The sequence below is a fragment of the Coprobacter tertius genome (assembly GCF_024330105.1).
GTDB lineage: Bacteria > Bacteroidota > Bacteroidia > Bacteroidales > Coprobacteraceae > Coprobacter > Coprobacter tertius.
This window is the reverse complement of sequence record NZ_JANDHW010000011.1, coordinates 1-57,671: the sequence shown is the minus strand read 5'-3', so window position 1 is coordinate 57,671 and position 57,671 is coordinate 1. Positions and strand designations below refer to the sequence as shown.

At 40.6% G+C, this 57,671-nt stretch carries 52 protein-coding genes (1 of these 52 running past the window's edge); 31 read left to right on the top strand and 21 right to left on the bottom strand.

Annotated elements, in window-relative coordinates; genetic code table 11:
• The 6 genes from NMU02_RS10830 to NMU02_RS10805 form a co-directional block, all read right to left on the bottom strand.
• A protein-coding gene (locus NMU02_RS10830; protein WP_255027912.1) for a sensor histidine kinase crosses the window boundary here: on the bottom strand, nucleotides 1–682 show its 5' portion. It extends 650 nt beyond the left edge of the window; only the first 682 of its 1,332 coding nucleotides appear in the window; its start codon is at nucleotides 680–682; its stop codon lies off the left edge, out of view.
• A gap of 16 nt (nucleotides 683–698) precedes the next feature.
• Nucleotides 699–1,376 (bottom strand): response regulator transcription factor, encoded by a 678-nt coding sequence (locus NMU02_RS10825; RefSeq protein WP_255027911.1) that lies wholly within the window; start codon nucleotides 1,374–1,376, stop codon nucleotides 699–701.
• 73 nt (nucleotides 1,377–1,449) lie between these two features.
• Nucleotides 1,450–4,575, bottom strand: coding sequence for an efflux RND transporter permease subunit (locus NMU02_RS10820; protein WP_255027910.1), 3,126 nt, complete (start codon nucleotides 4,573–4,575; stop codon nucleotides 1,450–1,452).
• Nucleotides 4,576–4,590: 15 nt separating this feature from the next.
• The gene (locus tag NMU02_RS10815; protein WP_255027939.1) at nucleotides 4,591–5,613 is read right to left on the bottom strand and encodes an efflux RND transporter periplasmic adaptor subunit; all 1,023 of its coding nucleotides are present in this window, start codon (nucleotides 5,611–5,613) and stop codon (nucleotides 4,591–4,593) included.
• 73 nt (nucleotides 5,614–5,686) lie between these two features.
• Nucleotides 5,687–6,949 (bottom strand): TolC family protein, encoded by a 1,263-nt coding sequence (locus NMU02_RS10810; RefSeq protein WP_255027909.1) that lies wholly within the window; start codon nucleotides 6,947–6,949, stop codon nucleotides 5,687–5,689.
• A gap of 164 nt (nucleotides 6,950–7,113) precedes the next feature.
• Complete coding sequence (locus NMU02_RS10805; RefSeq protein ID WP_255027908.1) at nucleotides 7,114–7,824, bottom strand: M48 family metallopeptidase; 711 nt, start codon at nucleotides 7,822–7,824, stop codon at nucleotides 7,114–7,116.
• Nucleotides 7,825–8,051: 227 nt separating this feature from the next.
• Here NMU02_RS10805 and NMU02_RS10800 point away from each other — a divergent pair, with 227 nt between their 5' ends.
• The 3 genes from NMU02_RS10800 to NMU02_RS10790 all read left to right on the top strand — a co-directional run bounded on the left by NMU02_RS10800 (nucleotide 8,052) and on the right by NMU02_RS10790 (nucleotide 10,755).
• Nucleotides 8,052–8,393 (top strand): PadR family transcriptional regulator, encoded by a 342-nt coding sequence (locus NMU02_RS10800; RefSeq protein WP_255027907.1) that lies wholly within the window; start codon nucleotides 8,052–8,054, stop codon nucleotides 8,391–8,393.
• A 26-nt stretch (nucleotides 8,394–8,419) separates the two neighbouring features.
• A complete protein-coding gene (locus NMU02_RS10795; protein WP_255027906.1) occupies nucleotides 8,420–9,508 on the top strand; it encodes a PspC domain-containing protein in 1,089 nt (362 codons plus the stop codon).
• 356 nt (nucleotides 9,509–9,864) lie between these two features.
• On the top strand, nucleotides 9,865–10,755 hold the full coding sequence (locus tag NMU02_RS10790) for a PepSY-like domain-containing protein (protein WP_255027905.1): 891 nt from the start codon (nucleotides 9,865–9,867) through the stop codon (nucleotides 10,753–10,755).
• 119 nt (nucleotides 10,756–10,874) lie between these two features.
• Here NMU02_RS10790 and NMU02_RS10785 read toward each other — a convergent pair whose 3' ends face one another.
• Both NMU02_RS10785 and NMU02_RS10780 read right to left on the bottom strand, forming a co-directional pair.
• On the bottom strand, nucleotides 10,875–11,750 hold the full coding sequence (locus tag NMU02_RS10785) for an NAD kinase (protein WP_255027904.1): 876 nt from the start codon (nucleotides 11,748–11,750) through the stop codon (nucleotides 10,875–10,877).
• Between the two features lie 10 nt (nucleotides 11,751–11,760).
• A complete protein-coding gene (locus NMU02_RS10780; protein ID WP_255027903.1) occupies nucleotides 11,761–12,570 on the bottom strand; it encodes a CBS domain-containing protein in 810 nt (269 codons plus the stop codon).
• Between the two features lie 39 nt (nucleotides 12,571–12,609).
• Here NMU02_RS10780 and NMU02_RS10775 point away from each other — a divergent pair, with 39 nt between their 5' ends.
• From NMU02_RS10775 to NMU02_RS13745, 4 genes are read left to right on the top strand one after another with little or no spacing between them, the layout of a single operon-like run.
• Nucleotides 12,610–13,323, top strand: a complete 714-nt coding sequence (locus NMU02_RS10775) for a pyridoxine 5'-phosphate synthase (RefSeq protein WP_255027902.1) — start codon at nucleotides 12,610–12,612, stop codon at nucleotides 13,321–13,323.
• Nucleotides 13,324–13,360: 37 nt separating this feature from the next.
• On the top strand, nucleotides 13,361–14,071 hold the full coding sequence (locus tag NMU02_RS10770; RefSeq protein WP_435522039.1) for a MotA/TolQ/ExbB proton channel family protein: 711 nt from the start codon (nucleotides 13,361–13,363) through the stop codon (nucleotides 14,069–14,071).
• 8 nt (nucleotides 14,072–14,079) lie between these two features.
• Nucleotides 14,080–14,502 (top strand): ExbD/TolR family protein, encoded by a 423-nt coding sequence (locus NMU02_RS10765; protein WP_255027901.1) that lies wholly within the window; start codon nucleotides 14,080–14,082, stop codon nucleotides 14,500–14,502.
• Between the two features lie 10 nt (nucleotides 14,503–14,512).
• Nucleotides 14,513–15,310 carry an energy transducer TonB family protein gene (locus tag NMU02_RS13745; protein WP_255027900.1) on the top strand — a complete coding sequence of 266 codons (798 nt, stop codon included), beginning with the start codon at nucleotides 14,513–14,515 and terminating at the stop codon, nucleotides 15,308–15,310.
• 104 nt (nucleotides 15,311–15,414) lie between these two features.
• Here the strand turns inward: NMU02_RS13745 and asnS are convergent, their stop codons facing one another.
• Together asnS and NMU02_RS10750 are read right to left on the bottom strand one after the other, a co-directional pair.
• Nucleotides 15,415–16,821 carry an asparagine--tRNA ligase gene (asnS, locus tag NMU02_RS10755; protein ID WP_255027899.1) on the bottom strand — a complete coding sequence of 469 codons (1,407 nt, stop codon included), beginning with the start codon at nucleotides 16,819–16,821 and terminating at the stop codon, nucleotides 15,415–15,417.
• Between the two features lie 96 nt (nucleotides 16,822–16,917).
• On the bottom strand, nucleotides 16,918–18,240 hold the full coding sequence (locus NMU02_RS10750; RefSeq protein ID WP_255027898.1) for a pseudouridine synthase: 1,323 nt from the start codon (nucleotides 18,238–18,240) through the stop codon (nucleotides 16,918–16,920).
• A 401-nt stretch (nucleotides 18,241–18,641) separates the two neighbouring features.
• Between NMU02_RS10750 and NMU02_RS10745 the strand changes: the two genes are divergently transcribed.
• Nucleotides 18,642–19,190 (top strand): FKBP-type peptidyl-prolyl cis-trans isomerase, encoded by a 549-nt coding sequence (locus tag NMU02_RS10745; protein WP_255027897.1) that lies wholly within the window; start codon nucleotides 18,642–18,644, stop codon nucleotides 19,188–19,190.
• Between the two features lie 55 nt (nucleotides 19,191–19,245).
• Here the strand turns inward: NMU02_RS10745 and NMU02_RS10740 are convergent, their stop codons facing one another.
• The 4 genes from NMU02_RS10740 to alaS all read right to left on the bottom strand — a co-directional run bounded on the left by NMU02_RS10740 (nucleotide 19,246) and on the right by alaS (nucleotide 24,060).
• Nucleotides 19,246–19,731 (bottom strand): hypothetical protein, encoded by a 486-nt coding sequence (locus NMU02_RS10740; protein ID WP_255027896.1) that lies wholly within the window; start codon nucleotides 19,729–19,731, stop codon nucleotides 19,246–19,248.
• Nucleotides 19,732–19,742: 11 nt separating this feature from the next.
• The gene (locus NMU02_RS10735; RefSeq protein ID WP_255027895.1) at nucleotides 19,743–20,738 is read right to left on the bottom strand and encodes a rhomboid family intramembrane serine protease; all 996 of its coding nucleotides are present in this window, start codon (nucleotides 20,736–20,738) and stop codon (nucleotides 19,743–19,745) included.
• Nucleotides 20,735–21,139, bottom strand: a complete 405-nt coding sequence (locus tag NMU02_RS10730; RefSeq protein ID WP_255027894.1) for a hypothetical protein — start codon at nucleotides 21,137–21,139, stop codon at nucleotides 20,735–20,737. The genes NMU02_RS10735 and NMU02_RS10730 overlap by 4 nt, the downstream gene beginning before the upstream one ends.
• A gap of 302 nt (nucleotides 21,140–21,441) precedes the next feature.
• Nucleotides 21,442–24,060, bottom strand: a complete 2,619-nt coding sequence (gene alaS, locus NMU02_RS10725) for an alanine--tRNA ligase (RefSeq protein WP_255027893.1) — start codon at nucleotides 24,058–24,060, stop codon at nucleotides 21,442–21,444.
• A 215-nt stretch (nucleotides 24,061–24,275) separates the two neighbouring features.
• On the opposite strand from alaS, the gene NMU02_RS10720 reads away from it, so the two are divergent.
• Nucleotides 24,276–25,247: a M23 family metallopeptidase gene (locus NMU02_RS10720; protein WP_255027892.1), complete on the top strand. Its 972-nt coding sequence runs from the start codon at nucleotides 24,276–24,278 to the stop codon at nucleotides 25,245–25,247.
• Nucleotides 25,248–25,258: 11 nt separating this feature from the next.
• The gene (locus NMU02_RS10715) at nucleotides 25,259–25,624 is read left to right on the top strand and encodes a MerR family transcriptional regulator (protein ID WP_255027891.1); all 366 of its coding nucleotides are present in this window, start codon (nucleotides 25,259–25,261) and stop codon (nucleotides 25,622–25,624) included.
• A gap of 69 nt (nucleotides 25,625–25,693) precedes the next feature.
• Here the strand turns inward: NMU02_RS10715 and NMU02_RS10710 are convergent, their stop codons facing one another.
• Together NMU02_RS10710 and NMU02_RS10705 are read right to left on the bottom strand one after the other, a co-directional pair.
• The gene (locus tag NMU02_RS10710) at nucleotides 25,694–28,162 is read right to left on the bottom strand and encodes a bifunctional UDP-N-acetylmuramoyl-tripeptide:D-alanyl-D-alanine ligase/alanine racemase (protein ID WP_255027890.1); all 2,469 of its coding nucleotides are present in this window, start codon (nucleotides 28,160–28,162) and stop codon (nucleotides 25,694–25,696) included.
• Between the two features lie 4 nt (nucleotides 28,163–28,166).
• Nucleotides 28,167–29,159, bottom strand: coding sequence for a GSCFA domain-containing protein (locus NMU02_RS10705; protein ID WP_255027889.1), 993 nt, complete (start codon nucleotides 29,157–29,159; stop codon nucleotides 28,167–28,169).
• A gap of 177 nt (nucleotides 29,160–29,336) precedes the next feature.
• Between NMU02_RS10705 and NMU02_RS10700 the strand changes: the two genes are divergently transcribed.
• Entirely contained in the window at nucleotides 29,337–29,897 is a 561-nt protein-coding gene (locus NMU02_RS10700; RefSeq protein WP_255027888.1) for a hypothetical protein, read from the top strand.
• A 16-nt stretch (nucleotides 29,898–29,913) separates the two neighbouring features.
• Here NMU02_RS10700 and NMU02_RS10695 read toward each other — a convergent pair whose 3' ends face one another.
• Both NMU02_RS10695 and NMU02_RS10690 read right to left on the bottom strand, forming a co-directional pair.
• Entirely contained in the window at nucleotides 29,914–31,908 is a 1,995-nt protein-coding gene (locus NMU02_RS10695; protein WP_255027886.1) for a terminase large subunit, read from the bottom strand.
• A gap of 62 nt (nucleotides 31,909–31,970) precedes the next feature.
• Nucleotides 31,971–32,228: a hypothetical protein gene (locus NMU02_RS10690; protein WP_255027885.1), complete on the bottom strand. Its 258-nt coding sequence runs from the start codon at nucleotides 32,226–32,228 to the stop codon at nucleotides 31,971–31,973.
• A 132-nt stretch (nucleotides 32,229–32,360) separates the two neighbouring features.
• On the opposite strand from NMU02_RS10690, the gene NMU02_RS10685 reads away from it, so the two are divergent.
• From NMU02_RS10685 to der, 14 genes are all read left to right on the top strand, one after another.
• Complete coding sequence (locus NMU02_RS10685; protein ID WP_255027884.1) at nucleotides 32,361–32,939, top strand: hypothetical protein; 579 nt, start codon at nucleotides 32,361–32,363, stop codon at nucleotides 32,937–32,939.
• Nucleotides 32,936–33,439: a hypothetical protein gene (locus NMU02_RS10680; RefSeq protein ID WP_255027883.1), complete on the top strand. Its 504-nt coding sequence runs from the start codon at nucleotides 32,936–32,938 to the stop codon at nucleotides 33,437–33,439. Before NMU02_RS10685 ends, NMU02_RS10680 begins: the two co-directional genes overlap by 4 nt.
• 16 nt (nucleotides 33,440–33,455) lie before the next feature.
• Complete coding sequence (locus tag NMU02_RS10675; RefSeq protein WP_255027882.1) at nucleotides 33,456–35,933, top strand: hypothetical protein; 2,478 nt, start codon at nucleotides 33,456–33,458, stop codon at nucleotides 35,931–35,933.
• A gap of 161 nt (nucleotides 35,934–36,094) precedes the next feature.
• Nucleotides 36,095–36,862, top strand: coding sequence for a NigD1/NigD2 family lipoprotein (locus NMU02_RS10670; protein ID WP_255027881.1), 768 nt, complete (start codon nucleotides 36,095–36,097; stop codon nucleotides 36,860–36,862).
• A 224-nt stretch (nucleotides 36,863–37,086) separates the two neighbouring features.
• A complete protein-coding gene (gene rplM / locus NMU02_RS10665; RefSeq protein WP_255027880.1) occupies nucleotides 37,087–37,542 on the top strand; it encodes a 50S ribosomal protein L13 in 456 nt (151 codons plus the stop codon).
• A gap of 5 nt (nucleotides 37,543–37,547) precedes the next feature.
• Nucleotides 37,548–37,934 (top strand): 30S ribosomal protein S9, encoded by a 387-nt coding sequence (gene rpsI, locus NMU02_RS10660; RefSeq protein WP_255027879.1) that lies wholly within the window; start codon nucleotides 37,548–37,550, stop codon nucleotides 37,932–37,934.
• Between the two features lie 125 nt (nucleotides 37,935–38,059).
• Nucleotides 38,060–38,902, top strand: coding sequence for a 30S ribosomal protein S2 (rpsB, locus tag NMU02_RS10655; RefSeq protein ID WP_255027878.1), 843 nt, complete (start codon nucleotides 38,060–38,062; stop codon nucleotides 38,900–38,902).
• A gap of 96 nt (nucleotides 38,903–38,998) precedes the next feature.
• A complete protein-coding gene (gene tsf / locus NMU02_RS10650; protein WP_255027876.1) occupies nucleotides 38,999–39,823 on the top strand; it encodes a translation elongation factor Ts in 825 nt (274 codons plus the stop codon).
• A gap of 146 nt (nucleotides 39,824–39,969) precedes the next feature.
• Nucleotides 39,970–41,130 carry a sensor histidine kinase gene (locus NMU02_RS10645; RefSeq protein ID WP_255027875.1) on the top strand — a complete coding sequence of 387 codons (1,161 nt, stop codon included), beginning with the start codon at nucleotides 39,970–39,972 and terminating at the stop codon, nucleotides 41,128–41,130.
• A 164-nt stretch (nucleotides 41,131–41,294) separates the two neighbouring features.
• The gene (locus NMU02_RS10640) at nucleotides 41,295–41,876 is read left to right on the top strand and encodes a YceD family protein (protein WP_255027874.1); all 582 of its coding nucleotides are present in this window, start codon (nucleotides 41,295–41,297) and stop codon (nucleotides 41,874–41,876) included.
• 12 nt (nucleotides 41,877–41,888) lie between these two features.
• Entirely contained in the window at nucleotides 41,889–42,074 is a 186-nt protein-coding gene (gene rpmF, locus NMU02_RS10635) for a 50S ribosomal protein L32 (RefSeq protein WP_255027872.1), read from the top strand.
• 92 nt (nucleotides 42,075–42,166) lie between these two features.
• Complete coding sequence (locus NMU02_RS10630) at nucleotides 42,167–43,159, top strand: beta-ketoacyl-ACP synthase III (protein WP_255027871.1); 993 nt, start codon at nucleotides 42,167–42,169, stop codon at nucleotides 43,157–43,159.
• Between the two features lie 159 nt (nucleotides 43,160–43,318).
• Nucleotides 43,319–44,203, top strand: coding sequence for a GTPase Era (era, locus tag NMU02_RS10625; protein WP_255027870.1), 885 nt, complete (start codon nucleotides 43,319–43,321; stop codon nucleotides 44,201–44,203).
• Nucleotides 44,204–44,272: 69 nt separating this feature from the next.
• A complete protein-coding gene (gene der, locus NMU02_RS10620) occupies nucleotides 44,273–45,586 on the top strand; it encodes a ribosome biogenesis GTPase Der (protein WP_255027869.1) in 1,314 nt (437 codons plus the stop codon).
• A gap of 52 nt (nucleotides 45,587–45,638) precedes the next feature.
• On the opposite strand, the gene NMU02_RS10615 is transcribed toward der, so the two are convergent.
• A complete protein-coding gene (locus tag NMU02_RS10615) occupies nucleotides 45,639–46,229 on the bottom strand; it encodes an RNA polymerase sigma-70 factor (protein ID WP_255027868.1) in 591 nt (196 codons plus the stop codon).
• Nucleotides 46,230–46,385: 156 nt separating this feature from the next.
• Here NMU02_RS10615 and NMU02_RS10610 point away from each other — a divergent pair, with 156 nt between their 5' ends.
• From NMU02_RS10610 to NMU02_RS10600, 3 genes are all read left to right on the top strand, one after another.
• A complete protein-coding gene (locus NMU02_RS10610) occupies nucleotides 46,386–46,619 on the top strand; it encodes a hypothetical protein (RefSeq protein WP_255027867.1) in 234 nt (77 codons plus the stop codon).
• 422 nt (nucleotides 46,620–47,041) lie between these two features.
• On the top strand, nucleotides 47,042–50,182 hold the full coding sequence (locus NMU02_RS10605) for a SusC/RagA family TonB-linked outer membrane protein (RefSeq protein ID WP_255027866.1): 3,141 nt from the start codon (nucleotides 47,042–47,044) through the stop codon (nucleotides 50,180–50,182).
• Between the two features lie 12 nt (nucleotides 50,183–50,194).
• Nucleotides 50,195–51,901 (top strand): SusD/RagB family nutrient-binding outer membrane lipoprotein, encoded by a 1,707-nt coding sequence (locus NMU02_RS10600; RefSeq protein WP_255027865.1) that lies wholly within the window; start codon nucleotides 50,195–50,197, stop codon nucleotides 51,899–51,901.
• A 196-nt stretch (nucleotides 51,902–52,097) separates the two neighbouring features.
• Here the strand turns inward: NMU02_RS10600 and NMU02_RS10595 are convergent, their stop codons facing one another.
• A complete protein-coding gene (locus tag NMU02_RS10595) occupies nucleotides 52,098–52,298 on the bottom strand; it encodes a PG1828 family lipoprotein (protein ID WP_255027864.1) in 201 nt (66 codons plus the stop codon).
• Between the two features lie 143 nt (nucleotides 52,299–52,441).
• Nucleotides 52,442–54,103, bottom strand: a complete 1,662-nt coding sequence (locus NMU02_RS10590) for an AMP-binding protein (RefSeq protein WP_255027862.1) — start codon at nucleotides 54,101–54,103, stop codon at nucleotides 52,442–52,444.
• Nucleotides 54,104–54,256: 153 nt separating this feature from the next.
• Here NMU02_RS10590 and mtaB point away from each other — a divergent pair, with 153 nt between their 5' ends.
• The 3 genes from mtaB to NMU02_RS10575 are packed head-to-tail and all read left to right on the top strand — an operon-like array spanning nucleotide 54,257 to nucleotide 57,513.
• Nucleotides 54,257–55,579: a tRNA (N(6)-L-threonylcarbamoyladenosine(37)-C(2))-methylthiotransferase MtaB gene (mtaB, locus tag NMU02_RS10585; protein WP_255027861.1), complete on the top strand. Its 1,323-nt coding sequence runs from the start codon at nucleotides 54,257–54,259 to the stop codon at nucleotides 55,577–55,579.
• 9 nt (nucleotides 55,580–55,588) lie between these two features.
• Nucleotides 55,589–56,509, top strand: a complete 921-nt coding sequence (locus NMU02_RS10580; RefSeq protein ID WP_255027859.1) for a lysophospholipid acyltransferase family protein — start codon at nucleotides 55,589–55,591, stop codon at nucleotides 56,507–56,509.
• Nucleotides 56,510–56,520: 11 nt separating this feature from the next.
• On the top strand, nucleotides 56,521–57,513 hold the full coding sequence (locus NMU02_RS10575; protein WP_255027858.1) for a glycosyltransferase family 2 protein: 993 nt from the start codon (nucleotides 56,521–56,523) through the stop codon (nucleotides 57,511–57,513).
• Nucleotides 57,514–57,671: the final 158 nt, after the last annotated feature.

The window sequence follows — 57,671 nt, the reverse complement described above, 5'->3', positions numbered from 1 at the left end:
ACGCAATATTGATTCTGTCGAGCATATCATTCAGAGTACGTATAAGTTCATCGAGTTCATCCTTGTTGCCCAAGGTCTTCAGCCTGATACTAAGATTATTTCCGCGAATATGCCCAAGGTCTTTTAATAGATGTTGCAGCGGCTGCAAAATACGGTTCGAATAAAGCCTTCCAATAAGATAAATAAAACCACAACTGACCAACAAAAGTAAAACCGTAAGCAATAATATATGTTTTTGAATCTCGTATCCATAATTATTATTGGCCATTACCAATACAACAAAATTCCCCTCGTTATCAGGATAATAAAGCGCCGATCCTCGAAGTTTTCCATAAACGAACGAAACTGGATTATTTTTGAAAAGACGAATCTGCTGGTCTCTATCGAGATATTTATTCAGGGTATCGGTAACAGCCGGGATACTATCTTTATTCAACAATATCTCCCGAGCCTGAGGTAAAAGTTCGTTATATTTTTGTTGTATTTCGTAATAACTCAATTCATCTACCTCGTCTTTTTCCCAATGTTTTTGAGCGGTAAGGTACGCCTTTTCAGCAAGATACGAATCATACAAATTGTTGATATAACGCGAAGTAAAAAAATAAAATACAAGAACAACCGCAGCGATAGCTCCTACTGTAATTATTGTGTAAAACAATGCGATTTTAGAGCCTATTTTCATTTTCTTTCTTATCTGTTTACTGCACTCCCATAATATATCCCGTACCCACGACCGTGTGTATTAGCTTTCGGTCGAAATCTTTATCGATCTTGTTTCTCAAATAATTCACATATACATCTACAACATTGGTATTCGGATCGAAATTCTTATCCCAAACATCTTTCAACAAAGACAATCTGGACAACACTATACCCTGATGTGTCATAAAATATTCTAAAAGCCGATATTCCTTAACAGTAAGATCGATAATACGATCTCCTCTCTGTGCCCGCCTAAGACTACAATCCAAAATAAGATCATCACATATAAGCTGTAAAGAAGAAGACTCTTTGCCCCGACGCAACAAAGCCTTTATACGAGCTTCGAGTTCTTGAAAACTAAATGGTTTCACCAAATAATCATCCGCTCCGGCATCCAACCCTCTCACGATGTCATCGGTGGTACCCAATGCTGTAAGAATTATTACAGGGATAAGAAATCCTTCTTTCTGTCGGTATTGCAGGCACAAATCGAGACCATTCATACCGGGCATAATTATATCCAATACCAGCAAATCGAACGTTTCATTTTGCAAAAGATCCCAGCACGAATCCCCATCGTACACCACGGTAACCTCGTGCCCGAATTCCTGTAAACCCCGTTCGATAAACGAAGCAATATTTATTTCATCTTCTGCCAATAATATTTTCGCCATCTCCTGATCCCCTCCAGCGTGTCATATTAATTTACGCAATACTATAACATTCTACAAATATACGAGTTTACCTTTATAATTTCCTTTGTTTAAGATTTCCCTCTTTATCATACAGCATTTTATCGTAAACCGATTCTACAATAAGCGGAAATATAAACAAGGCAAAAAAAGTTGCACCGATCAGCCCTCCGATAATTACGATGGCTAACGGGCGTTGTGATTCGGAACCGATCCCGTGGCTCATGGCTGCCGGTAATAAACCGATCGCAGCCATAGCCGCCGTCATAATTACCGGTCGAATACGTGACCGCATACTGCATTTTACCGCATCCGATAAAGATAAACGGGATTGTATATTATGTTTAATATCAGAAATCATAATCACCCCATTCTGAATGCAAATACCGAATAAAGCTATAAACCCGATACCTGCCGAAATAGAAAAATTAAACTGCGTTATAAGCAATGCGATTATTCCCCCGACTGCCGCAAAAGGCACATTCAACAATACCAGCCCGGCATCTCTCGCATTAGAAAACAACACAAATAATATGATAAAAATAATTGCAATACTGATAGGTACTACCTGAGCCAGGCGTTTTGTGGCCCGCTGCTGATTTTCAAAATCACCGGTCCATTTCAGCGTATACCCATCAGGTATATGCACCGATGCATTTACTTTTTTCTGAGCCTCGGCAACAGCCGTACCCATATCTCTTCCCCGTACAGAAAATTTTACGGCACAGAAACGCATATGATTATCCCGGAAGATAAGCAAAGGCCCGGTAATCGTCTTAATATCGGCAAGTTCTTTTATAGGGATCATTTTCCCATTCATTGCAGGTACCAATATTTTCCCTATTTGTTCTTCATTCTGGCGGAATTCAGGCTTATAACGCACCATAATATTAAATTTCCGTTCATCCTCATAAAGCAGTGAAGCCGATTTACCGCCAATAGCCATTTCTATAATCGACTGCACGTCTTCTTTTGCCACTCCATAACGAGCCAACTTCTTTTCATTCAGTTCGACACGCAATTCAGGTTGCCCGATATTGCGAATTACACCCAAATCCTCTATTCCATTCACCGTACCCAATATTTTTTCTATTTCCACCGCAATCTTTTCAGACCGATACAAATCCTTGCCAAATACCTTTACTGCTATCGAACCTTTTACCCCTGATGCTGCTTCCTCGACATTATCGGTTATAGGTTGGGAAAAATTAAAATCGATCCCTGGATATATCGAAAGATCACCTTGCATTTTTTGTATCAATTGCAATTTCGTTAGTTTACTCTTCCACTCCTTTTCGGAATAAGTATCTACATGGAACTCGATATTATAAAAACCGGTAGCATCGGTCCCGTCATTCGGTCGACCGGTTTGAGAAAGAACCTGCTTTACTTCAGGATATGCGGCTAATTCGCTTCTCATCCGATTAGCAAGTTCAACCGATTCATTCAACGAAATACTTTGCGGCAAAGTGGCACGAATATAGATGGACCCCTCGTTAAGCTGTGGCAAAAATTCGGTTCCCAACAACGAAAACATCCAAAGCCCTGTAACACATACGATACTTGCAAGACCGATCGTAAATTTACGATGCAAACAACATTTATTGAAAAATAAAAAGGCATTTTCATTTACAAAACGAACAAAGAAGTTATTCCTTTCCCGTACATTTTTTTTTAGCAGCATCGATGACATAACCGGAACAAGAGTCAGCGTAAACAATAATGCACCGAGTAATGCAAAACCCAACGTATAGGCTAAAGGTGAAAACATTTTCCCTTCGACTTTCTGAAAAGAAAAGATGGGAATTAAAGCCGTTATAATAATCAGTTTCGAAAAGAAAACAGCTTTCGCTTTATCTTTAGCCGTATGGCGAATAAGACCCATTTTCGACATGCGGTTAAACATCGGCATCCCCACCTCTTTTGCTTTTTTATCGAGCGCAACAAATACCCCTTCAACCATTACGACGGCTCCATCGATAATAATACCAAAATCAATCGCACCCATCGACAAAAGATTGGCCGACATACCCATAAACCGCAAACAGATAAAAGCGAACAATAACGCAAGCGGAATCACAACTGCAACAACGATGGTCGTACGCCAATCGGCCATAAAAATAAGTACGATAAACGTCACCAGCAATATGCCTTCGATTAGGTTATGGGAAACCGTATTCACTGCCAGGTTTACCAAATTTTCCCGATCGTAAAAAGGAACAATCTGCACATCAGAAGGAAGAACATTTTTATTTATATCGGCTATTTTCGCTTTTAAAGCATCGATTACATCTTTAGGGTTCTCTCCCTTACGCATGATAACAATACCCTCTACCACATCATTTTCATTCATCCGGCCTACCTGCCCCAAACGTGGTAAGCATGACTCGTGTACATCAGCCAAATGTCGTACCAAAACAGGCGTACCATCGATATTTTTCACAACGATATTTTTCAGTTCCTCTAAATCATTGATAAGCCCTATACCCCTGACAACATACGCCTGAGAACTTTTTGTTATGACATCTCCTCCGACATTAATATTACTTTTGGCAATCGCATTATACAATTCCAAAGGTGTAATTCCATAATTAATCAGACGATTAGGATCTACACTCACTTCAAAAGTTTTCACTTCTCCACCAAAACTAACAATATCGGCTACACCCGATACCGACCGTAAATTACGCTCTATAACCCAATCCTGCAAAGTCTTCAACTCCCGTACATCTCGCTTCTTACTATGCAATGTGTATCGGTATATTTCCCCTGTAGGCCCATATAACGGTTGCACCTCAGGAGTCACCCCTTCGGGCAAATCAGCATCGTTAAGCAAATTGTAAACCTGCTGACGGGCCGTAAAATCATCTACATGATCATCAAACACGACATTAATAACCGAAAGGCCAAAAAGCGTAGTAGAACGAATATCAGTTTTCTTTTGTACCGGATTCATCGCAATCTCGATAGGTATGGTTATAAATTTTTCGACCTCTTCGGCACTTCTTCCCGGCCACTGAGTTATAATAGTAACTTTGGTATTGGTCACATCGGGGAACGCATCGATAGGAGTATGTTTAAAAGATACGGCACCGGCAATAACAGCAATAATCGTACAGAAAAAAACAAAAAATTTATTTTTAAGCGAAAAAGCGACAATATTATCAATAAACTTGTGCATCGTACTTTCCTCCGATTAATCTGCATTTAAAGCATTATAAACCAACAACACATTTTTATTCAACACCCTGTCTCCCTCAGATAACCCCGACGCGAGATAACACACTTTACTAAGTTGCCTATAAACTTCCACCTCTTTTATTCTCAGTCTCTCATCTTTATCTACCATCACAACATAATTTTTACCTCCATCGAATACCAACGAATGCGAATCGATACGAGGCAAATTCTTTTCATCCGCTTTAGTTGTTACATATACATTGGTAAACATCCCCGGCTTTAACAAATAATCTTTATTAGAAAGTTTTACACGCACATTCATCGTTTTGCTTTCTTCATTCAGCATATTGTACACTTTATCGATCTTTCCTATAAACTCTTTCCCAGGATAAGACAAAGCCGTAATACGTACTGGAGCTCCCTCATAAACTTTACTGATATCACTTTCGTAAACATCGGCTATCACCCATACATTCTCTAAACCCGAGATCGTAAACATCTGATCGTTCTGGTCGGAACGTATCTGCATTTCTTTGTTGATATTCTTATCGACAACAAATCCCGATACCGGTGCTTTCACCTGATAATGCGACTGTCCGTCTAAATGATAAATAGAAAATATTTCATCGATTCTCTTTTTTTCAGCTTCAGCGTTACTCAATTCTTGCCGGGCTTGCAAAATATCCCGATCAGAAACCATACCCGAAACAGCCAAGTCTTGTTCTGCCTGCAAATTACGCCGTGAAACGATGATTTGCTGCTCGGCTTCTTGAAGTTGCTTCTCATAATCAGCCACTTCTCCACTTCTAATTACAGCCAGGATATCACCTTTACGTACATGATCTCCGATCTCGGTAAACACATCTGTTACGGTACCTCCAAATATCGGATATACCCGCGCCACTCGTTCTTGGTCAAAAGTTACCCTGCCGTTTAAAGTCAACTCATCGGTAGCCTCATGAAACTGCACCGTATCAACCGATACGATTTTCTTTAAACTATCAGTCAGCAAAAAATCTTTTGAAGGAACTAAAGCCATTTCCGACGGCTTATTACAAGCATTGAGAAAAAAAGCAGCAAAACAAATAATCAATAATATACGATTCATATGATTAATAGTTAAATACGGTTTGTCCCACGATCATATTCAAATCTTCCATCGCAAGGAACACATTTTTCTTTAATTCGAATAATTGTAAGCAGGCCTCTTTATAACTCTGATAATAATCGATAAACTCCAACAGACTTATATTCCGTCTTTGATAATTTAAAGCTGCGCCATCCATAAGCTTATCGAAATTATGTTCCAGTTTCCCATTGGTCGTCCGGTATAAATCTATATTTTTCTGTAATCGCTCATAAGCCGAATAAAGTTCCATTTGCGCTTTTTCTACTGCAAGCTCTTCCTCCCTGCCGGTCTTACAAATTTCGGTTTTCGCCGACTTTATATTGCCCTGATTACGATTAAATATCGGAATAGAAAGACTGACTCCTACTGCAAAATAATTATTTATAAAATTCCCGGCCCGATCATACATCCCTTTCAAAGAGCACTCCGGAGCAGCCAAGGACCGTTGTAATTTCAGATTTGCCTTCGCAGCTTCCATTCCTGATCGGGCCATTTTAAGATCTGGACGGGAAACAAGCAACCCCTCCATGTCTTTGAACGAAAGAAAAGACAAATAAAGACCATGCAAAACTTCGTCATCCAGTAAAAGTTCGATATGCTGGTCTGCAGGCATATTCAAAAGCAAATTAAACTCGCACCGCAGCTCGATAATATGGTTTTCCAATTCACTTTTTTCTTTCCGCAAAGACAATAATAAGGACTCTAATCTCGATCTTTCCATCAGTGAAATATTCCCTTTATCTTGATGCAGCTCGAAAGCTTGCAACAAATTCTCGAGAGAGTTTACCTCCCTATCATATATACCTAAAGAACGTGATGCAAAAACAATTTCTACAAAGGTTTTATTCAATTCGCTTCTAAGAGTTCGTAATACTTCTTCAAACTGATAACAGGCTATTTCCCGATTGATTTTTTCCAGTCGTACACGCTTATTACGCTGCCCGGCAAGATTAATCACTTGCTCTATTTCTACGGCGGCCTCCCCTTCTTTCCCGATATCAAAATATTTCCCGTTCAACCGGTTATACACATTTTGTTCTAATGATATTACCGGATTTTCAAAAAGACGTGCCTGAGTAACTTGTGCTTCTGCCAAATCGATATCGTATTTTGAGGCTATTAACGAAAGGTTACGTTTTAGGAAAATTTGTTCTGCATCATGCAAGGTAAGTTTCAAAACCGGCTCTTGAGCAAATAACGATACACATGAATATATAAAAGATATAATAATAATCAGTAGCTTCATCCTCGTTTATAATTTTGAAGCAAAAATATAAGCTGAAGTTTAGATACCTGAGCGAAAACGATTATAATGTCCTTAATTGAGATTAGAAAACGATTAGAAAAATACCTTTATTATTCACTTTACAGCTATCAATAAAAATAATCTACTAAACAAATCATTTTTAATTATGGAATAGGGAAACGGAATTTTCGCAATTCCCGCCGTAACACAAACTCATTGCCTTCACAATACCGATCGCATAAACGATGAAACCGAGCCCCGTGATTCATTTCGGTTAAATGAGCCAATTCATGAAAAATTATATAATCGATAAGCCGGTCAGGTAACAACATTAAATAATACGAGAGCGAAATATGGCCGCGACTATCGCATTTACCGAGTCGATTCCGACCATAGGTTATACTTACTCCACTATACCGTACACCAACTTTTTCGGCAAGTTCCTGCAATCTCGAAGGTAAATATGATTCTCCCGAACGCTTGATATATCGCTTAATAGCCGACAAAATAAAGCTCTGTACCGCTTTGCTGTCCATATCGATATCTTCGGGACATTCCACAAATAAACATCCGTCTCCCGATAATACTGCCATCTTTTTTCGATTAGAACCCCGCACCACGATCAGAAAATTCCGGGTCGCAATAACGTCCCCGACCTTAAATGTAAGATCTTCAGCCATTGCTTTTTTAAAAATCTTCCGCAATTTTTCCCGCGAACTATCGACCGATTGTAAAATATCTTTTTCGGTCGCAAAAAAAGGCACCGTAACGACCAAACGTCCGTCTTTTATTCTAAAAATAAAATTACGGGCAGAACGGCGAGGATGCAGTACAATCTCTCCAAATTCCGAATCTTGTATTATCTGTGATTCCATGCATACAAATGTAAATGTTTACTTTCTTTTCTGCCCATAAATATCTTTATTATTATTCATTTTTTCTTTTAAATTAATCCATTCCGTAAACCAATAATATTCAGATAGTTAATAAATATAATATGCTAAAATATATAAACACAACGTTAAATAATGCAAAGGATGGTAGTTTGTATTACATAGTACCATATATTATTTATATATTTGCCAATGAAAAATCGATAAATATGAATACGGAGAATGTAAAATCACAAATGAGGAAAGGCATATTGGAGTATTGTACACTCCTTATCCTTAGCAAGCAACGAGCTTATGTATCCGACATTATCCGCTCGTTAAAGGAATCACGGCTGATTGTGGTTGAAGGCACTTTATATCCGCTGCTCACCCGGCTGAAGAATACCGGATTACTCACATACGAATGGGTAGAATCTACACAAGGACCTCCCCGAAAATATTATGAACTAACAGATGAGGGTAAACGTTTTCTGAGTGAACTGGAAGAATCATGGAATGAATTGAATAATGTAATCAATCACATCCGCGAACGACATACCGAAGACAATTAAATAAAGAAATTAAAATACAGACAATAATGAAAAAGACATTAACCGTTAATCTTAATAATACGGTATATCATATCGATGAAGATGCCTATAACGAACTTCAGAATTATCTCGATAGTCTCGGAAAACATTTCGAAGGAGAAGAAGGAGCCGACGAAATATTAAGTGACATTGAAGCACGTATCGGTGAATTATTCAAGGAACGAAATCGTTTCGGAATGCAGATTATTACGGTTCGTGAGGTAAACGAAATTATCGCAATCATGGGGCATCCTGAAGATTTTGATAATGAAATTAGCGGAATCGAAAACAAGGAAACTCCTGAAAAAAATAATCCGGAAGTTCCTAAAGAAGAATCCGACGAAAATGATAAAGAACCGAAAGTAAAAGTTCGAAAACGTCTATTCAGAGATCCCGACAATCAAATATTGGGAGGAGTGGCTTCGGGCATCGGCGTGTATCTGGGCGTCGACCCGGTAATCGTAAGAATACTTATCGTATTGCTGACACTCTTTTTCGGGATTTCTTTCTGGATATATATCATACTATGGATATGCTTGCCTAAAGCAACAACCGCCGCCCAAAAACTCGAAATGCGAGGTGAAGCCGTCACTATAGACAATATTAAGAAAACAGTCGTCGAAGAAATGGAAAAAACAAACGAAAAGCAATCGGAACAACAAACCGAAGAACCATTTCTTAGACGATTAGGCAACCTTTTTATCGAAGGAATAAAAGCCATATTCAAAATCGCATTCGTTCTGTTCGGCGGTTGTATGGGATTCATTTTATTTATCGTATTAATAACACTGGGTATTACCACGATCGGCATAATTTTCGGAAGTACGCACTTTATGATCTACTCTATGCCTTATATACCCATACTTACTCCGGTACTCGGAGCGGTAAAATACCCGGGCGTCTTATTCATCTCACTCCTCTTCACCTTAGGGATTCCTTTATTCGGACTTATCCGTTGGTTATTGAGGCGTAAGCTTCACTGGAATGCAATTCCCAAATCAACCACGAATACATTAATTATTCTATGGCTCATTTGCTTCATAACCGCCATTATATTCAGTACACCCATGTTTTCAGAATTTTTTATGCGTTTTTAAAAATTTCGGAATCTAAAAAATAAATATGCCGCAAGAAACGGTGACAGAATAGCAGAAATTGTTTCCTGTAATTTAATTCTAACGAGAATATTCCCGGGTCAGAAAGGCCCGGGTTTATTTTTATCTCACCTACAAATTAAATCAGAACTACTAAAACGTATTTAGCTGGTAAACCGCATTTATATCCAGATTAGCTCTAAAAAGAATATCAATTTCTTCACCAGATATTTCACAAAAATAACCCCGGCAGAACTTGCAAATAGATATGAAAAATTAATTTAATTCTATAAATTTCTCAATATATTCGGTAATTTTTCATTATATTAATCCCCAAATCATATCTAAACAACAAAATTATGAAATTCAAACATTTTATTTTTATCGTACCAGCATTAATTTTAACAATCGTACTAAACACCGGTTGCAGCAACGATCCGGATCCTACAAACAATACAGTAGTACCAAACTCAGAAATTGTAAACGCTTTTAAGCAACAATTCCCAGAAGCAAAAAATGTCGTATGGAATAAAAAAATGGAATACTACGTAGCATCTTTCGACATGCCGCAAAACAGTACAAATCCTAATGGCGATCGTCTCAACAAAGCTTGGTATACAGAAACAGGAGATTGTTCTCTTTCTGAAATCGAAATCCCCGTGAATGACTTGCCCCAAAACATTCTACAGCATTTCGAATCTTCCGATTATAAAGCAATAGGATACATTATCGACGACGTAGACCTGCTTACTCGTGGAGAAGAAAAAAAGTATAAATTAGAAATCGAAGCGGAAGGAAAAGAAGATGTCGATCTCTACTATGCTTTTGATGGTACATTTTTGTATGAAAAAGTCGACAAAGACGGAAATAGCGAATCGGCACCGATACCCGGTTTCGCAACCGACTTCATAAAACAGAAATACCCCGAAGCCGTCATCCTCGAGTCGGAATCGGATGAAAAAACCGGGACTTATGAAATAGACATTACAATTAAAGAGATCGAAATGGAAGTCGTATTCGATTTTAAAGGGAACTGGTTACATACGTCCACCGAAATTGAGTTGTCTTTACTCCCGAATGAGGTGATGACTGCCTTAAAAAATATTCTCGGCCCCAATGACGAAACCGACGATATCGAAAAATGGGAAACTCCTAACGGAATACAATATGTCATAGAAGTAGAAAATGAAACTGAAAATAAAGAATTTACCTATATTTTCAACGAAAAAGGAGAACAGATAAAGAAATAACCGCTTTTTATTTCCAACCATGTTTTGCTCTGCTCAACATGGTTGGAAATAAATTTCATTTTTCGCCCTGTCGATATTACTTTATTAATTGAAAAAGGGTTGGCTCTGTTTAATAAAAACTACCCGATGCGTTTATCCACGCCCCACATAAGTTTATTCCGTAAAGTATCGATAAAAATATGGTTATAACGTTTAACCACTTTTGTCGTAAAAGGAGCTTTCTTTATTCGTAAATGCTGTGTATTGGTAAGAACTGTAGAACGACCGTCGAGACTCACCAAAAAGTTATGACTGCGACTTTCTACATTCAATCCTATCTCGGAATCGTCCGTTATAACCAATGGACGTACATTGAGACTATGCGGTGCAACTGCCGAAATGACAAAGTTACTGGCCTGGGGAACTAATACCGGCCCTCCTGCACTCAATGAATAAGCGGTAGAACCGGTAGGGGTAGAGATAACGAGCCCGTCGGCCTGATAATTATTGAGAAACTGCCCATCGAGCATCGTGCGTATAGATATCATCGAAGAGGAATCCCGTTTAAGAACTGCTACTTCATTCAACGCATACGGCCAAAATTCAGAAGGCAAACCTTCGGCATTTAGTTGCAATAACGAACGTTCTTCTACCCGGTAGTTACCGGCAAAAATCTCATCCATCACTTCAACAATCTCGTTTCCCGATACATCGGCCAAAAAGCCCAAACGTCCCGTATTAATCCCCAAAATAGGAATCCCTTTATCTCCTATCCGTTCGGCCGTCTTTAAAAATGTACCGTCTCCTCCTATACTCAAGGCCATATCCGCCTCGAAACAACGGCTCGTTATCAAGCCTTCATGTCGTATCTCCATTTTCATTACCGTATGCAAAAACCGGTAGTAATCTTCACAGATATACACCTGGGCATCATACTGCTCGAGCGTTTCAAACAACAAACGAGCCTGTGCACATTTCTCTGCCTGATACAAATTTCCGAAAACCGCTATTTTCATACTATTCATTTTACATTTCGAGATAATACATCAATTCATTAAACCGCTGCCGTAACGTTTCGTCGATAACACCCTGCTGTTGATAGCAACAAACAATTTTGTAATTGAACCGTTCGAGCGAACGGAGAACCGGAGATGCATCTACACAATCAATCTTTATACTTATACGCAACATCCCGTTCTCAGAATAAGGATAAGTCAACAAATTCATAATCTTGCAATTATTATCCTCAACCAATCTCGCCAACTCGCTTAAAGAATAATCTTCAGGATACATCTCCAATAAAATAACCGCACCCTCTTGCCCCGTATTGCAAATTGTAGAAATATGCTTCAACAGATTTTTACGATCTACAGAGCCGAGGTAATGCCCATCTTGTGTCGTCACCGGCATCATATCTACCGATAACTGTGTCATCTGATTAAGCACATCGAAAAGATGGCTTTCACTTTTTACTGAAGGTGCCGACAAAATAAGATTTCCAAGTTCTTGTTCCGCATCGGAAGTCTCGAGTAGCATTTTTTCGCTTGCCATACCGATATATTCCTCCCCTTTAACCACCGGAAGAAATCCCAGTCTCGTCTCCTCCAGGCGGGCAAGAGCTTCGGTTACCGTAGTTTCAGGGTAAAGCACCGGAATATCATTCGAAATAAGATCTTTTGCCGTCATTGCACCTACATTTGAATAAATCGTATTATTTTTGTATTCAGTAAACCAATACAAACTTACATAAAATTTTCGTTTTTCGGGATATTTTTTACCTGATGCCTTAAAATTAGCATCGGTAAACCTATTAAAAAGATATTTTTTTAGTAACATTGCATACCTTTTTTAATCAAGGTGTAATAATTTTCGAAAATGACAAAATTAAGCGTAAATGTAAATAAAGTGGCCACTCTCCGTAACGCAAGGGGAGGAAACACTCCCGATGTCGTTAAAGTCGCGACCGATTGCGAAATCTTCGGAGCCGATGGTATCACCGTACACCCGAGACCCGATGAACGCCATATACGATACTCAGACGTATTCGATTTAAGATCTATCCTCAAGACCGAATTCAATATCGAAGGGTATCCTTCGGAGGCATTCATCGATTTGGTTTTAAAAGTAAAACCCGAACAGGTAACTTTGGTCCCGGACGCGCCCGACGCTATTACTTCAAATGCCGGATGGGATACGATTTCGAATTTCGAATTTTTAAGCGAAATTATCGATCGTTTCAACCAAGCCGGCATACGAACCTCTTTATTCATCGGTACCGAACCCGAGTATATAGAGAAAGCAGCCAAAACCGGTACCGACAGAATCGAGTTATATACCGAGCCTTACGCTGCATTTTATGAAACCGATCCCGAAAACGCAGTCGCACCTTTCGTATCGGCTGCCGAACTCGCAAGAAAACTCGGTTTGGGAATAAATGCCGGACATGATCTCAACTTGAAGAATCTCCAATTTTTCCATACCCGTATTCCTTTTCTCGACGAAGTATCTATCGGCCACGCCCTTATATCAGATGCTTTATATCTCGGGTTACAAGATACGATACGGCAATATAAAGAATGCTTGAAATAAATCAAAAAAACAACAAATCGTTTTAAAATAGTCTTTTATGGGTACTATACTTACAATTCTTGCCGACGTCAATATGGTCGCACCCGTTATTCCTACCGACTCAGTGGCAACTGTCGCACCGGTAGCCGATCTTAATATGTGGGAACTCTCCCTTAAAGGGGGAATAATTATGATTCCTCTTTTATTACTATCGATATTGGCAATTTATATTTTTATCGAACGTATCATCGTTATCAGAAAAGCGGCCAAAGAAGACCGTACATTCATGGATCGTATCAAAGATTACATCCACGACGGAGAAATAGACTCGGCTCTAAGCCTTTGTAAAAAAACCGATACCCCTTATGCACGACTTATCGAAAAAGGAATTACCCGTTTGGGACGTCCTATGAACGATGTGCTTGTGGCTATAGAAAACGTAGGTAACATCGAAGTAGCTAAACTCGAAAAAGGATTCCCCTTACTGGCTACAGCAGCTGCCGGAGCTCCTATGCTCGGGTTCTTAGGTACTGTTACCGGTATGGTAAGAGCTTTCTATAACATGGCTTCAGCCGGCTCGAGTGCAGATATCACCACTCTTTCGGGCGGTATTTACGAAGCTTTGGTAACTACTGTAGCAGGGCTGGTAGTAGGTATTATCGCACTTTTTGCCTATAATTACCTTGTCGCCCGTGTCGATGGTGTAGTAAACCAATTAGAAGCTAAAACGATGGAATTTATGGATCTATTAAATGAACCGGCAAATTAAAATCGGATATGGCTCTTAAACGTAGAAACAAAATCGATGCTTCTTTCAGTATGGCATCTATGACCGATGTCATATTCCTGCTGCTGATCTTCTTTATGGTGACCTCTACCATCGTTTTCCCTAATTCGATAAAAGTACTTTTACCACAAAGCAAGCAGCAAACTGCAGCTAAGCCGTTATCACGCGTAACTATCGATAAAGACCTCAATCTGTATGTTTCTTTCGGAAATGAAGCAGAACGTTCTGTCTCTATCGAAGAACTCACCCAATTCTTGATAGAAGCCGGACAGAAAGATCCCGAATTATTCGTCGCACTATACGCTGACGAGACGGTACCCTACCGGGAAGTCGTAAGAGTATTAAATATCGCAGCCGAAAATAATTTAAGAATGGTATTGGCTACCAGGCCGATAAAAGAGGGTAATTATTAAAAAAATATTCGTGAAAGAGGATTCTAAATACAGATTGTACGGAATAGTGGGGACGTTGCTTTTCCACACGCTCATTATTATCATACTGTTGCTGATAACATTCAACCGGCCGCCCAAACCGGCTGATGATGGCGGTGGCATTTTAGTACAACTGGGAACCGTTGACGAAGCGAGTGGAATATTCGAACCGGTAAAAGCTGAAGAAAATATTCCGGAAGAGGCATCTCCCGAAATCACGGAACCCGATAACGAAACCATAACACAAGATGTCGAAGAAACAGTAAATATCAATCCGCCGAAAGAAGAAAAAAAGAAAACTCCCGAAAAAAAACAGAACACGAAAAAAAACACTGAGCAACCGACTAAAGAACCTGTTAGAGATACACGGCTCGACAAAATGGCATCTCTTTTCAGCAATAACAGTAACAATACCGGAAGTAGAGGTACTGCAGAAAAAGGAACCGGGATCCAAGGGAGCCCTACCGGAAACTCGAATACGGGAGCTCTTACCGGTGTCGGCGGTTACGGTGCTTATAACCTGGGAGGACGCGGTATTACCGGTACACTCCCTCGTCCGGGTTATGACAATAGCAACGATGAAGGAACGATCGTAATATCTATCGTCGTAAATCCTGCAGGAAAAGTAATCAGTGCCTCTGTAACTCCCAAAGGAAGCACCGGAGATGCAGCATCGAATCCTACATTGCGTGAACGTGCGCTGAATGCAGCAAAAAAAGCTACGTTCGAAAGCGTTTCACGTACTGGCAACCAAACCGGTACGATTATCTATCATTTTAAACAAAATTGATAACCTCAAACAATTCTGAGAGAACAGGGCTTCCCTAAAATACATCCATAAAAAAACGGTCTCCGAAATAAATAGGAGACCGTTTTTTAGTTTATAATATTACTTTAAAACTCCGCATTCTTAGGAGTTCTCGGGAAAGGTATTACGTCCCGAATATTAGTCATACCGGTAACGAAAAGCAAAAGACGTTCGAAACCGAGACCGAATCCCGAATGGGGGGCTGTTCCGAAACGACGCGTATCGAGATACCACCAGATATCTTTCTCGGGAACACCCATTTCCTTTGCACGACGCGAAAGCTTCTCAAGATCTTCTTCACGCTGCGATCCTCCGATAATTTCACCGATTTTCGGGAATAATACATCCATAGCCCTTACCGTTTTACCGTCATCATTCTGTTTCATGTAGAAAGATTTTATCTCTTTGGGATAATCGGTAAGAATAACAGGCTTTTTAAAATGCTCTTCTACCAGATAACGTTCATGTTCCGAGGCAAGGTCGGCTCCCCAAAATATAGGGAATTCGAATTTATGACCTTTGGCAACCGCCTCTTCGAGAATCTTTATTCCTTCGGTATAAGTAAGTCTCACGAATTGGGTAGAAACGATCGACTCGAGACGAGCGATAAGTTCTTTATCGAACATATCGTTAAGGAATTGAAGATCGTCTCGACAATTATCAAGTGCCCACTGTACACAATACTTGATAAAATCTTCTGCTAATTGCATATTCTCGGCAATCTCATTAAAAGCGACCTCGGGTTCTACCATCCAAAACTCGGCAAGGTGACGAGGCGTATTCGAGTTTTCAGCTCTAAATGTGGGCCCGAATGTATAAACAGCACCCATAGCCATAGCAGCCAACTCTGCTTCGAGTTGCCCAGAAACGGTAAGACTCGCCTGTTTCCCAAAAAAGTCATTGTCATACACAATGGAGCCGTTTTCATCTTTTTTCAGGTCATACAAATTCAATGTCGTTACCTGAAACATTTGGCCGGCTCCTTCACAATCCGAAGCCGTTATAATAGGGGTATGAAAATAGAAAAATCCTCGGTCATGGAAGAATTTATGTATAGCGATAGCCATATTATGACGCATACGAAAAACTGCCCCGAAAGTATTTGTACGCGGACGTAAATGAGCAATCTCACGCAGAAATTCCATCGAATGCCCCTTCTTCTGTAAAGGATAAGTCATCGGATCGGCGGTACCGTAAATCTCAATTTCACGGGCTTGAATCTCTGCCGATTGTCCTTTACCCTGCGATTCTACTAATATACCGTTAACACTTATACAGGCTCCTGTCGTTATCGGTTTCAGAAATTCTTCATCGAATTGTTGCAAATCGACAACGACTTGCATATTATTTATTGTCGATCCGTCATTCAGGGCAATAAAACCTACTTGTTTATTTCCTCGGCGGGTACGTACCCAGCCTTTCACATTCACCATTTCCCCAAAGGAAGGTTCTTTAAATAAATCGACAATTTTCGTTCTGCTAATCTTTTCCATCCGTTCTTGTTTTTATCTACTACAATTCGTTATGCAGATACAAAATTTGTATCTGCATAACGAACGCATCGTTTATCTATATTGATATTTTATCTTTTACTCAAACGATCCCATCTGCAACATATTTACCTCCTGCTGCGTCAGATAACGCCAACGTCCGCGTTGTAGATTTTTTTTAGTCAACCCGGCAAAATATACTCTATCGAGTTTTATCACCCGGTAACCTAACGCTTCGAACATACGACGTACGATACGATTACGTCCCGAATGTATCTCGATGCCGACCTGATTCTTATCGGTATCGGTCGCATAACTTACTGCATCGGCATGAATGGGCCCATCCTCAAGCTCGATACCGTCGGCAATGCGCTGCATATCCTCTTCCGATACATCCTTATCCGTCCACACATGATAAATCTTTTTCTTAATAAATTTCGGATGCGTCAGCTTAGAAGCCAAATCTCCGTCATTCGTAAGTAAAAGTACTCCCGTCGTGTTGCGATCGAGTCGGCCGACAGGATATATGCGTTCAGTACAGGCATTCCGCACGATATCCATCACAGTAAGCCGTCCCTGAGGATCATCGGATGTAGTCACACAATCTTTCGGTTTGTTGAGCAATACATATATCTTATGTTCGGGCGTAATCACTTTATCCTGAAATGTAACTACATCATTACGCGTTATTTTAGTACCCAATTCGCTCATAACAACCCCATTGACTTTTACTTGTCCGGCTTGTATAAACTCGTCGGCTTCACGGCGCGAACAAACACCTGCATTCGCCATATATTTATTCAACCGTATCGGCTGATTAGGATCAACATTCAGTTCTTCGTATATAATGCGCTTATTGGGAACAAAATTTTCCCTGCGTTGCGGACGGTTAAACGGACGGCCTCCGTTGTTATTACGGTTATTATAACCACCTCGATTATTATTATAATTATTGTTATAACCCCGATTATTATCATATCCGCCTCGTTGCTGATATCCGTTATTTCCTCGGTTATTATACGGGCGCTGTCCACCGGTCTGCGGCCTATAAGGGCGGTTGGCATTATAACCTTCCTGATCATTTCCATAAGACCGCGGATTATTATATTGGCGCTGCGGGCGATTGTAATTATTGTTATAATTATGATCACCACCTTGATTCCCGTAATTTCCGCGGTTGTTATTATATCCTCCCTGCTGACGATTATAAGGACGCCTTTGGTCGTCATTATTCCCGTAAGAAGGACGGTTGTAATTTCTATCGTTATTGTAATTTACCCTAGGTCTTCTATCAGGGTCATAATGGGTATCTTCCCGTTTAGAATACTCTACTTTTTCGTATCTTTCGGTATTACCTTCCCGGGCGGCTATCCCTTTATTTTCACCAATACGAGGACGCCTTGCTTTGTTTTCTCTTTCCATAGGAAACATTATTGAATTAAAATAATTTATTTACTGAGTCGAACCTCTCGGTCTCCCTCTTTATCATACAACAGAAAGTATAAAATTGTTTTGCAAAGATGCAAATGATTTTTTAATTATCCGATATAAAGCGCTGTTTTTCTTTCGATTCAAAGACAAATATTTTTCATTTTATTTTTCCTTAATTATCCTGTCCCCTTTTTTCGTTTTTTTAGGTTATAAATTTATTCTTAATTGCTAAAAACGCAAAATATCTTTCAAAAAAAGAAACAGACAAGCATAATTTTCAAAAAAAACAGCGAAATCCTGTTGATGATTCGGTATAATAAAATCCTTTTCGTAGCTTTGTATTGCGATTATACACATTGACGAATAATAATTATACCAACAAATAAACAATTATGGAAATAGTAAAACCCGGTCAGTTTGTAGAAGCTACTTATGACCTTTACGTAGGCGAAGACAAAGAACAGGAATTAATGGAGAAAGCTACTTCTGAAAATCCGCTGAAATTTGTTTTCGGAGCCGATCAAATGCTTCCTGCATTCGAAGCCAAACTTAAAGGCTTAAAAGCCGGTGATGAATTCGATTTTGTACTCCCAAGCGACGAAGCTTATGGCGAATATAATAAAGAGCATGTACTCGAGCTGGGAAAAGAGATTTTCGAAGTCGATGGAAAATTCGATAACGAAATGATTTTCCCGGGAAATACCGTTCCGATGATGGATTCAAACGGTAATCGTCTTAACGGATCGGTTCTCGAAGTTAAAGACGATGTTGTTATCATGGATTTTAATCACCCTTTGGCTGGAGAAGATCTTCATTTCGTAGGGAAAATTCTTGCCGTTCGCGAAGCAACTCCTGAAGAATTGCATCCCTCTTGCGGCGGCGGATGCAGTTGTGGATGTGACAGCGACGACTGCGGAAGCGGATGCGACGGATGCCACTAATACTCGAAAAAAAGATATGATAAGGGTTGTACTATTTCGTACAACCCTTATTTTATCAGAACTGATAATTTGTCGGCCGACGCGTCTTCGTTACCCGGGAGAGCAACGAACGCAATTCATTCATCGCACCGTCGCACCGGGCTGCATAATAAGTTCCCAAATTAGCATCGTGTATCAAATACCAACGGGATAAAACATACGTTACCGATACTTCTTTTATTTGCCGTCGTATAAGTTCCGTTAATGAATCGGGACATTCAACCGGGAAAATTATCCCCATCGATATACCGTTCTCATCTACTGTGATTAAATCCGTTTTCGATAAACGAGCCGATAGAGCACCGTAAACTTGAGGAAATACTTCCTGTAAAGACTTTATCACCCATTCTTTCTCACCATCACTTAAAACATAAAGATCGGTCCAGTCTTCCCCGTTGTCTCCATCTTTTCGCAACGAAGGTAAATGACGTGATGATCTCATGTTTAACTCTCCAATCAGTTCTTCCAAAGGGAATTGCCACATTATTTTTCTAATTTCCATTGTTTTTCCAGTCATTTTTTAATCCGATATAAAATAATTCCTATTAAAAAAAAGAGAATCAACACCAGCCAAAGTTCAGTCTTCCAACTCTGAATTGCGGGAATTTGTTCTTTCTCCACCCGATTAATAAAGCGGGTAGAGTCTTTTATACTTTCCTGTTTTCTATCCAACGATATTTCACGATCGTATTTACTCCGATTTTGTACGGTAACCCGTACAACTTTTTTCTTCTTCAGTTGTAAATTTTCCCGACATCCGTTCCACGCCACCGTATCAAAAGGCATAGCTTCCCATTCTTCGGTCTCAACTGTTACATAATTCGATTTACACTTTTCAGAATGCTCTTGCTTTTGTACCGATACCGTATCCCGCACAGAATTTTTAACTGTCCAGTCAACAGTTTCAGTTTTTTTTCTTACCGAACAAGAGGTAAAAAAAAATAACACAATTATACCTCCAAAAACAACCGATCTAAACCGGCGGCATAATACATATAAACACCCGAAAAAAAAGGCTACCAAATGTAATATTCCATCAAATGCCGGATGAAAAAAGCCCAATAACATCGTCACCAAAAAACCAAACGTACTGGTAAAGAAACGGTAACTTTTACACTCTCCCGATAAAATGAGCGAAGCCCAATCCATCCCCCATAATGCACATACCCACCCGCTACTTCCGCATACAAAGTTTTCTCCGGCTGTTATAAAAGCCGATACAACAGCAATAATATACCCTGATACCATATATTCCACAGACTTCATTTTCTGAGAAAGAAACGTCGAAATACTAAAGAATGCTAACACATTGAGGATAAGATGCGTCCAGCTTTTATGCAGCCATATATATGTAAAGTAGGAATAAAAAGGGGTATTCGCCGAACAAGGCATCCACTCCATTACCCCACAAAATCGGGATAAAGAAAATACATACAAATAAACGAAAATGAGACAAAAACGGAAATCCGGCAGAACATATTTCCCCGGATAACTTTCGCAGCGTTTCATTCCCCACCCCCTCTCTGATGCTGATATACAATCATCAGAGCATTTTGTACCCCCATATAAAACCGAGGAGTATAGCCTTCAGACAACACCGAAAACAGAGAATCGTTAAATGTAGATCTAGGATGTTTTTTCATATATTCCTCAACCTGAGTCCTTAGCTCTTCATACATTTCGAGCTTATTCCTGTTCCGGCAAGATAACGGCCGATTATTCATCAGTCGTCTTACATTCCTACGAGCTTCCTCATATGTAATATAAAAGCGCCCCGCATTACTATTCAAGGCCTTTTTCACAACTTCTACACGAGGCGTATAGGGTGCTCGCGCCCCATATGATTTTAACGCTTCGTCATAAGCCCGCATAAAATCGCGGTCTCGTTCTTTCTTGTAATACAACTTCATAGTTTACTGACACTTGCAGAGACTATGACTTCCGTTTCATTTGTCACAAATAAAACAGATTTGCGATATTTGGGTACGGCAAATATATAATATATATAGTAAATATACAATATTTTGATGGTATTTTTACCATATTTAGCATTTTATATTTTCAAAGCTAACCCGATATTACAAACATACCGGTTTCGAAATTATCAGACACAATAAAAATTATACAACAGGTATAGTCAAGCCAACATTCATGTATAAAAAAACGGGTATTCGATCGAATACCCGTTTCCAATAACACGACTTAACCGGACTTATTTTGTTACAAGTTCTATCATCTTACCTACAGCAGCGATCACACCCTCTACATTTTTACCACCTGCCTGAGCAAAGTGCGGTTGACCACCGCCGCCGCCCTGTATCAATTTTGCAGCTTCCCGTACGATTGCAGAAGCATTTAAACCGGATGCTACCAGATTATCGCTAAGCATCACCGTCAACAACGGTTTACCCGCATCATAAGTTCCAGCAACAAAAGCCAAATTCTCAGTAATCTCTCCACGCAACTGAAAAGCGATATTTTTAACAAGATCAGAGGGCATCGGACAGTTTAATTTTATCACGTTTATGCCGTTTATTTCCTGCATATTTTTCAACAACCGCTCTTTCAGAACCGCCTCTTTTTCTTTCAGGAATTCCTCAATCTGTTTTTTCAATCCGGCATTTTCTTCTATATGTTTTCTTATTACGCTATTAAGATCGGGTGCATTATTAAACAGTCCCCGCAACTCATTCATCGTATCTTGTGCACTATCCAACAGTTCTTCTACCTTAGCACCTGTAATCGCCTCGATACGACGTACTCCGGCAGCAACAGAACTTTCGGAAACGATTTTCATCATCCCTATATTTCCAGTAGCTTTTACATGTGTACCACCACAAAACTCAACCGATGACCCGAAACGGATTACCCGCACCTCTTCACCGTATTTTTCACCGAATAAAGCAATAGCACCAAGTTCCCGTGCTTCGGCAATAGGAATATTCCGATATTCGGTCAAAGGAATATTCTCACGTATTCTGGCATTGACCAAATGTTCTACTTTTCGAATCTCTTCAGGAGTTACTTTCTGAAAATGTGAAAAATCAAAACGTAACGAATCGGGAGTCACCAACGATCCTTTCTGTTCCACATGTTCTCCCAGAACTTCGCGCAAAGCCTCATCGATCAGATGAGTCGCCGAATGATTCGCTGCACAGGCCGCCCGTTTATCTGTATCTACACAAGCCATCATGGGAACCTCGAGATGTTTCGGCAATTGTTTTACGATATGCACCGGCAAATTATTTTCTTTTCGGGTATCGATCACATCTATCGTCTCGAACTCACTTACAATAACTCCCGTATCGCCTACTTGCCCTCCGCTTTCAGCATAAAAAGGAGTTTTATCCAGTACCAATTGATATAAAGTCTGATTTTTCTGTTTTATCTGACGATACCTCAACAACGACACTTCATATTCGGTATAATCATACCCCACAAATTCCGTTGTCCCCTCTTTGAGAGTAACCCAGTCTCCCGTTTCAACAGCAGCGGCATTTCTCGCTCTCTCTTTCTGTTGACGCATCAGAGAGTCGAATTCATCCAAATCGGCCGATAAATCGTTTTCTTTCAAAATAAGCTCGGTAAGGTCGAGGGGGAAACCATATGTATCATATAACGTAAATGCATCTTTCCCACTAATTTTCTTTTTACCTCCCGTTCGAGCGTCTTCTATAACTTTGTCAAGAAGTTTCATCCCGGTTTCGAGTGTACGTAAAAACGACTCTTCTTCCTCCTTAATCACTTTTTCGATCAACTCTTTTTGTGAAACAAGTTCGGGATAAGCATCTCCCATCGTATCGATAAGAGTAGGAATAAGTTTATATATAAAAGCGCTGTGTTGCCCCAAAAATGTATATCCATATCGAACGGCACGACGCAAAATACGCCGTATCACATATCCGGCTTTCGCATTAGATGGCAACTGACCGTCGGTGATCGAAAATGCGATCGTTCTTACATGATCGGCAATCACACGCATAGCAATATCCGACGAGTTATCGTCTCCGTATTTTTTATTGCTAAGATTGGCAATGGCTCCAATCAAGGGCTGGAAAACATCGGTATCATAATTCGACGTTTTTCCCTGTAAAGCCATACAAAGACGCTCAAAACCCATTCCTGTATCGATTACCCGGGCCGGTAGCGGCTCGAGGGTAGCATCGGCTTTGCGATTATACTGCATAAAAACAAGATTCCAGATCTCGATCACCTGAGGATGACTCGCATTAACCAACGTAAGACCGTCGACCTCAGCCCGCTCTTTTTCACTACGTAAGTCGATATGTATTTCCGAACAAGGGCCACAAGGTCCCGTATCTCCCATTTCCCAAAAATTATCATGACGATTTCCATTGATAATATGCGATGCAGGAAGATGCTTTTCCCAATATATTGCCGCTTCATTATCCCGTTCGAGACCTTCGGGTTCATATCCTTCGAAAACAGTGGCATATAAACGTTCGGGATCTAATTTAAGCACATCTACCAAATATTCCCAAGCCCAGTCGATGGCTTCTTTCTTAAAATAATCGCCAAAAGACCAGTTTCCCAACATTTCAAACATCGTATGATGATATGTGTCGAGACCCACCTCTTCGAGATCGTTATGCTTCCCGCTTACGCGGAGGCATTTCTGCGAATCGGCTACTCTTTTGTAACGGGGATCGACGTTTCCCAGAATAATATCCTTAAACTGGTTCATACCGGCATTGGTAAACATCAGGGTAGGGTCATCTTTAATGACCATCGGAGCCGAAGGTACTATTTGATGTCCCTTCGAAGCAAAAAAGTTTTTAAAAGATTCCCTAATTTCTTTTGCTGTAAGCATATCTTTGATTTTATTATTTCATTGGTTTTTTGTTCCCTTACAGGGACATTCATTCTTCCGCAAATTGATTTCCGGAGTATTAATATTCTGAAAAACAGTTTGCAAAAATAGTTCAAAATATTATTTTTGTGGCTATTGTTGCGTAAAAATTTGCAAATCATCTTGCAAATTTTTATTTGGAATGATCACCGATTCAAACGGGAGAACAAAGAATAATGAGAAAAAAGATTTTTTACGTTTATAATCCCCATACTTTATCTTACGAACGGGTATTTCCATCGCTGAGGAAACGCATATTCACAGCATTACGCCATTTGATCCTCGGATTTACCCTGGGAATTCTCTTTTTTTTCGTTTTTTATTATTTTGTCGATCCTCCCCGTGAACGTTTACTAAAGCAGGAAAACGATAAAATCGAAGCCCAATATAAAATACTTTCCAAACGACTCGACCAGCTACTAAAAGTTATGGCCGATATACAACAACGAGACGACAACTTATACCGTGTAATTTTACAAGCAGACCCAATCGACGCATCGGTAAGAAATGCAGGAATCGGCAATATGACCCGTTATACCGAACTGATGAAACTAAACGATGCCGATTTGGTTGTTTCTACTACTCGTAAACTCGATCAACTCGCCCGTCAAGTATATGTACAGAGTAATTCACTCGACGAATTAGTAAAACTGGGACAAACCCAGGAAGATCGGTTAAAATGTATCCCAGCTATACAACCGGTCTCCAACAAAGACCTGAAACGAACCGCCTCCGGTTACGGACTCCGGATTGATCCCATTTACAAAACCCGTAAATTTCACGAAGGTATGGACTTTGCCGCCGAAACCGGAACACCTGTTTATGCGACCGGTAACGGAAAGGTGGCTGAAGCCGGATGGAAACAGGGATATGGCAACTCTGTACTTATTAACCACGGATACGGTTACCAAACTCGCTACGCCCACATGAGTAAAATATTGGTTCGACCCGGACAAGAGATCAAACGGGGCGAAGAAATCGGGTTAGTAGGAAGTACCGGTAAATCTACGGGGCCTCACCTTCATTATGAAGTAATTTACAAAGGGAAACACGATAATCCGATCAATTATTATTTCTTCGATTTAAGTCCTGAAGATTATGACCGAATGGTACAAATCGCATCTAATCAGGGAATGGTAATGGATTAAAAATGGCAATTATGGAAAAAAACGAACAAAATTCGGGTAAACTCTATTACACCATCGGAGAAGTAGCCGAGATGCTCAAGGTAAGCAAGCCCCTACTGCGGTTTTGGGAAAAGGAATTCGACATTATAACACCCCGAAAATCGGCTAAAGGAACAAGATATTACAGTACTGAAGATATTGAAACCATACGCCTCATTTATTATCTTACCAAAGAAAAAGGACTTACATTATCCGGGGCAAAGAAAAAATTGAAAGAAAACCGGGACGGAGCTATTCGTAACCATGAAATTATAGATCGTCTTACGAATATTAAAGAGGAAATCATCGCCATGAGAGATGAGCTGGAACCAGAAGATTTCACTGAAAATTCTCTTTAAATAAACTTCACAACCTCCTTATACTTAATAAGTACCGATGAGAGATACATAACCGGGTTAGCACGGCATTTATTCCCTGAAATAAATACGTTTTACTCGGGATGATACCGAAGTAAGTATTTCATACGGTATCGTATCGAGCCAACGGGCGACTTCAGTTACCGGAAGATTATCTCCGAATATTTCTACTTTATCTCCTTCTTTACAATCGATATCAGTAACATCTACCATACAAACATCCATACAAATATTCCCTACGTATGGAGCATGTTTCCCATGAATTATAACATAACCTTTACGATTGCCCAAATGACGATCGAGGCCATCGGCATAACCAATCGGTAAAGCTGCGATACGAGACCGTCGCGCAAGTGTTCCCCGACGACCGTAACCGACAGTTTGGTCGGAATCCAATTCTTTAATCTGCAATATAGTCGTCTTTAATGCACTCACATTACGAAGTCCCTTTTCTTCTCCAAGAGGAGAAATTCCATACAGGCCGATACCCAAACGGACAGCATCCATCTGTTCATCAGTAAACCGAGAAATTCCGGCCGTATTCAGTATATGCCTTAACACAGGTTGAGGAGTCGCTTTCTGAACCATTTCGGCACACTCCTTAAAAACAGCAATCTGTTGTTGACTGAATCCATCGAATCGAGCTTCATCACTTCCTGCAAAATGAGAAAATACCGATCGGGCAATTACCGATGGCTGCCCTTTCAAAATCTCTGTCAAATGGAGCATATCCTCTTCAGTAAATCCCAGTCGGTGCATGCCCGAATCAATCTTTATATGTACCGGATAATGTGTAATCCCCAATAACTCGGCTTCTTTTATCAGAGCATTCAGTAACTTAAAGCTATATACTTCTGGCTCGAGCGAATAAGAAAATAAGGTACGGAAACTATTCATTTCAGGATTCATTACCATAATCGGCATAGTAATACCGGCTTTTCTCAATTCGGCACCTTCGTCTGCAACGGCAACAGCCAGATAATCGCATCCCCGGTCTTGCAATGTTTTAGCCAATTCATACGAACCGGCACCGTATCCGAAAGCCTTTACCATGCAAATCATCTTCGTCTCCGGCTTCAACTTTTGTCGGTAAAAATGGAAATTATGAACCATTGCATCGAGATTTACCTCGAGTATGGTTTCGTGCTGTTTTAACTCCAAGGCTTCGGAAATCAACTCAAAATGGAAATCACGGGAACCTTTAATCAAAACCAGTTCATTCGAGAAACGTTCGGCTCCTCCAGACTGTAAGAAAGCATCGGTCGATACATAAAATTCAGTCTCCATACCGAAGAATCGCTCACAAGAGGAAATTTCAGGACCGATACCGATCAGACGGTCAATCCCCTTATGTGAAATCAATTGCGACACTTTCCGGTATAAAGTAGACGGCATCATTCCGGTTTGTAAAAGATCTGAAAGAATCAAAGTTCGCTTCATACCGGCAGCTCCACTACGACGCATTTGAAAATCGAGAGCTATTTCAAGCGAATTGATATCGGAATTATACGTATCGTTTATCAACAAACAATTATTTCTGCCTTCTTTCACTTCAAGACGCATAGCAACCGGCTCAAGGAGAAGCATACGAGCCGCAATCTCCGACGAAGTTTTCCCCAGATATAGCATTACGGCAAGACAATGTATCGCATTTTCTACCGAAGCGTCTTCGACAAACGGAATGGTAAATTCACTTTCATATTGAAGGTAAGAATACTTTACTGTCGTACTGGCCTCGTTCTTAATTATCTTAATAATATACAATGGGCTATTCTTATCACGGTGCGACCAGGCGATTTCTCGCGTACCCATACATAATTTTTCTACCGCATCGAAAATTACGGGAGAATCTCCGTTATAAATTATCGAATCGGCATTTTTAAATAAGACCAGCTTCTCGATACATTTTTCTTCTACAGAAGAAAATCCTTCCTGATGCGCATTTCCGATATTTGTAATTACACCTACCGTAGGACGTATAATATCTTCGAGATTAATCATTTCTCCCGGCTGGGAAATACCGGCCTCTATCACGGCCAATTCTGTCGCATCATTTATTTGCCATACCGAAAGAGGGACACCGATTTGCGAATTATAACTTCTCGGAGAACGTACCATATTATAATCCTCATGCAATAGCTGATACAGCCATTCTTTAACAATTGTCTTACCGTTACTTCCCGTAACACCGATTACCGGAATATTGAAACGCTTTCGATGTGCAGCTACCAGATTCTGCAATGCCTCTAAAGTGTCGTGGACTCTAAGAAAATTTGCTTCAGGCATCTTCTCGACATTTTCAATATCTTTACTGATAACAAAATTACGAACGCCTTTCCGATACAAGTCATCGATATACCGGTGGCCGTCGTTCCGAGATGTCACCAAAGCAAAAAAAAGAGTTTCTTCAGGAAACGTCAGCGAACGGCTGTCGGTAAGTAATTCCGATATGGTATATTGAAACAAATCGGCATTATCGGCTTTTATTAATCGTACAATTTCAGAAATCGGGTAATTCATTCCACTACAATGTTTTCAATAAATCCTCTATTAAGTGAATTTCATTCGAGAGGGCAAAGTAAGGGTATTTTTCGCTAAATCGTTCCAGTTTAAGCAAGTTTTGCATTACGAAATCTTTGTATGCAATTTTATCCGGCGTTAAAGGGCGATGCCTTAACGATCGACTTAACTTCGACCATTCGTCGTAAACGGCACGGGTTTCTTCATTGAAAAACACATCCGTGAAGCGTTCCCAAATATAAGAAACCGCTACCGGAGAAGGATGTATCATATCTTCGTTGTAAAACCGATAATCCCGTAACTCGTCATTCATAATTTCATATGAAGGAAAATAAAAACAGACCCCGGGATAAGAGCGGCACAACTCATCGGCAGCAAGCAACAATACTGCTTTACTCAACTGATTTTCATGCATACCGTCTTTCAAATGCCTCACCGGACTCACCGTAAATAATATTTTCAATCCGGAGTTCCGGGATATTAACCGATTTATTAAAGAAGACCAGCGTTCTACAATTTCAGAAGGAGTTACCCGTTCGCGAACAAAATCTGAAGCCGGCTGCTTGTGACAATTAGAAACTACCTCCCCAGTCGACTTTAACCGGTAAACATAGGACGACCCCCATGTTACCATCAGCCAGGCAGATGTTTTCAATTCGTCCGAAGCTTTTATAATACGTTCATTAATACGATGCAGACATTCATTCTTGTCGGTATGCGAAAACAAAGAATGATGCATTCTGCTATGCCACAACCGTCCGTCCTGAAAAAGATCATCGGGTGTAAATACCTTCGTATCAAGCATTATCGTCAAGGCTCGTTCAATCGACAGCGGATTATACTGTATTCCGAAAGGGTTTACGTCGGCATTGAATTTCGATAACAAAAGGCGCTCTCCGATATGTTCGGTAAAGCAAGATCCGAACAACAAAAGCTGTTGATGGTAAGTCACCGGTACAATCGACCGGGAAAGAGGTATTACAGTACTGAAATCCATACGACAAAGATACGCATTTATAAGAAATTGACGATAAAAAAATATATTGTTAAATTTGAATAACGAAATATCTTTTGTTATACCTTTGCCTCGCTTTACCAGATAACCGCCAAAAGGACAATCGGAATAATTCAGCTACAATCATTGTACTGTAAAATGACATACATGGATACAATTATGAAAAAAACTTTTTTTTCACTATTTACACTCGTAGTGCTTTGGAGTTGCTCTTCTAAAAATCAGGATACGTCTGATAAGGGAAACGATCCGTCTGATGTAGTAAACGTAACAATCGATACCACTGTACCTACCGATTCGTCTTTTGTATATACCAACGCATTGGAATTACCTGAATTTATCGGATTTACCGATTTCGGAGGAGGACTCATTTCAGATGATTTCGGGTTCCACATCTTACAAGATGACAAAGAAGGAAAAACAGTATTCCTGTTCGATGAACTGGCCGGTTACGATAAAGACGGTATTCCCTCATGGATGCTGCTCGATACTCTGCAAGTTAAAGGCACCGACCTGAACATAGGTTGGGCCGGAAACGTAGAAAAAAACGGGAAGATCGATCCGGAAATCATGGTATTATTACCCGAAAATACCGACCGGGAAGCAGAAAGATATACCGATATCGTAAGAGCTTGGCGTTTTAACCGAAAAAACAAGACCATCGACGAAATATCGATCGAAGGTCTTGTATGCAATAACGACATGTATAGTATCGACTAAACGGAATTCCGCTCATTTAAAAACTAGACTCATTGATACGGGGTACATGGATATATTTCATCCCCCCTTCACTTTCCGGTTGAGGCAACGGTTCGGTATAGCAAATATAATTTCCGATACATCTCGTAATGAGTATATCATCATGGTGTCCGTCCATAGCACCGAAACTTCCGTTAGGTTTCCTTTCAAATACATCATGTTCATAACAAGCGTCCGTATCTCTTTCGATATAGCCGTTTTCTCTCAACATCAGAATCTGATGATTTATAATCAATGTTTTTGTAGAACGATTCATATGGAATCCCCAACGCAATGGAGCCGAAACTCGAATAGGTCCCACCGGTGCCCGAGCATACAAATGCGTATATACCCCCGATAAAGTATCCAATAAATATTCGGTGTGTTCCCCGTCGGTATGTTCAGTCTCGAGCGTATTACTTTCGATCACCAATAACGAATCCTGATAAAATGCAGCGATCTGGGCCGATTTCCAAGCCAACAAATCATGATCGATATGTCCTCTCCATTGTGCTACCACCTCGGGAACGCCTCCATAAGCCATCCAGTATCGATCGAAAACAACAATTACCGAATAATCAGCTTTAACCGAGCGCCCTCCAATATCTACAACCGTAATGTACCGGTATTTTACACTTTTCTTATTTTCCGGTAACGCCCATACTCGTAAAAGTCCCCCGGTTTCAGACGTAAACCGTAAGTTTTTCAGGCACTCTTTACCCGCAGATGAAGCACCGTATATTTCCCCGGTGTAATCAGCGGGGCGGCACCCTTGCCTCAACCGTTGCACATGTCTGATATCGAATACCCTTTCTCCCGAATGATTAAACGCCTCCACATCATCCGAAGGATATTCTGCCATCATATCGGCATGATCGGCATATTCTTTACGCTTCTGCCGATACCATGCAATAGCCTCGAGCGTAGCTCCTCGTTCCCATAATGAACATTCGTATTCATCAAGAGAGGCGATAAACGCTTTTTCATCCTCTACCGGCATCGCATACATTTCTATCTCGAACCAGGGAATGAAGATAAACTGTTTATCGCTCTCTCCTCTTTTTGCCCGCTCGCACTCCTGATGAAAATAATTTCCCGTACCGTTAGCCGTACTTTCGAGCACGACTATCGAATAAGGCAACAAAGCGACAGAACCGCAAACCGAACGTATCAACGATTCGGGAGATTTCAATTTCGTACGCGGCCAAAAGGCAACTTCAGAAAGATGAGCCATAACGGCATCGGCCCCCCTTATCGACTCAGGTGTTTCAGCCGAACCAATCGTAACCCGGCAGCCTGTTCCCGCAATAATCGAAGTATTATTCATTTTTTCATACGGTTGAAAACGAGGCACCTCATCACCATCAACCAACCATGCAGGATAAGACTCTAACAGTTTACTGTACATACCTTTTATATTGGCTGCCGAGTCTTTTAGATGAGCACAAATAACACTATTCCAATTTCGACGATGTACCAACTGAATCCAAGCCATATAAATTTGTATGAGTGTAGAACCGCCCCATTGGCGAGCTTTCAACAAAATAAGTCGAATGGGCTTCCCGGCAAGCCTCATTTGTTCTAACTCCTGCAATAGGCGCCTCTGAGGTCGATTCAGCCGAAAAGGAATATCCGAGTCCCCCAGTTTGTTTTTTATTTTTACAAACATGATCGCCCAAAACTCAAAATCATATCGTACCCGCACCTCTATCCATCGCCGCCAGATTTCATCCATTATTTCCGACGAAGGATTCTGTTTCAGTATATTCACCGCAAAAGCCTCCAAAGATCCTTCTCGAGAGAGGAGCTTTACCAGTTCTACCTTTTCGGCCATTGCCAAAGGCACATATTGCAAAGGTAAAGGGGCATCAGAAACCGCAATACATTTTCTCTCTCCCACACATCCTTCTCCCGTTTCGGGATAATACGGAGCCTCGATTTTCTGTTTTCTTTTCCGATTTTCTTCCGAAGTAATTTCCGTTTTATCAATCATTCCTCATTTTTTCGGCAAAAATGCCTTAAAAACAATCATCCCCTATGCGATAACTGAAAATGTCATTTTACCGGACGAATTGCCGCCAACCGGTCGAGCGTATCGGCAATCACATGTAATGCCTTTCCTTCTCGTCCGTCATCGGCACCTACTTCGCGTTTTTCGATAATCTCAATACATTTCAATAAAGTAACTTCATTGCCGCACTCCGGTATCATTTCTCTAAGCCGACTATAACACAAGTCGAGTATCTCACGACGTTTACGGTTATATTCTTCCAACTGAAGGGCCGAAGAATCCGGTTCTTTTTTTTTCTTCATTTCCTTTCTCCTTTTATAAATTATACAATAACGGTTTTATAACTATCACATGAATACGCAAAGATATAGGGGGATATTTGCAGCGGGATGTTATAACTAAAAAATCGATTTATAAACTAAAAAAGAAAAATTATGTCACTCTTAGGACTTATTCCCTCCGCAATAACCGGCATCATGTCGGGAATACAACAATCGGCGGCAAATAAAGCGAGAAAAAAGATGAACCGTGAACTGGACATACAACAAAGCCGGCTCGACAATCTTTTCAATGCAGAATATTACGGGGATTATATGAACCGAGCCGACGTGCAAAACCTGCTTTCCCAAGCACGGAAACTTAGCGAAGATCAAAATCGGATAAATACAGGAATAGCGGTAGTCAGCGGTGCAACTCCTGAAACTACAATCGCTATGCAAAAGAATATCTCCGATTCGGTCGGAAACACCGTCGGGAACATCGCGGCCAATGCCGCCAACTGGAAAAACAGCGTTTTGAATAATTACTTGGCGCATACATCGGCTATACAAGACAAACGCTACGATTCCTATCGAAACTCATCGGACATGTTCAGTACGTTTGCCAACAATAACCTGAATGCGGCAGCTGGAGGTTTTACCAACTATCTGCTCATGAATCGGGCAAATTCGGCACCACGCTATAATTCTTATTCTTCGCTATCTACCGGACCAACCCAAAATTCAACATTATGAAAACGATCAGTTCTGAACCCAAACCGGATATGACAAAAAATATCCGGGAAGAAATAGTCAGATCTGTCGGTGAAGGAAACGGCTTTTACGATACATGCCGTAAAAAACTTAGAGATCATCGACAGAAAATATCTCCTGCTCGAAAACAGATAGATGAACTTGCAGATGTAATGATTCTGGTCGGTAGCACACTTTATGAAACCCCTGAAAAAAAGAACGGGATACAAGATAACCGCTTTTTCAGGTTATACGAAAACATAAAATATTCCGGGTGTTATCGCATTCCCAAACGGGATTTCAGAGCCATGGTAGATCGCTGCAATAATTGGCCGGCTTACTTGTCGGGGAAAATATTCGATCTCGGCCCGTTCGATATCGAACGGGCTCGCGAGGAAGGAAATACTGCCGACGAACAAAGGCATCACTTATTCAATCTCTTTATTTCAAGAGGGATGTCTCCCCGATCGGCCCGAGCTATTATCCTGAACATGAATGTGTAATATAAATCAAACAGACATGAATTTATACTTTAACAACAACGAAGAAGACAAATCGAATAAAAATCGCTGGGACAGCCCCGACCCGCTACTGATAAAAAGGTATAGGCCTAATTTAGGAAACTTTTCCCAACTGGAAAATGACAGTACGGGAAATTATCAATACCCGAATTTATCTGTAAATACAACCACCGATAACAGATCCGATGTATTCAACATTTTCGGGAATAAAGATTTATATCCTCTGATAAATCAGAATCCCCAATATCCAAACTCAACAAAAAATGATCTGGACTTCATACCGGATAATATATGGGGTACTATAAACGACTGGAGAAAAAATGCGGTTAACAAGTATTATCCTACCGGTAACCCGAATTTCGGAATGACAAATTATCCCTATTTCCCGGATACCGCATCCACCTCTCAGGGCCCTATATTTTATAATTCACAAACAGGATATGGAAATGCCGATACAAATCGTACACAAAATATTGAAACGACTATTCGTAAACCTGCCGAGCCTGTCACCGGATTTGGCGAAGGGATGAAATTGGCCTGGGATAAAACCAAAAACAATTGGTCTTATAATTTAGGGAAAATTAAAAATTGGTGGAATGATGAAGACGAACAGCAAGAAGCTTACGAACGATTGCAACCCGTAATGAACCAAATTTTATCCTGGGACGATGAAAAAATAAAAAACCACATCAAAAGAATGCAAGCCGGGATAAAACAAATGACAGAACATCCTCCCATCCAAGGACTCGAATTTGAAGATCAGGTAAAAGCAGTAGAGTTCTCGAACGAGCGGGCCCGTAAAGAACAGATGAAAATACAAGCCCTACAGAATATCCTCGATATGCGTAACCAAGGGATGAGCAATACACAAATCAACGACTCTATCGGAAACTATATACAAATCGGAGGAGAAGGTAAACACCAAATGCAAAAAGCACTCGAGACAAACGATTCTTTCCCTGAAGCTGAAGGTTGGGCAAAAGTAGGAGAAGTAAGTGCAGGAATCGCACAACAGGCATTACCAATAATCGCAGGAATAGTCTCACCTCCGGCCGGAATCGCTCTCGGAGTAGCTAACGTTTCGGAAATGACATCTGAAGGACTGGCTCAGGCTCAAATGAATCTCGATCGGTACGAAAAACAAACCGAACAGAAAATACCGGATATGCAACGTAATTTATATCTGGGAGCATACGCCGGGTCCGAATTACTTCTTCAGGGCTTGATGCAAGGTCGATACCTCGGGAATCTTTCAGCTCCCATCCGTAATCGACTTGGAGAAGGAATGATGAAAAGGGTTATGAACAGCCCCGAGGCTCGTAATGAAATCACCCGCCTGCTCGGGAAATATACACAGGGGCAAAATGGAGCCATTTTACGCGGTATATTAACGGATGCTTCAGCCCAGGGGATGGCCAATGCGGCTACTTCTATTTCTCAGGATATGGCTTCCCGTATTTATATGCAACCCGACGAATACCCCCATTTAGCCGAAATATTAAACAATTCGGTCGTTGCCGGTGCCGAGGGTGCGATTACGGGAGGACTTATCGGAGGACTGAGTCGTAAAGGAAATACAATACTGCATAACCGCCGTAGAAAAAAACAGGGTACAGTCGCAATTGCCGAGACTCCGGATTACGGAACCGTAGAAGTATTATCGAAAACAAACGATGGAAATTACGATGTACTTACTTCACGCGGTGATATAGTATCTATACGTCCCCGCGAAATGAGCGAAATAAAGACCATGAGTTTCGATGAATATAACCGGTTGAAACAGGGAACGCCAATACAAGAATATCCGCTTGAGAATGCTGGTCGGCGCGTCCCGGATTCGGATATAAAGCCGACAAGCGAAATATTTTCTCCCGATTTAAAATTAATTTATCCCGAAATAAAAAAAGAAACGAACTCACCACAAAAGAATATCGAAGTAAAAAAGTTACCCGAAATAGATTTCTCAGCTAATTACGATATAGATCCTAACCTGATTATGGCCACCCCTGAGGACATACCGGCAGCACGACTACGGCAAAAATTACGAGACCCCGAAAGGGTAAAAAAAGCAATGATTACAAACGATGTAAAAGAAAAAGGGATAAAAGGCCTGATGGGAGAAAACGCCGACGGATTTTACCAACGGATATATTCACTGATGCCGCAACAAGCAAGAGACTGGTACCTGAGAAAATACGGATCGAGGCGAGAAGCCGCCGAAGAATATCTTAATTCTATGATCGAAGGGAATATCTCAAACCCTAACCTTTGGGAAAAAACCAGAGTAATAAGCCGTCAGTTCATTCGTAATCATACAGGAGCCGATCTTCCGTTAAGCGATAACGAATTACGCTATCTATTATGGAAAGCACGTAATCGCATTACCCAGGAAGATTCCATCGAGGAAATGTTTCGGAAAAACATCCGCGACAGCCAAATGAAAAAATCGGAATTCCCCGATGACAATGAGTTCTGAAAACTATCATATCAATCTGACAAATAGCTTCGCACGTTAAAGCGAAGCTATTTTTTGTCTTCTTTCATATTTTTTGTGCAAAACGAGTGCATCTTTATTTTATACTTGCACATCATATATTAATGTATAAAATATTTAATACCGAACAAAAAACAGCAATTATGGAACGAATAAAATTTTTGTTATCCCTCCTATGCGTAGGAACACTTTGTTTAACGATGATCTCCTGCGACAATGATGACGACAAGTATTACGTTAATTCTTGGATCGGATTCGCAACGGTAAATGCACCCGGAACCACCGGAGAATTTCCGGTAGGTCAGGGAGGTTTCGGGCTCACCTTCGATGACGGCACGAAAATGTGGCCCAGAATGATCGACACCCGGCTTGCCCAAGTACGCACATTCGATAAACAACGGATGATTGTAGATTTTACTTATCTGAACGACACAAAAGAAGGATATGACCATACGATATGCGTTAATAACCTGCGTACGATACTAACCAAAAACATCGCCACTGTCAATAATTCTACCACCGACGCCCACCTTTTAGCCAATGATAAAATACGCATTGTGAATGCCTGGGTAGGAGATAATTATATCAATATTGTTTTCGACTATTCTGCCAGCCCCGGATCTACACACTACATAAACCTTATCGACGATCAACGTACACCGGTAACAAATCCCGATAACGGCGTATATTCCCTCACTTTTGTTCACGACGCCAACAACGATACAGGAACTTATAAAGCACGTGGATATGTCTCTTTTCCCATTCCCGAAAATATCGGCCAGTTTACTAAAATAAAGATTTTCGCAAAAGGGGAAAGCACCGATCAGGAATTCATCATAGAATATAAAAACACTTCGCCGACCGACGAGTCGATATTAAAACTCATCGATAACACCAACGAAATATTATAAGTACAGATTTATTTCAACCGAAATCATTAACTTCAGAGTAACGGCATTTTATCGCTGTTACTCTTTTTTTTTCGAAATGTTTTGTATTTCAGATAAAAAACGTACCTTTGCGAGCCGATTATTATCAAAGTTTGAGAAAATTTTAGCGGAAAAGAATTGCTTCTGTGTCCGAAGTAGTTTTATTTACGCATATATCAAGTAATTAACAATTAAAAATTAAGCAAGTGGATACTTTAAGTTATAAGACCATTTCTGCAAACAAAGCAACTGTAAAAAAAGAATGGGTTGTAGTAGATGCGACCGGTCAGGTGTTGGGACGTTTGTCGGCTAAGGTTGCCAAACTCTTAAGAGGTAAATACAAACCGAGTTTTACCCCTCACGTTGATTGCGGTGATAATGTAATCATTATCAATGCCGATAAAGTAGTGTTGACCGGTAAAAAATGGACCGATCGCGTATATCTGAAATATACCGGATACCCCGGTGGTCAAAGAGCATTTTCTCCTGCCGACCTGCAGAAAAAAGGAGATGCAAAATTATTCGAGAAAGTAGTAAAAGGCATGTTGCCCAAAAACAAACTCGGCGCTGCTTTGTTGCGTAACCTCTATGTATATAGCGGCAGCGAACATCCGCACGAAGCACAACAACCCAAATCAATTGATATAAACACTCTTAAATAAGCAGTATGGAAGTAGTTAATGCAATAGGAAGACGAAAAGCTGCGGTAGCTCGTGTATTCGTAAAAGAAGGAACCGGCGTAATCACTATCAACAAAAGAGATATTTCGGGTTATTTTCCTTCGAGCATCCTTCAATTTATCGTTAAACAACCGTTATCGGTTCTCGGTGTAACCGAAAAATACGATATTAAAGTAAATCTCGATGGCGGCGGTTTCAAAGGACAAGCCGAAGCTTTGCGCTTGGCTATCGCCCGTGCACTGGTTAAAATAAATCCCGAAGATAAACCGGCATTGAAAGCCGAAGGATTTATGACTCGTGACCCGCGTAGCGTCGAACGTAAAAAACCGGGACAACCCAAAGCGAGAAAAAGATTCCAGTTCAGCAAACGTTAATAGTATTTGTAAGTCTCTCGCAACAAGTATTCAGCGTTTAGTATCCAAATTGCAGGGACTTTGCCCCGTTCGGGTTACTACCTTGCAATTGATTTAGTAGAATGTAAACGATAAAAAAAAGAAAAATGGCTATTACAAATTTCGACCAATTATTAGAAGCCGGTGTACACTTCGGACACTTAAAAAGAAAATGGAATCCGGCAATGGCTCCTTATATCTTCATGGAGCGCAATGGTATTCATATCATTGACCTTTATAAAACAGTTGCTAAAATAGAAGATGCTGCTGCTGCATTGAAACAAATCGCCAAATCAGGCAAAAAAGTTCTCTTTGTAGCCACAAAAAAACAAGCTAAACAAGTAGTTGCCGACAAAGCCGCTGCAATAAATATGCCTTATGTTATCGAACGTTGGCCCGGTGGTATGCTTACCAACTTCCCGACTATACGTAAAGCCGTGAAGAAAATGACTACGATCGATAAAATGACTAAAGACGGTACTTTCGACAACCTGTCGAAACGTGAAAAACTGCAGGTTACCCGTCAACGCGCTAAACTCGAAAAGACACTCGGTAGTATTGCCGATCTGACTCGTCTTCCATCTGCCCTTTTCGTAATAGACGTAATGAAAGAACACATTGCCGTACGCGAAGCTAATCGCTTGGGCATACCGGTATTTGCCATGGTAGATACTAATTCCGATCCTTCCAATATCGATTTCGTAATCCCCGCTAATGACGACGCAACCAAATCGATCGAAGTAATTCTCGATGCTGTTTGCGGTGCTATGCAGGAAGGTCTCGAAGAAAGAAAAGCTGAAAAGATCGATACCGAAGCAACCGAAGGCGAAGCAGCTCCCAAAAAAGAGCGCAAAACCCGTGTAGCTAAAAAAGAGAGAACCAAAAAAGAAGACGACGAAGCCCTCAACGCTAACGTTGCCGAAAAGTTCCTCAAAGAAACGGAAGAATAAAAACATTTAATAAAATGTGCAAAGAGTAAGACTCGAAAGGCCTTACTCTTTTGCGCTTAATCTTACTAACTAACATAACCAATAGGAGAAAAATATATGGCTGTTACAATGGCTGATATTACCAAGCTTCGCAAAATGACCGGAGCCGGTATGATGGATTGCAAAAACGCCTTGAATGAAGCTAATGGCGATTTCGATGGCGCTATGGAAATTATCCGTAAAAAAGGAAAAGCTATCGCTGCTAAGCGTGAAGACCGGGAAGCTTCTGAAGGTTGCGTACTGGCCGATGCTAAAGGCGATTTCGCTGCTATTGTTGCCCTGAAATGCGAAACAGATTTCGTTGCTCAGAATCAAGACTTTATTGCTCTTACCCGATCGATATTGGATGTAGCTCTCGAAAAAAGACCCGCAGATATCGAAGCGCTGAAAACTCTTACCATCGACGGACGCACGATCGCAGATCTTATTGTAGACCGTAGCGGTATTACCGGTGAAAAAATGGAACTGGGTTATTACGGCTCTCTGACTGCTCCTTCTACTATTTTTTATATCCACCCGGGAAATAAACTGGCAACCATTGTAGGTTTCAACCAGAAAGACATAGACTATCAGGTAGCACGCGATGTAGCTATGCAAGTAGCTGCCATGAACCCCATCGCTGTAAACCGGGAAGAAGTACCGGCCGATGTTATTGCCAAAGAACTCGAAATCGCAAAAGAAAAAGCACGGGAAGAAGGCAAGAAAGAAGAAATGCTCGATAAGATCGCCCAAGGTCGTATCAACAAATTCTTCCAGGAAATGACTCTGCTCGAACAAATTTTTGTAAAAGACGGAAAGAAAACGATACAACAGTATCTCAGCGAACAAAACAAAGATCTTACCGCTGTTTCATTCGTTCGTTTTACACTAAACGCAGAATAAAGAAATACCGGTATTTAAAAATATATATCGAAAAGGCTGCATACGAAAATGCAGCCTTTTCTGTTTCTACCCAAAGGGCATATACAATGTTTACAATAAAAGCACCCGGCAAACGTTATAAATTATAAAAAATAAAAGATCGGACAATGCAAAATATATACGATACCCGGCAAAAATTCAAATTCATATTTCTTTCCCTGTCTCTAATCATCGTGGCAGTTTTCCTATACATTTCCAATAACTTGGTAAAAGACCTCTCGGTAGAAGAGCGCAATAAAATGGAAATATGGGCCGAAGCCACACGGGCACTCGTTACCGAAAGGCCCGATTCCTCGACTGTCGATGTAGGGCTTAACTTACGTATATTGCAAAGCAATACCTCCATTCCGGTAATTATCGCAGACGAAGACGATAATATCATCGACTACCGAAATCTAAATATTCCGGAAGAAAAAAGCGACCGTTTTTTAGAAAAAAAACTCGATGAATATAAGAAAAACTCAAACACCATAGAAATTCCTATCGACAACGAAACTCGACAGTACCTCTATTACGACGATTCTATATTGCTCAAAAGACTTTCATATTATCCTATGATACAAATGGGGGTTATGATTTTGTTCATCATCATCGCTTATCTCGCACTGATGAGTACTAAAAAAGCCGAACAAAACAAAGTATGGGTGGGGCTCTCTAAAGAAACGGCACACCAACTGGGAACTCCCATCTCTTCTCTCATGGCTTGGATGGATCTTCTCGAGCTGAACGGAGTAAACAAGGAACTGCTTTCAGACATGAATAAAGATGTAAAACGGCTTTCTGTCATTGCCGAAAGATTCTCTAAAATAGGGTCGAAACCCGAAATGAAACTCGAATCGGTAAACGATGTACTGACCAACGCAACAGAATATATGCGTCGCCGAGTTTCCGAAAAAGTAAAAATAACGACCCATACACCCGATGAACCCATATACAGTATGATGTGCGTACCCTTAATAGAATGGGTTATCGAAAACTTATGTAAAAACGCCATAGACGCCATGAGCGGTGAAGGGAAAATAGATATCACCCTATTTCGGGACGAAAAATGGTGCTACATCGAAATAAAAGACAGTGGCAAAGGAATACTGAAAAAATATTTCAAAACAATTTTTCATCCCGGCTTTACCACCAAAAAAAGAGGCTGGGGGCTGGGACTTACCCTCGTAAAACGAATTATTGAAGAGTATCACGATGGAAAAATTTTCGTAAAAGACTCTGAGATTGGTAAGGGAACGACCTTCCGAATCGAGTTGAGACTTGCCTGAATCACACTCTCCTAAATGAACAACAACCTTTCGTTTAACTGTTAACAGTACCTATAAAAAGAGTTTATTCTGTTGATTTTTGCAAAGATGCAATAAAAAGAAGTGAAAAGTTTACAGAGAGAATTATTTTTTATACCTTTGCAGGGTTTTAACGACTGTAAGCAGTGGGAAAATTTGATTTATATAAAATTCCGCTAAAGAGCCTTTCGGAAGGTACTCAAAAATATGAATACCAACTCGATGATCAGTTCTTCAGGAATATAGATAGTCCTGAAGTACAAAAAGGCAAAGTAAATGTTATATTGACGGTAAAAAAATCGGTCAACACATTCGAGTTGAATTTCGAGATCGAAGGGGTAATACAGATCCCCTGTGACCGATGTCTCGACTATATGGATCAACCGGTTTCCACTCATGAACGCATATTCGTGAAATTCGGGAAAGAATACAGTGAAGAAAATGACGATATCGTCATCATACCCGAAACAGAAGGTGAAATAAACGTCGCGTGGTTTTTGTATGAGTTTATTGCGCTCACTATACCTCTGAAGCATGTTCATCCGGCCGGAAAATGTAACAAGACAATGAGTTCGAAACTCAAAAAACACACTACCCGAAGCGTCGATGACGAAGAAGACGAGGAAGTCGGAGACTCTCTTTTCGAAGAGGGAGAAGAAGATATTCCCGACGATGATAAAACAGACCCGCGATGGGACGAACTCAAAAAATTAATAGATAATAATTAAAGTAATAAGAAAATGGCACATCCTAAAAGAAAACAATCGAAGACAAGAACAGCCAAAAGAAGAACTCACGACAAGGCTGTAGCTCCTACTATGGCAATCTGCCCGAATTGTGGAGCATGGCATATTTACCATACTGTTTGTGGCACATGCGGTTACTACAGAGGTAAATTAGCAATCGAAAAAGAAGCTGCTGTTTAATAGCCTTTAGGGAATTATTAAATTGCAAATAAACCCAAAGCCCTAAAGACATATTTTTAGGGCATTTTTTTTAACTCAGCTATGTTTTAATTATGCAAAATGCAGTTATTACAGGGGTGGCTTCTTACGTTCCCGACTATGTGCTGACCAACGAGGAGTTGTCGCAAATGGTCGATACCAACGATGAATGGATCACCACACGTGTTGGAATTAAAGAACGACGCATACTTAAAGGCGAAGGAATGGGTTCTTCGGAATTGGGGTATCGCGCCGTGAACGAACTTTTAGAAAAAACCCGCACAAAAGCCGACGATATCGAACTGGTCATTTGTGCAACTTCGAACCCGGATTACCGCTTTCCGTCGACAGCCTCTATTATTGCCGAAAAATCAGGATTGAAACACTGTTTCGGTTATGACATCCAGGCTGCTTGCGCAGGATTTATCGTAGCCCTTCAGGCAGGCGCAGCGTATGTAAAAAGCGGTCTTTACAAAAAAGTCATCGTTTTGGCAGCCGAAAAGATGTCATCGATGACCAATTACACCGATCGCTCGACCTGCCCGCTTTTCGGGGATGCAGCAGCAGCCGTGTTGCTGGAACCGACCGACGAAGATACAGGCGTAATCGACGCGGTCTTTCGTACCGACGGAATAGGGCTCCCTCATCTTATCATGAAGGCCGGAGGTTCGGCATATCCCGCTACGCACGAAAGCATCGACAATATGGAGCACTATGTGTATCAGGAAGGTCGTGCCGTTTATAAGCATGCGGTTTCAGACATGCTTGAAGCATCGCTCGAAGTGATGAAACGTAATAATCTCGATGTAAATACATTAGATTGGTTTATACCTCATCAGGCCAATGCGAGAATTATCGAAGCCATCGCCGGACGTATAGAAATCGATCCTAAAAAAGTCGTTATTAACATCGAAAAATACGGAAATACAAGCGCGGCTTCTATTCCCCTTTGTCTTTCAGAATGGGAAGATAAATTCAAAAAAGGCGACAACCTCGTTCTGGCAGCTTTCGGAGCCGGATTTACTTGGGGTGCAGTTTTCCTGAAATGGGGATACAATAAAAAATAAGGTACCCGGATAAAATTAATACGCCAAGTTACGCCTGAGTCATCTCTTTGCGCTGCTTAGCGTATTTTTTTACCTGTTAGCTGACGGTATTTTAACGATCTTTTATCTGAATATATTGTTATTACCGAAAGACTACTAACGAATTAATACCTTTTTATTATGCATAAAGCTGGTTTTGTAAATATTGTGGGAAACCCGAACGTAGGGAAATCGACGTTGATGAATTCCCTCGTAGGCGAACGTATTTCGATTATCACATCGAAAGCGCAAACCACCCGCCATCGAATTATGGGTATCGTTAATACCGACGACATGCAGATCGTGTATTCCGATACCCCCGGAGTCCTGTCGCCTAATTACAAATTGCAGGAGTCTATGTTGAACTTCTCCCAGTCGGCACTCAAAGACGCCGACATCTTATTGTATGTTACCGACGTTGTTGAGTCTCCCGAAAAAAATAAGGCATTTCTCGAAAAAGTGGCGGCACAAACCATACCGGTTTTAGTCGTAATAAATAAGATAGATTTGTTAAAAGACCAGCAGGTACTCGAACAATTGGTTGCCCATTGGTCGGAATTACTGCCAAATGCCGAGATCATTCCGGTATCTGCACAATATAAATTTAACCTCGACTATTTACTGAAACGAATCGAGACACTATTACCGCCCTCCCCTCCTTTTTTCGAAAAAGATGCGCTTACCGACAAACCGGCACGTTTTTTCGTAACCGAAATCATTCGGGAAAAAATATTGCTTACTTACGAAAAAGAAATACCCTATGCCGTAGAAGTGGTGATCGAACAATTCCGTGAAGAGGAAAATTCGATTCATATTATGGCCGTTATTTACGTCGAAAGAGATTCGCAGAAAGGAATTATTATCGGGAAAGGAGGAAGCGCTCTTAAGCGGGTAGGTACACTCGCTCGAAAAGACATCGAAGCCTTTTTCCAAAAACATGTATATCTCGAACTGTATGTAAAAGTAGAAAAAGACTGGAGAAATAAAGAAAATAAATTGAAGAGTTTCGGTTACAAGCTCGACTAAAAATAGACTTACCGAAACCCGGATCATCACGGCTGTGACAGCCGCAAAAAAATTAATAACAAAAAAATTATGGGAAATATTGTAGCTATTGTCGGACGTCCGAATGTTGGAAAATCGACACTTTTTAATCGTCTCACAAAATCTCGGAAAGCGATTGTCAACGAAGTATCGGGAACAACACGAGATCGCCAGTATGGTAAAGTAGAATGGTGTGGGAAAGAATTCTCGGTCATCGATACAGGCGGGTGGGTAGTAAACTCCGAAGATATTTTCGAAGAAGAAATAAATAAACAAGTGGCTCTTGCTATAGACGAGGCCGATGTTATACTCTTTGTAGTAGATGTCATGACCGGAACTACCAATCTCGACGATCATGTAGCTGAAATTTTAAGGAAATCGAAAAAGCCGATCTTTCTTATTGCCAATAAGACCGATACCAATGAGTTGCAATACAATGCTGCTGAATTTTATCGTCTCGGGTTAGGTGACCCATGGTGTATTTCGGCCATAAACGGATTCGGAACCGGAGATTTGCTCGATGAAGTCATTGCCAAATTCCCGGAAAAAGAAGAGGAAGTCATCGAAGAAAATATCCCTCGTATTGCCGTAGTAGGACGTCCTAACGCCGGAAAATCATCGATCATCAATGCCTTTATCGGAGAAGAACGCTATATTGTTACCGATATTGCCGGCACGACACGGGATTCGATTTTTACCAGATATAATAAATACGGTTTCGATTTTTATCTGGTAGATACTGCCGGTATTCGCAAGAAGGGAAAAGTAACCGAAGACATCGAATATTATTCTGTTATCCGGTCGATCAGGGCCATCGAAAGTTCCGACGTGTGTATTCTTATGATAGACGCCACACGAGGTATCGAAAGTCAGGACCAGAATATTTTCTCTCTTATCCAAAAAAACAAAAAAGGGCTGGTTGTATGCGTAAACAAATGGGATTTGGTAGAAGACAAATCGAATAAAGCGATTAAAACATTCGAAGATGCGATTCGCGAACGCTTCGCACCCTTCGTCGATTTCCCGATCGTGTACACTTCGGCCCTTACCAAACAGCGCATTTTCAAAGTCCTCGAAATGGCTTCTATGGTATATAAAAACAGACATAACCATATCCCGACAGCAAAACTCAATGAAGAAATGCTCCCGTTGATCGAGAATTTCCCTCCCCCTGCACACAAAGGAAAATACGTAAAGATAAAATACATTACCCAAATCAAAGGCTCTTATGTACCTACATTCGTATTTTTCTGCAATCTGCCTCAGTGGGTAAAAGAACCGTATAAGCGGTTTCTCGAAAACAAGATCAGAGAAAAATGGGACTTTACAGGAACCCCTATAAACATCTTTATGAGAGAAAAATAAAATATGCCATAAATAAAAAAGTCCCGAGTTAAAATATTTCGGGACTTTTTATTTATACACTTAATAAGAATAACAGTACAAAAGGCAGATAATCTTTAAGATCCTCACGTAAACGCTTAAGGATCTGACATATTCTGTAATTTACCGTTTGTGGAGAAATATTTAACCGGCTCGCTATTTCCTTATGAGTAAGGCCATCTATTCGATTCATGTCGAATGTAATCCTGAATTCTTTAGGCATTTTATTCAAAGCATTCGAAAAAAGAGCCATTAATTCATTTTCTAAATAAAAATCGGGGTCGTCGAAAATCTCCTCGTAACGAGCGATCATATCTTGCATCACTTTGCTTTTCATCGATTCATGAGCTTGTCGGTTTAAAGCCTTATTTTTCACAATTGTAAATAAAAGTGACTTCAAAGACATTTCTGGTTTCAGATCCAAACGGTTCTCCCATAAAAACAACATGGTATCCTGCACAATCTCCTCGGCTTCATGCAACGACACATATTTGTTAGCAAAAAGGCATAATCCTTTAAAATAAAATCGGTATATCAGCTCAAAACAGGATTCGTCGCCTCTTCTTATAGCCTTTATAATTGGTTCGTTATAATTTATTATATCCTCTTTTTGCTGTAAATCCATATTTTATATAATATCCACATATATAATTCAAAGAAATCAAATATTAATTATAAGTAAAAAAATAGCACAATAATTATTCGTAAAAAAGGATAAAAATAATTTTTAGATTTTACTATCTTTGTCATTATTATGCTTATTGATTTTCGATTCTTACACATGAAAATAGATGAAAATATTCTGACCGGATACCTGACCGGATCCTTAGATAACGAGACAAAAAAAAAGGTCGAAGAATGGTATTATGCCTCGAAAGAGAATAAAGAAATTCTCGACCGGCTATATTTCACACTACGCGTCGCCACCAATGCGGCTTCAACGGACAAAATAGACACTGTTTCGGCTCTGAATGCATTGAAAAAAAAGATCAGAAACCGCAATCCGAAAAAATAAAAGATTTTTTCCGATCGCGATATAGCTTATCTGTTGCTATCCGGTTATTATTTTAGATATATCTGTAATCACCCCTTACTCCTACAGAAAATATTATTTACCACCCTTCTATTTCTTATCGGGCAACAATGCACTCTTTTGCCTATTTTCAAGTAGTTTTTACACATAATCACTATACTGCTTAATAAAAATATTCATTTACGGTTAGTATATTCATTAGCTGAAATGTAATATATTAAAGGAGGTATCCTTTGCCGGGTAATATCCATGACAAACGTTATTTAATTTGATGAATTGTTCGCTTGTATGAAACAAGAAAAGAGTTGTTAACCTGCCAGAAACACAAAATTTAATGAATAAATAATATCCTCAGAAAACTATGATAAACCAAACCAGCCACTTTTTAATTAAACAACAATTTTATGAAAAAGAAAACCTTACTGAATGCCTATGCGATAACGGTTTCAAGGAAATGGTTATCGTTTAAGTTCGGGGCAATATTGTTTTGCCTTTTTTGCAGCATTTCCGCATTTGCTAATACCGGCACGATACCCGATACGGGGGAAAACGCATCTCAGTCGATACAGCAAACCCGAGAAATTAAAGGTACTGTAATCGATCGTAACGGAGAACCCGTGATCGGGGCTAACGTTTCGGTAATTGGTACTACAACCGGAGTAAATACCGATATAAACGGTAATTTTACCCTGAATGTCAAACCGAACGATGTTTTAAAAATCTCTTTTATCGGTTACAAACCGCAAAATATCATGATTAAAAATCAATCCGAATTGCGGATCGTACTTACCGAAGACGACAAGCAGCTCGGTGAAGTCGTGGTAACAGCCATGGGTATAAAACGGAAATCGGAAACCTTGGCCTATGCAGCTGATGTTGTCGGGGGTAAAGACGTAAACGACATCAAAAGCATTAATATGATCAACTCGTTGCAAGGAAAAAGCGCGGGCCTAATCATTACGCCGAACTCCACCGGCGCCGGAGGTGCGTCTAAAATATTACTTCGGGGAAACAAATCTATTAACGGAAATAACCAGCCCTTGGTAGTTGTCGACGGTGTACCTCTCATGATGAATATAACCGGTACGCAGGTGGATAATAATTACGGAGGACAAAGGGACGGAGGCGATGCTATGTCGACCATCAATCCCGACGACATCGCATCGATTACATTACTGAAAGGTGCCTCTGCCGCAGCATTGTACGGTGCTGTTGCTGCTAACGGAGCAATCATGATTACAACCAAATCGGCACAAGCCGGGAAAGTAAGCATCAATGTTTCCAGTAACACGACGATCGAAAATCCGATGGTACTTCCCGAATTCCAGAATAGTTACGGAGTAAGCAATAACGGAACCTACAGTTGGGGCGACAAACTCGATACGAAAGCGCCCAACTACCTCAAAGATTTTTTCCGTACCGGTGTGACAACCAATAACTCGATTGCCCTGAATGGAGGGAACGAAAATATACAAGCTTATTTTTCTTACGCCAACGTGGCATCCAACGGCATTACTCCCGAAAACAACTACATGAGCCATACGTTCAATTCTAAAGTCGGTTTCAATCTGTTTAAACAGATACATGTAGATTTTAACGCGAAATACGTCAACCAGCATGTGAAAAACCAACCCGCATCGGGTTATTTATGGAATCCCCTCACCGGGGCCTATCTTTTCCCCCGAGGTGAAGACTGGAACGGATATAAAAACCAGTACGAGGTATACGACCCTGCCCGAGGAATTAAAGTACAAAACTGGACAAACACGGGACAGCAGCAATTCGGTAATCCTTACTGGGTACTTAATCGCATGACTCCCATATCGGATCGTAACCGCTACGAATTCGGCGGATCGGTTACGTGGGATATTACCAAAGACCTGAACATCGGGGGACGCCTCAAATACGAAAAAGGAGACGAGCATTTCGTACACAACGCTTATGCGTCGAGCGTCGGAAACCTCTATCCGATGGGACGCATGAAAGACAATCGTTCTTCGAGCGAACAATTATACGGAGACGTGCTGGTAAATTACAGTCATAAATTCAATGAAATCTCTCTGTCGGCAACCGCAGGATCGAGTTTTACACAAACCCAAACCGTCTTTAACGAATTGTGGGGAGAAGGTTCGCAATTCCAGATGAACGATGGAAAACCCAGCGGAAATATTTACTACCCAAATATCTTTACTCCCAACAACTACTATAGCAATATAGCCCGGATCGGAGAAAAATGGCAGACCAAAAAACGCATTAATTCGGTATTCGCCACAGCGCAAATCGGGTATCACGACGGATTATTCCTCGATCTTACGGCCCGTAACGACTGGTCTTCGACACTTGCATTTACCGACGACGTATCCTTCTTCTACCCGTCGGTAGGAGGAAGTTTTCTGCTCAATAAATTTGTCGATATGGGAGAAAAGGTAGACCTCGTGAAATTCAGAGCCTCTTATTCTATCGTAGGTAACGATGTCCCCCTGTATGTAACCAACCTGTTATATACCCTCGGCGCCAATGGTGAGCTAACGCCTCCCGAAAAAGCTCCCTTTAAAACATTGAAACCCGAAAAAACAAACTCTTTCGAAGTCGGGTTCGACGGTACCTTCCTCGATTACCGGCTTAATGTAAGCTTTACTTATTATAAGAGTAATACCCGAAACCAATTCTTCGCTGTTTCAGCGCCTTTCGAAACCGGACTTCGCAGCCGGTACGTAAACGCTGGAAATGTACAGAACCAAGGGGTTGAAGCGACTGCAGGATGGATATCTCAGTTTACCCCCAATTTCAGTTGGAGTACCGACCTGAATTTCTCTTATAACGATAATAAAATCATAGAACTGGTAGATGAACTGCCCAACGGACTGGAAATAAAGAATTTCGGGGGAGCCAGTGTACGACTCACCGAAGGAGGAAGCTATGGCGACTTATACGTGAGACAACTGAAGCGCGACGAAAACGGTAAACCGTTGATGAACGATAAAGGCGAGCCCATTCTGGGTGGCGACGCGACAGCCGACCTGAAATATGTGGGTAATATGAACGCGAAAGTTAACATGGGTTGGAACAATACGTTCCGCTACAAAGATTTTACCCTTTCGTTCTTAATCGACGCGAAATTCGGGGGTAAAGTACTCAGTATGACCGAAGCCACATTAGACGGCTGGGGTGTATCCAAACGTTCGGGTGACGCCCGCGATAACGGTGGAGTTACCGTCGATGGTGTTACATTCGATCCGCAGAAATACTACAGTACCACCGGCAATACCAATTTCAACAGTCCTTATGCCGTAGAGAATTATGTATATGACGCGACAAATATTCGGTTGAGAGAAATGTCGTTCGGTTACACCTTCCGTAATCTTTTCGGTATAGGAAAGAACCTCACCGCGGCTATTATCGGAAGAAACCTCTTTTTCTTCTATAAAAAAGCGCCCATGGATCCCGATATTTCGGCCAGTACTCTTAACGGTATGCAGGGAGTGGATATGTTCTCGCTTCCTACCTCCCGCAGCTTCGGACTTAATATAAAATTAAACTTTTAATATCGATAAATCATGAAAAGAAATAAAATCCTCCGATATACGCTTCTGCTCGTTTTTGCCATTGGCGGCAGCAGTATCCTGACCGGTTGCACCGACGATTTCGAAGACATGAATACCAATAAGGTTCAAGTAGATCCCGACGATCTGCCGTTCAGTTCGCAGTTTATGACTCCTATGACCTATTGTTACCCGCCGCAACAAAACCGTTTTCAGTTTTGGACCAACCTGAGTATCGATTACTACGGTGGGTATTTCATGACGCCGAACGGAAACTTTACAAACGGCGATTACGGAGAAAACAGAGGACACAGCGGCGGTATGGGCGAAGTATATTATTTATATATCTTAAACAATACTTCCCGCCTGATAAAATCGTGTGAACAGCAAGGATATAACGGTCTGGCCGGTGTCATGCGCATCGTACAAGCATACGGAACTCAGATGATGACCGATACCTACGGTCCCATCGCGTATTCGTCGGTAATTAACCAGACGCCTTCCACATCGACTTTCCCGTACGATAAGCAGGAAGATATTTATAACAGTATGTTTACCGACATCGATAAAGCCATCGCCGATATAAAAGCCACCACTTCAACCGAAGAATTAGGTATTTTAAAAGCTGCAGATTATTGGTGCGGTGGAAATAAAGACCTGTGGTTAAAAGTGGCGAATACATTGAAACTGAGATTGGCCATGCGTATCGTGAAAGTAAAACCTCAAATAGCCGAAACAAAAGCGGTAGAAGCAGTAACCGACGGCGTACTTACCAGTGCCGACGGGGATATTACGATAAACAAGAATCTCGAAAACGAACTCTGGCTGATGTTCGACTGGGGAGATTGCCGCTTTAATGCCAGCTTGGTAACGATGATGACAGGATTTAAAGACCCGAGACTACCCCTATACATGACGAAAAATATAAATGCGGTCATGAAACTCGACGCAAAGCCTGATCCGGATACCGGAAAGTACCAAAAATCAGATACTCTGGTTGAAAAAGGAACAAAATATTTGGGAATACGTATAGGCAGTGGATTACCCCCCAAACCAAATCCGTGGAGCAACTTCTCGGGATGGTTACCGGCATCGTCATATACCATGCCGTTACCCATTATGAAAGTAGCCGAGGCCTATTTCTTACGGGCAGAAGGAGCCCTGAGAGGCTGGAATATGGGAGGTACGGCAGGAGATCTGTACAATGAAGGTATCAAAGTATCTTTAAATAACGAACTCAAATACCGAGGTTCTTATGCCGGTATTACCGCATATCCTCCAAGCGCGGTTACCGATTATATCAACGGCACTACAGGCCAGGATAATTATGTGGATCCCGTGGATGACAATCTTAGCATAAATGCATTAAATACTCTCGGTGTAAAATGGGACGAAGGGGCATCGAACGAAGAAAAATTGCAACGTATTATTACGCAAAAATGGTTGGCGCTATTCCCCTTATCAAATGAAGCATGGGCCGAATATCGCCGTACCGGATACCCGAAACTTTTCCCCGTTAAGTTTAATGAGAGCAATGGCGCTGTAAATACCGACAAACAGATACGTCGCTCAATCTACGGCGGTAACGAATACAATACCAATGAAGCTGAATTACTGAAAGGAATTGAATTATTGAATCAGGAAAATTCCGATTCGGAATTCAGTGGCGATAAAGGAGGTACACGAGTTTGGTGGGATCGTGCCGACAAAGGAAATTTCTGATTCTATCCGAATAATAAAAAAAGCTGTAGATATCTACAGCTTTTTTTGTTATTTAAAATTTAAAAATCCTATATCTTTAAAAACATTATATCTCACATGTTGACAAGGATTCGATCATTTTATGTTAAAAAAGAATAGAGCAGCTCCCTCCCGGAACCACTCTATCAACATCCTTTTTTTGTTATCTTCGCTCAAATTACTCAGCTACAACAGCAGAGTCGGCAACAACAGCGGCACTGTCAACAGTAGCTGCAGAATCAACAACAACTTCTTCTTGTACAGATACAGAGTCGATCATTACAGAATCAGATGTAGAAGCGTTGCCTCCAGTTTTAGATGAACAAGCTGCAAATGACATAGCAAATGCAACAGCGAAGAACAAGACTAACTTTTTCATTTTCTTTAAATTAAATATAAAACAATAAATTATTGCTTCAAAAACGACTCAAAGGTATGCATTATTTTTTAATGTTATGCTTTATAACAGATTTTTTTTTCGAAAAAGTTCATTTTTTTTTCAGGTAAAGATAAAATCCTCTTTTACCGAGTATAAAGATACCTTTTTATACTTCTTTTAGGTGTTTTTTCGAACTCTGTCGGATACAATTGAATCGAAGTAATATTCTCAAAAGGAGCAACTTCTTTATTCAGATTTTTTCTTATTTCTTCCATCGCTACAGGCAGATCCTCATTCGCAATACCGTAATCATCTACAGCTTCATAATCGGGATACACGAGCGCCACGAGTTTTCCATCTCTTTCTACCACGAGACTCTCGAGGATAAAAGGCATATTATTCAATTTTGCCTCTATGGCTTCAGGATATATATTCTGCCCGTTCGGACCCAGAATCATCGTTTTATATCGGCCTTTAATAAATATGGTATCATCTTCGCTTATAGTTCCCATATCCCCGGTATGTAGCCAACCGTCGGCATCGAGCACAGCATCGGTTGCATCCTGATTCTTATAATAACCTTTCATTACGTTTTCACCTTTTACGCAAATCTCACCAGGGATATTATAAGGATCATCCGAGTCGATACGCACTTGCATATAACCTTGCAGAATACGCCCTGAGGAGGTAGGTACAAACTGAGTATAATGAGTATAACTAATAAGAGGGCCGCATTCAGTCATTCCGTAACCCACGGTGAACGGAAATTTTATTTTATATAAAAAAGCCTCCACTTCCTGGTTAAGCGGGGCACCCCCTACGATGACCTGTTCGAAACGGCCACCAAAAGCATCGACAAGTTTTTTCCGTACCTGCGAATAAATCTGACTATCGAGGATAGGCACATTTAATGCCCACTTCAACGACCGTTTATTCAACATAGGCATAATTTGCTTTCGATATATCTTTTCGAGAATAAGCGGAACACAAATAATGAGATTGGGCTTTACTTCTTCCAGCGCCTTCAACAAAATTTTGGGTGAAGGAATTTTTCCCAGTAAAGTGATATGAGTACCTACAGCTAACGGTACCAGCAAATCGAAAGCACAACCGTAAGCATGCGCCAGCGGTAAGAATGACAAACATTTACTTCCTCTGAAATGCAAACCCGAATCGATACCGAACATCACGTTACCGGCAAGATTATTACCCGTAAGCATAACGCCCTTACTGAATCCCGTCGTCCCCGACGTATAATTTATCAAGACGACTTTATCATTATCTAAATCGGCATATTTTACATCATCGGGAGCAAAGCCTTTTGGGTATTTCGCTTTAAAATATCGATCGATATCGGTAAGGTCTTTTGCGATTTTTTCACCATCGCGCTGATCGAGACAACTGAAATCCGATAGAGAAATCGCAGCTCGTAAATGTCCGAGTTTTTCTACTTCGACATTCTCCCAAATAAGATCACCGAGAAATAAAAGAACCGAATCGGAATGATTGACAATATGATGTATATCATTCGCATTGAAATCTTGCAATATGGGAACGACAATACCTCCATAAGTTATTACCGACATAAATGCGATACACCATCGCGGTGTATTACGACCTACGATAGCAATTTTATCACCCCGCCGTATCTGGCAACGCTGATACAAAATATGCAATCGAGCGATTTCTTCAGCTACCTGGCGATACGTAAAGGTTTCCCGCGTATTATAATCGGTGAGAGCGGGAAAGTCCCAACTCTCTTTAAAACCTTTCTCGTAAATCTTAATAAAATTCTCCCCTACCATATGTATGTTACAAATTTAGGTTACTATTACAAATATAACCATTAAGATTGTAATTTCTCATATAATATCCCAAAGGAATGTTATGAAAAGAAGTAATATAAGCTAAAATCACTAACTTTGTGTTTTCATATAATCGATCCTTTACATCAATAAATGACAGATAATAATATATTCGAGAACAAAACGGCTGCCTATTATACCTTGGGGTGCAAACTTAATTTTGCCGAAACTTCAACCATCGGCAAAATACTCGAAGAAAACGGGATACGTAAAATTCATCCGGGAGAAAAAGCGGATATTTGCATTGTCAATACCTGTTCGGTAACCGAACTGGCCGACAAAAAGTGTCGCCAGACAATACGGCGTATCGCTAGGCAACATCCCGACGCATTTATTGTCGTCACCGGTTGTTATGCCCAATTAAAACCCGAAGAAATAACTCATATCCCCGAAGTCGATCTGGTATTAGGTGCCGAACAAAAACTGAATATTCTCAACTATCTCGGTGACTTGCATAAAAAAAATGACGGAAGCACGATCATTACTACAAAGAGTAACGATATCAAGTCTTTCAGTCCTTCGTGTTCACGTGGCGACCGTACTCGTTATTTTCTGAAAGTACAGGATGGATGCGATTACTTCTGCACATACTGTACGATTCCCTTTGCAAGAGGAAGAAGCCGTAACGGATCTATAGCCGACATGGTAACTCAGGCAAAACAAGTAGTCGCAAACGGTGGAAAAGAAATCGTACTCACCGGAGTCAACATCGGAGATTTCGGACAATCTACTAACGAAACGTTTTTCGATCTCATAAAAGCTCTCGATCAGGTAACAGGTATCGAAAGGTACCGGATATCATCGATTGAACCGAATCTGCTTACTGATGAAATAATCGATTATGTCGCGATTTCGCATCGATTTGCACCTCATTTTCACATACCGCTTCAGTCGGGAAGCGATGAAGTACTCAAACTCATGCACCGCCGATACGATACCGCATTGTTTGCTGACAAAATTAAAAAAGTAAAACAAACGATTCCCGACGCATTTATAGGTGTTGATCTTATCGTTGGAGTTAGAGGTGAGACCGAAGCATTATTCGAGGAGGCGCACCGTTTCGTTTCCAGCCTCGGTATATCCCAATTGCATGTATTTACTTACTCCGAACGCCCCGGCACGCAAGCACTCAAAATAGAGCATGTTGTTTCTCCTGAAGAAAAACACGAACGTTGTCGACGTATGCTCGATATCTCGGTCGATAAACTACATGAATTCTATCGTTCTCAACAAGGTAAAATACGACCTGTCTTATTCGAACATCCAAAGAAGGGATTGCCGATGCATGGCTTCACCGACAATTATATACGGGTAGAATTACCTTATGATAAATCACTGGTAAATGAAACACGCCATGTAGTTTTAGGCGATTTCAACGAAACAGGAGATGCCTTACTTTGTTCAATCGTAAACTGACAAGGTTATATGAAAAAAGAAACAGTCGAAAATATCCTATATTCTCCGCTCTACCTTTATTTCTGGTTGCACGCACTTCTTCCGTTGCAAATACTTTATGTATTCTCCGATATTTTATTTTATCCCCTTTATTATATCGTTCGGTACCGTCGAAAAATAGTATTCGAGAACATAAGAAACTCGTATCCCGAAAAAGAGATAAAAGAAATACGACGTATGGAAAAAGCATTTTACCATCACTTTTGCGACTACATTGTAGAGACCATAAAGCTATTACATATTTCCGATGATGAAATGAGAAAAAGAGCTCGTTTCTTCGATACCGATAAATTCGACAAAGCGACGTCAGAAGGTAAATCCTGCCTCGTTTATTTAGGACATTACGGAAACTGGGAATGGGTACCGTCAGTAACATTATGGATGAAAAACTCGTCATCGGTCGTTTCAGCTCAGATATACCGGCCACTCAACAATAAATGGTTCGACCGTTTTTTCCTGAAACTCCGTAGCAGATTCGGTTCCTACTGTATTCCCAAACAAGATACGTTACGAGAAATAATACGGTTTAAACGTTCCGGGAAGCCCTCGATAACAGGGTTTATGGCCGACCAAACACCCTCACCGGCTAACATTCATTACTGGACAATTTTTTTAGGACAGGATACTCCGGTTCTCACTGGAGTAGAGAAAATAGCACGTAAGGTAAATTTTCAGGTCTTTTATTTCGATGTTGAAAAAGTTAAACGGGGTTATTATAAAATAACAATTCGCGAGGTAGAATTGGAACCTGACAAAACCGAAGATTTCCAGATCACCGAAAAGTATGTCCGTATGATGGAAAATACCATAAACAGAGCTCCCGAATACTGGCTTTGGACACATAAACGTTGGAAACATAAAGCGCTGCATCATATCCATAAAACTCATTAAAGATTTTTACTTTGAAAAAAGTCGCTGTCGTCATATTAAACTGGAACGGTCTCAAATTAATGTCTGAGTACCTACCCTCTGTTTACAGGAATACCCCATCCGAAATGGCAGATGTCGTAGTCGCCGATAACGGTTCCGACGATGGTTCCGTACAATGGGTGCGACAACATTTCCCGCAAGTAAGAATCATTGCATTCGATCGAAATTACGGATATGCCGAAGGGTATAATCGGGCTTTGTCTATGCTCGATGAAGAATATGTCGTTTTACTAAATTCCGACGTTGAGACTCCCGAAAATTGGTTGGAACCGATGGTTGCATTCATGGATAAGCATTCCGATATTGCTGCTTGTCAACCCAAATTACATGCTGTTCGTAATAAAAATTATTTTGAATATGCCGGTGCGGCCGGGGGCTATATCGATCGATTAGGCTATCCTTTTTGTCGGGGACGCATATTCGATACGGTTGAAGAAGACAATGGACAATACGACACAGTTACCGATATTTTCTGGGCTACCGGAGCATGCCTGTTTATTCGACGAGAAATTTATATAGAAGCCGGAGGTCTCGATCCGTTTTTCTTCGCCCACATGGAAGAAATAGATCTTTGCTGGAGAATACATCTTTTAGGAAAACGTATCGTAACAGTTCCCGACAGCATCGTTTATCATCTCGGAGGGGCAACTCTCGATACTTCGAATCCCCGAAAGACGTATCTGAATTTTAGAAACAATCTCTTAATGCTTCACAAAAATCTTCCGGTTAAAGAAGGTCGGAAATTGCTTTTTACACGTCGCTTATGGGACACTGCCGCTATGTTGATGTTCTTACTGAAAGGAGAATGGAAAAATGTAAAAGCGATATGGAAAGCTCATTGTGATTTTCGCCAAGACAGGAAAAAATATACCCGCCATCCCCAGAAAAACCTATTAAGAGTTTTTCCCCAGACAAATAGAAATATCACTATCGACTATTTCTTAAAACGAAAAAAAGTGTACTAATTCTCCCCGAGACTATTAAAAGGCATAATCAGGATTTTTTGCATCCAGTAAACATTACAGGCTCTTTTTTTTTGAAAAGTAAACGGTCGAATGATAATCCAGGAAAATAGGATTTCTATCAGAGAGCGCAGATAAAAAAAATAAAGGAAGTAAAGCCG

Excerpts from the sequence above, each read along its gene's own strand:
- NMU02_RS10780 (WP_255027903.1), bottom strand. The coding sequence starts at position 12,570 with ATGTTACTAAAAAAATATCTTTTTAATAGGTTTACCGATGCTAATTTT.
- NMU02_RS10705 (WP_255027889.1), bottom strand. The coding sequence starts at position 29,159 with ATGGATTTCAGTACTGTAATACCTCTTTCCCGGTCGATTGTACCGGTG.
- NMU02_RS10600 (WP_255027865.1), top strand. The coding sequence starts at position 50,195 with ATGAAAAGAAATAAAATCCTCCGATATACGCTTCTGCTCGTTTTTGCC.
- NMU02_RS10825 (WP_255027911.1), bottom strand. The coding sequence starts at position 1,376 with ATGGCGAAAATATTATTGGCAGAAGATGAAATAAATATTGCTTCGTTT.
- NMU02_RS10815 (WP_255027939.1), bottom strand. The coding sequence starts at position 5,613 with ATGGCTTTAGTTCCTTCAAAAGATTTTTTGCTGACTGATAGTTTAAAG.
- NMU02_RS10750 (WP_255027898.1), bottom strand. The coding sequence starts at position 18,240 with ATGGAAAGAGAAAACAAAGCAAGGCGTCCTCGTATTGGTGAAAATAAA.
- NMU02_RS10710 (WP_255027890.1), bottom strand. The coding sequence starts at position 28,162 with ATGAATTACCCGATTTCTGAAATTGTACGATTAATAAAAGCCGATAAT.
- NMU02_RS10675 (WP_255027882.1), top strand. The coding sequence starts at position 33,456 with ATGAATTTATACTTTAACAACAACGAAGAAGACAAATCGAATAAAAAT.
- NMU02_RS10720 (WP_255027892.1), top strand. The coding sequence starts at position 24,276 with ATGAGAAAAAAGATTTTTTACGTTTATAATCCCCATACTTTATCTTAC.
- NMU02_RS10630 (WP_255027871.1), top strand. The coding sequence starts at position 42,167 with ATGCAAAATGCAGTTATTACAGGGGTGGCTTCTTACGTTCCCGACTAT.
- era (WP_255027870.1), top strand. The coding sequence starts at position 43,319 with ATGCATAAAGCTGGTTTTGTAAATATTGTGGGAAACCCGAACGTAGGG.
- rpsI (WP_255027879.1), top strand. The coding sequence starts at position 37,548 with ATGGAAGTAGTTAATGCAATAGGAAGACGAAAAGCTGCGGTAGCTCGT.
- NMU02_RS10765 (WP_255027901.1), top strand. The coding sequence starts at position 14,080 with ATGGCTCTTAAACGTAGAAACAAAATCGATGCTTCTTTCAGTATGGCA.
- NMU02_RS10770 (WP_435522039.1), top strand. The coding sequence starts at position 13,361 with ATGGGTACTATACTTACAATTCTTGCCGACGTCAATATGGTCGCACCC.
- NMU02_RS10595 (WP_255027864.1), bottom strand. The coding sequence starts at position 52,298 with ATGAAAAAGTTAGTCTTGTTCTTCGCTGTTGCATTTGCTATGTCATTT.
- der (WP_255027869.1), top strand. The coding sequence starts at position 44,273 with ATGGGAAATATTGTAGCTATTGTCGGACGTCCGAATGTTGGAAAATCG.
- NMU02_RS10680 (WP_255027883.1), top strand. The coding sequence starts at position 32,936 with ATGAAAACGATCAGTTCTGAACCCAAACCGGATATGACAAAAAATATC.
- NMU02_RS10810 (WP_255027909.1), bottom strand. The coding sequence starts at position 6,949 with ATGAAGCTACTGATTATTATTATATCTTTTATATATTCATGTGTATCG.
- NMU02_RS10605 (WP_255027866.1), top strand. The coding sequence starts at position 47,042 with ATGAAAAAGAAAACCTTACTGAATGCCTATGCGATAACGGTTTCAAGG.
- NMU02_RS10820 (WP_255027910.1), bottom strand. The coding sequence starts at position 4,575 with ATGCACAAGTTTATTGATAATATTGTCGCTTTTTCGCTTAAAAATAAA.
- NMU02_RS10670 (WP_255027881.1), top strand. The coding sequence starts at position 36,095 with ATGGAACGAATAAAATTTTTGTTATCCCTCCTATGCGTAGGAACACTT.
- NMU02_RS10735 (WP_255027895.1), bottom strand. The coding sequence starts at position 20,738 with ATGAAACGCTGCGAAAGTTATCCGGGGAAATATGTTCTGCCGGATTTC.
- NMU02_RS10590 (WP_255027862.1), bottom strand. The coding sequence starts at position 54,103 with ATGGTAGGGGAGAATTTTATTAAGATTTACGAGAAAGGTTTTAAAGAG.
- NMU02_RS10695 (WP_255027886.1), bottom strand. The coding sequence starts at position 31,908 with ATGATTGATAAAACGGAAATTACTTCGGAAGAAAATCGGAAAAGAAAA.
- NMU02_RS10790 (WP_255027905.1), top strand. The coding sequence starts at position 9,865 with ATGAAATTCAAACATTTTATTTTTATCGTACCAGCATTAATTTTAACA.
- asnS (WP_255027899.1), bottom strand. The coding sequence starts at position 16,821 with ATGGAAAAGATTAGCAGAACGAAAATTGTCGATTTATTTAAAGAACCT.
- rpsB (WP_255027878.1), top strand. The coding sequence starts at position 38,060 with ATGGCTATTACAAATTTCGACCAATTATTAGAAGCCGGTGTACACTTC.
- rpmF (WP_255027872.1), top strand. The coding sequence starts at position 41,889 with ATGGCACATCCTAAAAGAAAACAATCGAAGACAAGAACAGCCAAAAGA.
- NMU02_RS10645 (WP_255027875.1), top strand. The coding sequence starts at position 39,970 with ATGCAAAATATATACGATACCCGGCAAAAATTCAAATTCATATTTCTT.
- NMU02_RS10615 (WP_255027868.1), bottom strand. The coding sequence starts at position 46,229 with ATGGATTTACAGCAAAAAGAGGATATAATAAATTATAACGAACCAATT.
- NMU02_RS10800 (WP_255027907.1), top strand. The coding sequence starts at position 8,052 with ATGAATACGGAGAATGTAAAATCACAAATGAGGAAAGGCATATTGGAG.
- NMU02_RS10785 (WP_255027904.1), bottom strand. The coding sequence starts at position 11,750 with ATGAAAATAGCGGTTTTCGGAAATTTGTATCAGGCAGAGAAATGTGCA.
- mtaB (WP_255027861.1), top strand. The coding sequence starts at position 54,257 with ATGACAGATAATAATATATTCGAGAACAAAACGGCTGCCTATTATACC.
- NMU02_RS10730 (WP_255027894.1), bottom strand. The coding sequence starts at position 21,139 with ATGAAGTTGTATTACAAGAAAGAACGAGACCGCGATTTTATGCGGGCT.
- NMU02_RS10610 (WP_255027867.1), top strand. The coding sequence starts at position 46,386 with ATGAAAATAGATGAAAATATTCTGACCGGATACCTGACCGGATCCTTA.
- tsf (WP_255027876.1), top strand. The coding sequence starts at position 38,999 with ATGGCTGTTACAATGGCTGATATTACCAAGCTTCGCAAAATGACCGGA.
- NMU02_RS10740 (WP_255027896.1), bottom strand. The coding sequence starts at position 19,731 with ATGGAAATTAGAAAAATAATGTGGCAATTCCCTTTGGAAGAACTGATT.
- NMU02_RS10580 (WP_255027859.1), top strand. The coding sequence starts at position 55,589 with ATGAAAAAAGAAACAGTCGAAAATATCCTATATTCTCCGCTCTACCTT.
- NMU02_RS10685 (WP_255027884.1), top strand. The coding sequence starts at position 32,361 with ATGTCACTCTTAGGACTTATTCCCTCCGCAATAACCGGCATCATGTCG.
- NMU02_RS10775 (WP_255027902.1), top strand. The coding sequence starts at position 12,610 with ATGACAAAATTAAGCGTAAATGTAAATAAAGTGGCCACTCTCCGTAAC.
- NMU02_RS10715 (WP_255027891.1), top strand. The coding sequence starts at position 25,259 with ATGGAAAAAAACGAACAAAATTCGGGTAAACTCTATTACACCATCGGA.
- NMU02_RS10700 (WP_255027888.1), top strand. The coding sequence starts at position 29,337 with ATGAAAAAAACTTTTTTTTCACTATTTACACTCGTAGTGCTTTGGAGT.
- NMU02_RS10795 (WP_255027906.1), top strand. The coding sequence starts at position 8,420 with ATGAAAAAGACATTAACCGTTAATCTTAATAATACGGTATATCATATC.
- alaS (WP_255027893.1), bottom strand. The coding sequence starts at position 24,060 with ATGCTTACAGCAAAAGAAATTAGGGAATCTTTTAAAAACTTTTTTGCT.
- NMU02_RS10805 (WP_255027908.1), bottom strand. The coding sequence starts at position 7,824 with ATGGAATCACAGATAATACAAGATTCGGAATTTGGAGAGATTGTACTG.
- NMU02_RS10745 (WP_255027897.1), top strand. The coding sequence starts at position 18,642 with ATGGAAATAGTAAAACCCGGTCAGTTTGTAGAAGCTACTTATGACCTT.
- NMU02_RS10690 (WP_255027885.1), bottom strand. The coding sequence starts at position 32,228 with ATGAAGAAAAAAAAAGAACCGGATTCTTCGGCCCTTCAGTTGGAAGAA.